This window comes from Catenuloplanes sp. NPDC051500 (genome assembly GCF_044454585.1).
Taxonomy (GTDB): Bacteria; Actinomycetota; Actinomycetes; order Mycobacteriales; family Micromonosporaceae; genus Catenuloplanes.
The window spans coordinates 41720-98272 of sequence record NZ_JBITDX010000025.1; the positions used below are offsets into that span (position 1 = coordinate 41720).

The 56553-nt window shown below is 70.7% G+C and carries 53 protein-coding genes and 2 tRNA genes; 24 read left to right on the forward strand and 31 right to left on the reverse strand.

Annotated elements, in window-relative coordinates:
* Positions 1-905 precede the first annotated feature (905 nt).
* The 4 genes from ACIA8K_RS34865 to ACIA8K_RS34880 all read right to left on the reverse strand — a co-directional run bounded on the left by ACIA8K_RS34865 (position 906) and on the right by ACIA8K_RS34880 (position 4003).
* Complete coding sequence (locus tag ACIA8K_RS34865) at positions 906-1814, reverse strand: chitosanase (RefSeq protein WP_396067175.1); 909 nt, start codon at positions 1812-1814, stop codon at positions 906-908.
* Positions 1744-2205, reverse strand: a complete 462-nt coding sequence (locus ACIA8K_RS34870) for a GNAT family N-acetyltransferase (protein ID WP_396067177.1) — start codon at positions 2203-2205, stop codon at positions 1744-1746. Before ACIA8K_RS34870 ends, ACIA8K_RS34865 begins: the two co-directional genes overlap by 71 nt.
* A gap of 68 nt (positions 2206-2273) precedes the next feature.
* Positions 2274-3008: a hypothetical protein gene (locus ACIA8K_RS34875; protein ID WP_396067181.1), complete on the reverse strand. Its 735-nt coding sequence runs from the start codon at positions 3006-3008 to the stop codon at positions 2274-2276.
* 41 nt (positions 3009-3049) lie between these two features.
* Positions 3050-4003, reverse strand: a complete 954-nt coding sequence (locus ACIA8K_RS34880; protein ID WP_396067184.1) for a thiamine-phosphate kinase — start codon at positions 4001-4003, stop codon at positions 3050-3052.
* Between the two features lie 87 nt (positions 4004-4090).
* On the opposite strand from ACIA8K_RS34880, the gene ACIA8K_RS34885 reads away from it, so the two are divergent.
* Both ACIA8K_RS34885 and ACIA8K_RS34890 read left to right on the forward strand, forming a co-directional pair.
* Positions 4091-4324, forward strand: coding sequence for an Lrp/AsnC ligand binding domain-containing protein (locus ACIA8K_RS34885; protein ID WP_396067186.1), 234 nt, complete (start codon positions 4091-4093; stop codon positions 4322-4324).
* A 1-nt stretch (position 4325) separates the two neighbouring features.
* Positions 4326-4895, forward strand: a complete 570-nt coding sequence (locus ACIA8K_RS34890) for a DUF3515 family protein (RefSeq protein WP_396067189.1) — start codon at positions 4326-4328, stop codon at positions 4893-4895.
* A gap of 286 nt (positions 4896-5181) precedes the next feature.
* Here the strand turns inward: ACIA8K_RS34890 and ACIA8K_RS34895 are convergent, their stop codons facing one another.
* The 12 genes from ACIA8K_RS34895 to ACIA8K_RS34950 all read right to left on the reverse strand — a co-directional run bounded on the left by ACIA8K_RS34895 (position 5182) and on the right by ACIA8K_RS34950 (position 16081).
* Positions 5182-5925: an ABC transporter permease gene (locus ACIA8K_RS34895; protein ID WP_396067191.1), complete on the reverse strand. Its 744-nt coding sequence runs from the start codon at positions 5923-5925 to the stop codon at positions 5182-5184.
* A 19-nt stretch (positions 5926-5944) separates the two neighbouring features.
* Entirely contained in the window at positions 5945-6856 is a 912-nt protein-coding gene (locus tag ACIA8K_RS34900) for an ABC transporter ATP-binding protein (protein WP_396067193.1), read from the reverse strand.
* A 45-nt stretch (positions 6857-6901) separates the two neighbouring features.
* On the reverse strand, positions 6902-7633 hold the full coding sequence (locus ACIA8K_RS34905; protein ID WP_396067195.1) for a hypothetical protein: 732 nt from the start codon (positions 7631-7633) through the stop codon (positions 6902-6904).
* Between the two features lie 12 nt (positions 7634-7645).
* Positions 7646-8353 carry a hypothetical protein gene (locus ACIA8K_RS34910; RefSeq protein WP_396067197.1) on the reverse strand — a complete coding sequence of 236 codons (708 nt, stop codon included), beginning with the start codon at positions 8351-8353 and terminating at the stop codon, positions 7646-7648.
* Positions 8350-9237, reverse strand: coding sequence for an ATP-binding cassette domain-containing protein (locus tag ACIA8K_RS34915; protein WP_396067199.1), 888 nt, complete (start codon positions 9235-9237; stop codon positions 8350-8352). The genes ACIA8K_RS34910 and ACIA8K_RS34915 overlap by 4 nt, the downstream gene beginning before the upstream one ends.
* Complete coding sequence (locus ACIA8K_RS34920; RefSeq protein ID WP_396067201.1) at positions 9234-9617, reverse strand: GntR family transcriptional regulator; 384 nt, start codon at positions 9615-9617, stop codon at positions 9234-9236. The genes ACIA8K_RS34915 and ACIA8K_RS34920 overlap by 4 nt, the downstream gene beginning before the upstream one ends.
* 210 nt (positions 9618-9827) lie before the next feature.
* Positions 9828-10751: an NADP-dependent oxidoreductase gene (locus ACIA8K_RS34925; protein ID WP_396067203.1), complete on the reverse strand. Its 924-nt coding sequence runs from the start codon at positions 10749-10751 to the stop codon at positions 9828-9830.
* Positions 10748-11065, reverse strand: coding sequence for an STAS domain-containing protein (locus ACIA8K_RS34930; RefSeq protein ID WP_396067206.1), 318 nt, complete (start codon positions 11063-11065; stop codon positions 10748-10750). Before ACIA8K_RS34930 ends, ACIA8K_RS34925 begins: the two co-directional genes overlap by 4 nt.
* A gap of 83 nt (positions 11066-11148) precedes the next feature.
* Entirely contained in the window at positions 11149-11598 is a 450-nt protein-coding gene (locus ACIA8K_RS34935; RefSeq protein ID WP_396067208.1) for an ATP-binding protein, read from the reverse strand.
* Positions 11599-11712: 114 nt separating this feature from the next.
* Complete coding sequence (locus ACIA8K_RS34940) at positions 11713-13935, reverse strand: ATP-binding protein (protein ID WP_396067211.1); 2223 nt, start codon at positions 13933-13935, stop codon at positions 11713-11715.
* Positions 13936-13979: 44 nt separating this feature from the next.
* The gene (locus tag ACIA8K_RS34945) at positions 13980-15086 is read right to left on the reverse strand and encodes a cystathionine gamma-lyase (protein WP_396067213.1); all 1107 of its coding nucleotides are present in this window, start codon (positions 15084-15086) and stop codon (positions 13980-13982) included.
* Positions 15083-16081 carry an NAD(P)H-dependent glycerol-3-phosphate dehydrogenase gene (locus tag ACIA8K_RS34950; RefSeq protein WP_396067215.1) on the reverse strand — a complete coding sequence of 333 codons (999 nt, stop codon included), beginning with the start codon at positions 16079-16081 and terminating at the stop codon, positions 15083-15085. Before ACIA8K_RS34950 ends, ACIA8K_RS34945 begins: the two co-directional genes overlap by 4 nt.
* 246 nt (positions 16082-16327) lie before the next feature.
* Between ACIA8K_RS34950 and cofC the strand changes: the two genes are divergently transcribed.
* From cofC to ACIA8K_RS34975, 5 genes are all read left to right on the forward strand, one after another.
* Positions 16328-16972: a 2-phospho-L-lactate guanylyltransferase gene (gene cofC / locus ACIA8K_RS34955; protein ID WP_396067217.1), complete on the forward strand. Its 645-nt coding sequence runs from the start codon at positions 16328-16330 to the stop codon at positions 16970-16972.
* A gap of 87 nt (positions 16973-17059) precedes the next feature.
* A complete protein-coding gene (locus tag ACIA8K_RS34960; protein ID WP_396067219.1) occupies positions 17060-17257 on the forward strand; it encodes a cold-shock protein in 198 nt (65 codons plus the stop codon).
* 241 nt (positions 17258-17498) lie between these two features.
* Positions 17499-19700: an RNA degradosome polyphosphate kinase gene (locus tag ACIA8K_RS34965; protein ID WP_396067221.1), complete on the forward strand. Its 2202-nt coding sequence runs from the start codon at positions 17499-17501 to the stop codon at positions 19698-19700.
* 47 nt (positions 19701-19747) lie between these two features.
* Positions 19748-21280: a CHAD domain-containing protein gene (locus tag ACIA8K_RS34970; RefSeq protein ID WP_396067223.1), complete on the forward strand. Its 1533-nt coding sequence runs from the start codon at positions 19748-19750 to the stop codon at positions 21278-21280.
* On the forward strand, positions 21268-22200 hold the full coding sequence (locus tag ACIA8K_RS34975) for an NUDIX domain-containing protein (protein ID WP_396067225.1): 933 nt from the start codon (positions 21268-21270) through the stop codon (positions 22198-22200). The genes ACIA8K_RS34970 and ACIA8K_RS34975 overlap by 13 nt, the downstream gene beginning before the upstream one ends.
* 593 nt (positions 22201-22793) lie before the next feature.
* On the opposite strand, the gene ACIA8K_RS34980 is transcribed toward ACIA8K_RS34975, so the two are convergent.
* From ACIA8K_RS34980 to leuC, 3 genes are all read right to left on the reverse strand, one after another.
* Positions 22794-23492, reverse strand: coding sequence for an HU family DNA-binding protein (locus ACIA8K_RS34980; protein ID WP_396067227.1), 699 nt, complete (start codon positions 23490-23492; stop codon positions 22794-22796).
* Between the two features lie 251 nt (positions 23493-23743).
* Positions 23744-24352, reverse strand: coding sequence for a 3-isopropylmalate dehydratase small subunit (gene leuD, locus ACIA8K_RS34985; RefSeq protein ID WP_396067229.1), 609 nt, complete (start codon positions 24350-24352; stop codon positions 23744-23746).
* 14 nt (positions 24353-24366) lie between these two features.
* On the reverse strand, positions 24367-25821 hold the full coding sequence (gene leuC, locus ACIA8K_RS34990; RefSeq protein WP_396067232.1) for a 3-isopropylmalate dehydratase large subunit: 1455 nt from the start codon (positions 25819-25821) through the stop codon (positions 24367-24369).
* Between the two features lie 49 nt (positions 25822-25870).
* Here leuC and ACIA8K_RS34995 point away from each other — a divergent pair, with 49 nt between their 5' ends.
* Complete coding sequence (locus tag ACIA8K_RS34995) at positions 25871-26557, forward strand: IclR family transcriptional regulator (RefSeq protein ID WP_033343917.1); 687 nt, start codon at positions 25871-25873, stop codon at positions 26555-26557.
* A gap of 3682 nt (positions 26558-30239) precedes the next feature.
* Here the strand turns inward: ACIA8K_RS34995 and ACIA8K_RS35000 are convergent.
* The 4 genes from ACIA8K_RS35000 to ACIA8K_RS35015 form a co-directional block, all read right to left on the reverse strand.
* A tRNA-Glu gene (locus tag ACIA8K_RS35000) sits at positions 30240-30312 on the reverse strand.
* Between the two features lie 154 nt (positions 30313-30466).
* Positions 30467-30538 (reverse strand) — tRNA-Gln (locus tag ACIA8K_RS35005).
* Positions 30539-30648: 110 nt separating this feature from the next.
* Complete coding sequence (locus ACIA8K_RS35010) at positions 30649-31452, reverse strand: fumarylacetoacetate hydrolase family protein (protein WP_396067234.1); 804 nt, start codon at positions 31450-31452, stop codon at positions 30649-30651.
* Between the two features lie 10 nt (positions 31453-31462).
* Positions 31463-31915, reverse strand: a complete 453-nt coding sequence (locus tag ACIA8K_RS35015; protein WP_396067237.1) for a GNAT family N-acetyltransferase — start codon at positions 31913-31915, stop codon at positions 31463-31465.
* Positions 31916-31932: 17 nt separating this feature from the next.
* Here ACIA8K_RS35015 and ACIA8K_RS35020 point away from each other — a divergent pair, with 17 nt between their 5' ends.
* The 9 genes from ACIA8K_RS35020 to ACIA8K_RS35060 all read left to right on the forward strand — a co-directional run bounded on the left by ACIA8K_RS35020 (position 31933) and on the right by ACIA8K_RS35060 (position 41036).
* Positions 31933-32748, forward strand: a complete 816-nt coding sequence (locus tag ACIA8K_RS35020) for a 3-methyladenine DNA glycosylase (RefSeq protein WP_396067239.1) — start codon at positions 31933-31935, stop codon at positions 32746-32748.
* Between the two features lie 194 nt (positions 32749-32942).
* The gene (locus tag ACIA8K_RS35025; RefSeq protein ID WP_396067241.1) at positions 32943-33581 is read left to right on the forward strand and encodes a DUF4360 domain-containing protein; all 639 of its coding nucleotides are present in this window, start codon (positions 32943-32945) and stop codon (positions 33579-33581) included.
* A 111-nt stretch (positions 33582-33692) separates the two neighbouring features.
* Positions 33693-34322 (forward strand): DUF4360 domain-containing protein, encoded by a 630-nt coding sequence (locus tag ACIA8K_RS35030; protein ID WP_396067243.1) that lies wholly within the window; start codon positions 33693-33695, stop codon positions 34320-34322.
* Between the two features lie 315 nt (positions 34323-34637).
* The gene (locus ACIA8K_RS35035; RefSeq protein WP_396067245.1) at positions 34638-35582 is read left to right on the forward strand and encodes a polysaccharide lyase family 1 protein; all 945 of its coding nucleotides are present in this window, start codon (positions 34638-34640) and stop codon (positions 35580-35582) included.
* Positions 35583-35683: 101 nt separating this feature from the next.
* Positions 35684-37009 carry a M16 family metallopeptidase gene (locus ACIA8K_RS35040; protein ID WP_396067320.1) on the forward strand — a complete coding sequence of 442 codons (1326 nt, stop codon included), beginning with the start codon at positions 35684-35686 and terminating at the stop codon, positions 37007-37009.
* Positions 37006-38346: a M16 family metallopeptidase gene (locus tag ACIA8K_RS35045; RefSeq protein ID WP_396067247.1), complete on the forward strand. Its 1341-nt coding sequence runs from the start codon at positions 37006-37008 to the stop codon at positions 38344-38346. Before ACIA8K_RS35040 ends, ACIA8K_RS35045 begins: the two co-directional genes overlap by 4 nt.
* A 138-nt stretch (positions 38347-38484) precedes the next feature.
* Complete coding sequence (locus ACIA8K_RS35050; protein WP_396067249.1) at positions 38485-38850, forward strand: response regulator transcription factor; 366 nt, start codon at positions 38485-38487, stop codon at positions 38848-38850.
* Between the two features lie 46 nt (positions 38851-38896).
* Positions 38897-39913: an endonuclease/exonuclease/phosphatase family protein gene (locus ACIA8K_RS35055; RefSeq protein WP_396067251.1), complete on the forward strand. Its 1017-nt coding sequence runs from the start codon at positions 38897-38899 to the stop codon at positions 39911-39913.
* A 175-nt stretch (positions 39914-40088) separates the two neighbouring features.
* Complete coding sequence (locus ACIA8K_RS35060) at positions 40089-41036, forward strand: endonuclease/exonuclease/phosphatase family protein (protein WP_396067323.1); 948 nt, start codon at positions 40089-40091, stop codon at positions 41034-41036.
* A 7-nt stretch (positions 41037-41043) separates the two neighbouring features.
* Here ACIA8K_RS35060 and cimA read toward each other — a convergent pair whose 3' ends face one another.
* Positions 41044-42624 carry a citramalate synthase gene (gene cimA, locus ACIA8K_RS35065; RefSeq protein WP_396067253.1) on the reverse strand — a complete coding sequence of 527 codons (1581 nt, stop codon included), beginning with the start codon at positions 42622-42624 and terminating at the stop codon, positions 41044-41046.
* Between the two features lie 199 nt (positions 42625-42823).
* On the opposite strand from cimA, the gene ACIA8K_RS35070 reads away from it, so the two are divergent.
* The 5 genes from ACIA8K_RS35070 to ACIA8K_RS35090 all read left to right on the forward strand — a co-directional run bounded on the left by ACIA8K_RS35070 (position 42824) and on the right by ACIA8K_RS35090 (position 45557).
* Entirely contained in the window at positions 42824-43357 is a 534-nt protein-coding gene (locus ACIA8K_RS35070) for a carboxymuconolactone decarboxylase family protein (protein ID WP_396067255.1), read from the forward strand.
* 68 nt (positions 43358-43425) lie between these two features.
* Complete coding sequence (locus ACIA8K_RS35075; RefSeq protein WP_396067258.1) at positions 43426-43962, forward strand: PRC-barrel domain-containing protein; 537 nt, start codon at positions 43426-43428, stop codon at positions 43960-43962.
* A gap of 73 nt (positions 43963-44035) precedes the next feature.
* A complete protein-coding gene (locus ACIA8K_RS35080) occupies positions 44036-44764 on the forward strand; it encodes a tyrosine-protein phosphatase (protein ID WP_396067326.1) in 729 nt (242 codons plus the stop codon).
* 260 nt (positions 44765-45024) lie between these two features.
* Positions 45025-45243 (forward strand): hypothetical protein, encoded by a 219-nt coding sequence (locus tag ACIA8K_RS35085; RefSeq protein ID WP_396067260.1) that lies wholly within the window; start codon positions 45025-45027, stop codon positions 45241-45243.
* Entirely contained in the window at positions 45243-45557 is a 315-nt protein-coding gene (locus ACIA8K_RS35090) for a hypothetical protein (protein WP_396067262.1), read from the forward strand. The genes ACIA8K_RS35085 and ACIA8K_RS35090 overlap by 1 nt, the downstream gene beginning before the upstream one ends.
* 318 nt (positions 45558-45875) lie before the next feature.
* Here the strand turns inward: ACIA8K_RS35090 and ACIA8K_RS35095 are convergent, their stop codons facing one another.
* Both ACIA8K_RS35095 and ACIA8K_RS35100 read right to left on the reverse strand, forming a co-directional pair.
* Positions 45876-46973: a branched-chain amino acid aminotransferase gene (locus tag ACIA8K_RS35095; protein WP_396067264.1), complete on the reverse strand. Its 1098-nt coding sequence runs from the start codon at positions 46971-46973 to the stop codon at positions 45876-45878.
* A 145-nt stretch (positions 46974-47118) separates the two neighbouring features.
* Positions 47119-48147, reverse strand: coding sequence for a 3-isopropylmalate dehydrogenase (locus ACIA8K_RS35100; RefSeq protein WP_396067266.1), 1029 nt, complete (start codon positions 48145-48147; stop codon positions 47119-47121).
* Between the two features lie 187 nt (positions 48148-48334).
* Between ACIA8K_RS35100 and ACIA8K_RS35105 the strand changes: the two genes are divergently transcribed.
* Positions 48335-49111, forward strand: a complete 777-nt coding sequence (locus ACIA8K_RS35105; protein ID WP_396067268.1) for an FAD:protein FMN transferase — start codon at positions 48335-48337, stop codon at positions 49109-49111.
* Between the two features lie 404 nt (positions 49112-49515).
* The gene (locus ACIA8K_RS35110; RefSeq protein ID WP_396067270.1) at positions 49516-49881 is read left to right on the forward strand and encodes a hypothetical protein; all 366 of its coding nucleotides are present in this window, start codon (positions 49516-49518) and stop codon (positions 49879-49881) included.
* Between the two features lie 9 nt (positions 49882-49890).
* On the opposite strand, the gene serA is transcribed toward ACIA8K_RS35110, so the two are convergent.
* From serA to ACIA8K_RS35135, 5 genes are all read right to left on the reverse strand, one after another.
* Positions 49891-51462 (reverse strand): phosphoglycerate dehydrogenase, encoded by a 1572-nt coding sequence (serA, locus tag ACIA8K_RS35115; RefSeq protein ID WP_396067272.1) that lies wholly within the window; start codon positions 51460-51462, stop codon positions 49891-49893.
* Between the two features lie 77 nt (positions 51463-51539).
* Positions 51540-52814, reverse strand: a complete 1275-nt coding sequence (locus ACIA8K_RS35120) for a mannosyl-3-phosphoglycerate synthase (protein WP_396067274.1) — start codon at positions 52812-52814, stop codon at positions 51540-51542.
* An 82-nt stretch (positions 52815-52896) separates the two neighbouring features.
* The gene (gene ilvC, locus ACIA8K_RS35125) at positions 52897-53910 is read right to left on the reverse strand and encodes a ketol-acid reductoisomerase (protein WP_396067276.1); all 1014 of its coding nucleotides are present in this window, start codon (positions 53908-53910) and stop codon (positions 52897-52899) included.
* Positions 53911-53957: 47 nt separating this feature from the next.
* Positions 53958-54473 (reverse strand): acetolactate synthase small subunit, encoded by a 516-nt coding sequence (gene ilvN, locus ACIA8K_RS35130; RefSeq protein WP_396067278.1) that lies wholly within the window; start codon positions 54471-54473, stop codon positions 53958-53960.
* 14 nt (positions 54474-54487) lie between these two features.
* A complete protein-coding gene (locus tag ACIA8K_RS35135) occupies positions 54488-56335 on the reverse strand; it encodes an acetolactate synthase large subunit (RefSeq protein WP_396067280.1) in 1848 nt (615 codons plus the stop codon).
* Positions 56336-56553 lie beyond the last annotated feature (218 nt).

The following is a 56553-nucleotide window of genomic DNA, read 5'->3' on the forward strand; positions in this document are numbered from 1 at the left end:
TCGGGGCATGGCGCCTTACTTCGGGCGGTCAGGCTTGATCCCTACGTAAGGCGCCATGCCCCGACACCCTCGGTGGGCGCGTTTAGTGGGGCGGCGGCAGTCTGATTTTTGGGCTTGGTGTAGCCGCTGAGCAGTGGTTATACGGGAGCGCAGTCGGGGTGTTTTGAGCCGAAGGTAGAGAGCGAATGCTGTTTGTGGCTCCGTCGCAGGTGCGGTTGCGTCACGTCGTGGTACAGGGATTGGCCGGGTCGATTCCAGATCTGCGTGGAAGAGTTCGAATGGCGCGTGGATGGGTCTTCCGGCGTGAAGGACGCGCATGCACTGAGCTACCCGGGTGAGGGGCGCGCATGCTCGGACGCGACCCGGCTGAAGCAACCGATGCTGTTGAGCTGTTCGGGGGAAGCGAGCGTGCGTTTTTGAGCTGACCGGGGTGGAGGGTGTGCGGGCTTTTTGAGCCGGTGTGCGGAGCACACACAAAGGTGACCGCCTGGCTGCCCCGTCTGCCGTCGACCCGCCCTTTGGGGAGCAGATCATCGGCAGGGCCGCCACCAACGGGCAGATACCAACATGGCGCAGCGCGACCAGAGGCACGGGGCCACCGCGAGGCCGGAGCCCGGCGAAACCAGCGTGACCAGAAGACTCGTAAGACCCGATCAAGCCGCGCCGTCACCACCCAGCCTGGCGGCCCTGCCGATGATCTGCTCGGCTCTGCCCGGGTCGACGGCAGACGGGGCAGACAGGCCGCGCGAAACCCGGCCACAGACAGGCTTTAGCAGCGCAGCTGAAAGTGCTTTCGGTTGCCCCGGAGCCAGAGCGCTCCCCCCGGAGGGCCGCCGGAGGCCCCCCGGAGGGCCGCGCAGGGCTCACAGAGGGCCGCGGAGGGCTCCCACAGGCTCACAGGATTCTTACTTCTTGATCTCGAAACGGTCGCCGTAGACGGCCCAGCGGAGGGGGGGATTGAGGTCGAGGTTGCCGGCTGTGAGGAAGATGCGCTGGGCGGTATCTACCCTGGTGGTGTCCTCGTGTGCTGTCTCGGTGCGCATTGCGGCTGCTCGGGCGTCAAGGAAAGCGTGCAGGTACGCGACTTCGCCGCCGCCCTGAGCCGGTGTCTTCGCCCGCCGCATGGCGGTGGCACGGATTCCGCCGAAGCTTGCCGGGTCTCCGCCCGGCCCGTGCATGACCATCGCGTCGTAGTAGGCGAACTGGCCCAGGGCGCGCAGTCCGTCCTTCTTCGCGCGCGCCACGGCCGGATTGAAGTACACCCGGTCGCGCTCGCCGTTCTGGGCGGCACGGAATGCGGGATCCCCGGCGGCCGCACGCCAGGCCGCGGGGAACCCCGGGTCGAGTCCGGCGTGCGATGCGGTCCCGTTCACCCGTCGCAGCGCCGCGACGTACCGTGCGAGGCTGTTTGTGGGTGATGTTCTGGTGTATCGCTCCACCAGCTGCAGCAGATCTCCGGTTCCGGACGTGAAGCCAACGATTCCGGCGGTGTATCCCCGGCCGTCCCCGATGTCCTCGATGTAGCCGTACTGGGCCCGCCAGTTCAGCGACGAGTTCTCCGCGCTTGACACCAACCGCATGGCGATGTCCTTCTTCGCCGGATCGTCCAGGTTGCGGCGGGGCGCGGCCGGTTTTGTCGCCGCCTTCATCATCAGGCCGGGGCGGCGGTCGCTCTCGCCGATCAGGGCGAACGCGACCGCGGCCACAAGCACCGCGACGATCAGCAGCGCGAGCGCCGCGACCCTAGAGGATCCGAGCGAAGGAGAGGCAGCCCGGCTCGTCCCGGTAGTACCCGAAGTTCTCGATCCGCTCATACCCACAAGCGTGGTACATGCCGATGGCCTCCGGTTGCAGATCGCCGACTTCGAGGATCACGCGTTTGCGTCCCTGGGCCCGCGCGGACTCCTCGATCGCGGCCAGCACCTTCCGCCCGATGCCCCGGCCACGTACGGACGCGGCGGTGAACATGCGCTTCAGCTCCGCGTCCTCGTCGCCGTGCGCACGCCAGCCCGCGCCCGCGACCGGCACGCCGTCGAGGAACCCGACCAGGAAGTCGCCGTGCGGCGGCGTGAACTCGTCCGGGTCCATCGGGGTGTCGTCGCCGGTGCCGCCGTACCGGCTGGCCAGCTCTGCAAGCGCCGCGGTCAGCACGGTCTTCGCCTCGGGGTCGTCGTACCGCACCGCCCGCACCTCAAAGTCCTTCACAGTGCGAGAGGGTACGACCACAGGCCGCCAAGACCCAAGCGAATGAGATTCCCACAACGGCTACCTGGTCAGAGCCGGGCCAACACGAATTCCGCGGCGGCACGCGCGTCACCGTCGCAGAGCCGGCGCAGGGCTTCGACGTCCCAGCCGCCCGCGCTCTCCGGAAGCGCCTTCACCCGGATCGAGATGTCGAGGTCGAGCACGCCGCAGGAGAAGGCCGGCTCGTGCTCTGCGGCCCGTTCGAAGAGCAGATCCATCAGCCGGAGTACGAAGTCGTCCCGTTCCGCGCGCAGGCCGGGATCGCATTCGCGCAGCGCGACCCGGACCACGTCGTCCTCGTCCGCGCCCGGCTCGTCGAACGCCCACAGCCGGTCCGCCAGCCCGGGGTCCCGCAGGAACGCGGCCGCCCCGAAGAACAGCGGTGCGACCTCGGGCTCGGCCAGGGCCTCCGCGACCATGGCGGCGGCGAGCGGGTCCCGGCGCCGGGCGAGACCGAACACGGCCTCGTCGGTGGTATGCGCGCCCGGGTCGCCGACGCGAGCCCAGAGCGCGGCCCGGATGGCCGGTGTGTCGTGTTCGAGCTGGCAACCGAGCCCGAATGTGGCCCAGTCCCGCACGTCCGGATCGGGGTCGGTGGTGAGCGCGATCAGCGTCGCCGTCACCCGGTCACGGTGGACGTCGTCGGCGTCGCCGCTGCGGATGGGCAGGTCCGCCACGGCCTGGAGTCGCTTGTCTGCGTCCGGGTCCAGCGCGGTCGCCAGCAGCTCGTCCAGGTCCGGGTCCGAGTCCGGGTCCGCGTCCACGACGCCATGATCAGGCTCGGGGCGTACCCCCGCAACGGGTTTCAGCTCTTGAAGTGGTCCCAGCCGAGCCGGCCGGTCCAGGTGTCGCCGTCGACGGTGACGCCGGTGCCGTCGGTGACGACGCCGATCTGCCGCCACGGCTCTGGCAGTGCCACGCCCGCGGGGAAGGTCGCGCAGAGCGCGTGGTCGTCGCCGCCGCCGAGGATCCAGCTGTACGGGTCGACGCCGAGCGCGGTGGCCGCGTCGCGCATCTGGTCCGGCACATCGAACGTTTCCCGCCACACGTCGACCGCGACCGTGCTGGCCTTGGCGATGTGCCCGAGGTCGGAGAGCAGGCCGTCCGAGATGTCGATCATCGAGGTGGCGCCGAGCCGGTTCGCGATCGGGCCCTGGGCGTAGGGGACCTGCGGCCGCCGGTACGCGTCCACGAGCACCTTCGGCGTGCGGAACCCGCGGGACAGCACGGTGTAGCCGGCGCCGGCATAGCCGATCCGGCCCGCTATCGCGACCAGGTCGCCCGGCCGGGCGCCGCTGCGCAGGACCGGTTGCAGGCCGTGCATGTCGCCGAGCGCGGTGACCGCGATGGTGAGGGTGGGGCTTGCGGACATGTCGCCGCCGACCACGCTGGCGCCGACCAGCTCGGCCTCCTCGGACAGCCCGTCCGCGAGTTCCTCGGCCCAGGCCACGTCCAGGTCCGGCGGCGCGCAGAGTGCGACGAGAAGCGCTGTGGGGTACGCGCCCATCGCGGCGATGTCGGCCAGGTTCGCCCCGGCGGCGCGGTGGCCGATGTCGTTGCCGCTGCCCCAGTCGCGGCGGAAGTGCCTGCCGTCGACAAGCACGTCGGTGGAGGCGACGACCCTGCCGTCCGGGGCGGCGACCAGGGCCGCGTCGTCGCCCGGGCCCAGCAGGCAGGTCGGGCCGGTGGTGAGCCGCGCGGTGACCCGGGCGATCAGCCCGAACTCACCGGTCGTCGCCACTGTCCTAGCCTCAGTCACCCTGCGCTCCTCCTGCACACCGACCTGCACTTCCGTACGGTAGTTTCACCAATCGAGCCGCCGGCGGCGGCGGATAGGAGTCGTGTCGTGGTCCAGGCGTACATCCTCATCCAGACGGAGGTCGGACGCGCGCGTGACGTGGCCGCGCAGATCAGCAACATATCCGGCGTGATCAGGGTCGACGCGGTCGTGGGTCCCTACGACGTGGTGGTGCTCACAGAGGCCGCGACGGTGGACGAGTTGGGAAAGATCGTGGTCAGCAAGGTGCAGCTGGTGCCGGGGATCACCCGGACCCTGACGTGCTCGGTGGTGCGGCTCTAACATGCCCGCCGAGAAAGACCGTACTACCCGCACGGCAGCGCTGTGGGCCACCGTCGTCGCGGTGCCCACGGCGCTGGCCGTGGCGTTCGTCGCGCTGTCGTCGCTGCCGTCCGGCACCCCGGCGGCCGCGCCGTCGTCGGCCGGTCCGCAGCCCGCGTCGACGGTGCCTGTCGAGGTGGCCGCGCCGACGCTGGCCGAGGAGGCGCGGACTGCGTGCCGCGCGCTCACCTCCCAGCTGCCGCTGACCGTCCGCGACCTGGCGCAGCGCCCGGTCTCGGCCGGCCCGGAGCAGAACGCGGCCTACGGCGACCCGGCGATCACCGTGGCCTGCGGTGGCGAGCAGCCGTCCTTCCTCGCCACCGATCTGGTCTATCCGCTGAATCAGGTCTGCTGGCACGCCACCGAGGAAGCGGACGGCACCACCTGGACGACTGTGGACCGGCAGATCCCGGTAAGCATCACCATCCCGAAGAGTTACGACTCTCCCGGCCAGTGGGCGGCGGAGTTCTCCGCGACAGTGCTCTCCACGCTCTTCGCCCGGCCCGACGTCCCCACCGGCTGCACCGGCTGACAGCCCGGATCAAGCCCGATCTTCCCGCTCCCGCGGTGGTCCGGCCCGCACGCTCCCGCGGGCTCAAGCCCCGCGGTGGCCGGGCCCAGACCTTCCCGCTCCCGCCGCGGACCGGCTCGACTGCCGCCGGCTCTGTCGTCTGGGGTGCGGCGTTGCCCGGTCAGTGTCACCGCTGCGGGCTACGGGCCGATCGCCACGCGGCTCGGGCGGCGATCGCGCGATTCCGCCGGCGGCATGTGGCTGTCGCGGCTGGAGTGTGACGTTCGGACCGGGTCCGGCGACGCGGTCAGGACCAGCGGAAGAAGCGCCGCGCGAGCACGGAGATCACGACCGCGTAGCCGGCCATCACGGCCAGGGACAGCGGCGTCACGCCGGTGCCGGACCAGGCCGCGGAGAGCGCCTGGGAGGCCGCGCCGAGCGGCGTGAACTCCGCGATCCGCCGGATCGTGTCCGGCATCGTCGGCCCGGGTGTCCAGACACCGGCGAAGAAGAGCATCGGGAAGTAGATCAGCATCCCGGCTCCGCTTGCCGCCTTCGCCGTGGGCGTGACCGCGGAGATCAGCAACCCGATTGCGAACATCGCGAGCGAACCCAGGAACAGCACACCCACAAAGGCCGGAACAGAGTGCGGCAGGGGTACGCCGAGCACCGTCACCCCGAGCGTCACCGCGATCGCGACCGAGGTGAGCATCGCGACCACGTTGACGATCAGCTGCGCGCCGAGCAACGCGCCCGGTCCGACAGGCGTGGTCGCCATCCGCCGGAGCACGCCGCGTTCGCGATGGGTGGCGAGCTGGGTGGGGAGCGTGGTGATGGCGATGGAGGCGAGCGCCATGGCCACGATGATCGGCACGTAGATGTCGATCGGCCGGAGTCCACCCATGTCCGGGTCGGCGTCGCGGAAGCCGGGCAGTACGGTGCCGAGCACGACGAGCAGAAGTGACGGGAACAGCAGTCCCATCGAGACGGACAGCCCGTCGCGCAGGAAGAGCCGGCCTTCGGAGACGGTGAGCGCGGTTATCGGTCGCATGACGATATCTCCCGAAAAATCAGTCGTTACCGAGGTGGCGGCCGGTCAGGGCCAGGAACGCGTCGTCGAGCGTGGTCTGATCCATGCGCAGCTCGCGGGGACGGATCCCGGCGGCCGCGAGCGCGGACACCACCGTGAAGAGCAGGTCGCCGCCGCCGGTGACCACCACGGCCCGGCCGGACGCGTCGACCGAGACGCCTGGCTCGCCGGACAGGAAGCCGGCGGGCAGCGGCGTCTCCGGCACGAACCTGATCCGCTGGTCCGCGCTGACGGCGCCGATCAGCCCGGCCGGCGAGTCGACCGCGAGCACCCGCCCGCCCTCGATGACCGCGATCCGGTCGCAGAGCCGGTCCACCTCCTCCATGAAGTGGCTGACCAGCACGACTGTCACGCCGCGGTTGCGGACCGACTCGATCAGGTCCCAGGTTTCGCGGCGCGCGGCCGGGTCGAGCCCGGTGGTGAGCTCGTCGAGGAACGCCACCTTCGGGTTGCCGATCAGCGCGAGCGCGATGGAGAGCCGCTGCTTCTGCCCGCCGGACAGCTTGCCGAACGCGGTGTCCCGCTTCGCGCTCAGGCCGAGCACGTCGAGCAGCTCGCGCCAGTCCGCGGGGTGCGGGTAGAACGAGGCGTAGAGCCGCATCGCCTCGCCGACCCGCAGCTTGTCCGGCAGCGCGGCCTCCTGCAGCTGCATGCCGACCTGCCGGCGCAGGTCACGGCCGTCGCGCTGCGGGTCGAGGCCGAGCACCCGGACCGTGCCGGCGTCCGGGCGGCGCAGCCCGGCGGCCATCTCGACAGTTGTGGTCTTGCCGGCGCCGTTCGGGCCGATGATGCCGAAGATCTCGCCGGGCTCGACGGTGAGCGAGACGTCCCGTACGGCGACGGTGTCGCCGTACCGCTTGTTCAGGTTGCGCAGCTCGATGACTGACGACATGGGAACCTCCGCGTTCACGCGTTTCAGGGGTCGGCGTCCGGTAAGTCAGCGGGTCGAGGCGGGGCGGACCGGCATGGTGCGGTACACCCGGTAGGTGCCGGCCACCAGGATCGTGAGGATCCCGGCGCTGATGGCGAGGCCGACCGGCAGCGGCGCCACCGGAAGTCCGAGGAGATGGTTGAGGCCCTGCCCGGCCCACTGCGCGCCGAACGCCGCCTCGACCGCGACCGCGGGCAGCGCCGCAACCGGGATGATCAGAAGCCCGCCCCACACGCCGTAGCGGTAGAAGCCGATGCCGATCAGCGCGCCGGCGACCAGGTGGGCCAGGTTGGCCAGGATCGCGCCTGTGAAGATGCGGATCACGTCGCCGGGCCCGGCGATCGGGTACGGCTCGGCCAGCCGGTCCAGCAGCCCGCCTGCCGCGTAGGCCGCGTGCTCGGGGGCGAACCCGACGGCGTAGACAGTGGCGAACAGCAGCGCCATCAGCGTGTAGAGCACCAGGTAGGCCTCGCCGAGCTGCCGCCGGGTGACGCCCAGCGCCACATAGGTCCGGGCCTGGACCACCGTGACGATGCCCATGGAGAGCAGCCAGTACCGCGGCGGCGGCCCGGCGATGTTGTGCCACATGCTCTGCTCGACAGTGTCGAAGACCGCGATCGCGCCGGTCACACCCAGGTAGACGATCGTCATGATCGCCCAGTACATCGAGACCATCGGGACCAGGAAGCCGGCCATGCGCCGGACGAGGACGGCGGTGACGCCGGGGTGACGGTTCATCGGAGTCCCTCCTCAGGTGATCTTGCCGCGGATGGCGACGGACCTGCCGAACGCGTGGACGACCACGGCCCCGGCCAGGACGAGCGCGACGGTGAGCAGTGCGGAGGCCGCGAACGACAGCTCCACGCCGGCGACGGTGACGGGGTGGACCACGCTCCACTCGGAGCCGAAGAACACCTCGGAGCCGAGCGCGGGCAGCACCGCCGGCGGGATCAGGACCAGGCCGCCGAACGGGCCGAACCTGTAGAAGGCCGCGCCGAGGAGCCAGCCGGAACAGATGTGGGCCAGGTAGATCAGGAACGCCCGGACCAGCACCGCGGCCGCGGAGCCGGCGGAGTGCACCGGGTACGGCTCGGTGAGCCCGTCCATCAGCCCGGCCGCGCCGAAGACGAGCCGCTCGACGCCGAAGCCGGCCATCGTGTAGAGCGCGGCCACGCCCGCGGAGCCGAGCGAGAAGAGCAGTCCGCCGCCGAGGAACTGCCGCCGGGTGACGCCGAGCGACACGTACTGCCGCAGGTAGACCGGGATGAGCATGATTGCTGTCGGCCCGACGAACCACTTGACCGTGGAGGCGGAGCCGAGCAGCCAGGCGCTCGTGGTCAGCGAGCCCGACGCGGCGACGAGGGCGGCGATGACCGCGACCACGACGGCCAGCAGGATCGCGAAGCCCGCGTACCAGGCCCGGACCCGGCGGAACAGCGTCGCGGCCACGGCGGTCATCGTGGGCTCCCGGCGGCGGCGGTCAGGTGGATGAACAGGTCCTGCAGCCCGACCGGCGAGATGTCCAGCCCGGACGCGGCAGCCGCGCGGCGCTGCCCGTCGGTGAGCAGCCCGTACGTGGTGGTGGCCTTGGTACCGCCGAGCCGCTTCTCGCCAAGCGCCTCAAGCCCGTTGCCGGTGACGAACGCGTCGACCGCGCCCGCCTCACCGGTGACTGTGGCGCCGCGCTGCCGAAGCGTCTCCGTCTCCTCGTGGACCAGCAGCCGGCCGCGATCGATGATCAGCACCTCCTCGAAGAGGTTCGCCACCTCCTCGATCAGGTGCGTGGAGAGGATGATCGTCCGCGGGTTCTCCGCGTAGTCCGCGACAAGCTCCTGGTAGAACGTGTACCGCGAGGGCGCGTCGAGGCCCAGGTAGGACTCGTCGAAGATGGTCAGCGGCGCGCGGGTGGCGAGCCCGAGCGTGACGCCGAGCGCGGAGCGGCCGCCCCGGGAGAGCCCGGAGACGCGCTTGCGCAGCGGCAGGTCGAACTGCTTGACCAGGCGGGACGCGTAGTCGGCATCCCAGTTCGGCCGGAGGCGGGCGGCGAGGCCGAGAACGCCGCCGACCCGGTCGGTGTCCTCCGCGTCGACGTTGTCGCGGATCAGGCAGACCTGCCGGGTGATCCGCGCGTTCTCGAACGGGTCCTCGCCGTCGACGAGCACTGTGCCGCCGGTGGCGCGGCGGAACGCGGCAAGCACGGAGAGCAGGCTGGTCTTGCCGGAGCCGTTGCGGCCGAGCAGTCCGTAGATCTTGCCGCCGGCCAGGTCGAACGTGAGACCGTCGAGCGCGACCGCGTCGCCGTAACGCAGCTGCAGGCCACGCACCGAGACCGGGATGCTCATCGCCCGGCCTCCCCCGTCGAGGCCGGCTCCGCAGCGGTGGCGATGCGCGCCACGACCTCGTCCAGCGGGATGCCGATCATGCGGGCCTCGGCGATCATCGCGTCCACCACGTCGGTGAAGAACCGCTCACGGCGCTGGCCGCGCAGCCTGTCACGGGCCTGTGGACTGACGAACATGCCGATCCCCCGCTTCTTGTAGAGCACGCCCTCGTCGACCAGCTGCTGAAACCCCTTGGCCGCGGTGGCCGGGTTGATCCGATAGAAGGATGCGTATTGGTTTGTCGACATGACCTGCTCGTCCTCCTTGAGCGCCCCGGTGAGGATCTCGTTCTTGATCTTGTCGGCGATCTGCTGATAGATCGGGCTGCGGTCGTCGAACATCGCCTCGCCCCCTTCGCCGCTGCTCAGCTGCCAAGCTTGGTTGGTTCATTACTTGTGCAATGAACCCTAGCACCAACGAACCAAGACCCGGAAGACACAAAAAAGGCCCCCGGGACAAGGGCCCAATTCAAAGACGTCAGCGGAGGTACGGGGAGCACGCGCGACGACCCACAGGCAGGCCAGAAGCACTGCCGGTGCGGCCGAAGGGGGTCAGCCGATCAGGATGACGACCCGGCCGCCCGCGTGGCCGCTCTCGCTCAGATCGTGCGCCGCCGCGGCCTCCGCCATCGGGAACGTGGACGCGACAGGCAACTCCAGCCGGCCCGCCTCGATCAGTGCGGCCACCTCGGCCAGCGCGTGCCACGACCGGCCCTCGCCACCGTCGGTGGTGCGGGCGCCGTGCGCGGAGAAGTCCGCGATCGACACCACGTGTGCGGCGTCGCCGGTAAGCGCGATCAGCTCCGGGACCACGCCGTGCCCGGCTGCGTCGAGCGCCAGGTCCACACCGTCCGGAGCGAGCGCGCGCACCCGCCCGGCCAGCCCGGCGCCGTAGGCCACCGGCGTGATGCCGAGCGCGCGCAGCAGGTCGTGCCGGGCCGGGCTGGCCGTGCCGATCACGTGGGCGCCGCGCTCGCGGGCGAGCTGGGCCGCGGTCAGCCCGACGCCGCCGGCCGCACCGCTGATCACCACGGTCTCCCGCCGGTCACCCCGGTGCACATCTGTGCCGCCGACGCCGAGCAGGTCGAGCGCGCGCACCGCGGTCTCGGCCGGCGTGGGCAGCCCGGCCGCCTGCACGAAGGAGAGCCCGCCCGGCTTGGCCGCCCAGTGCGTGAGCACCGCGTGCTGCGCGGTGACGCCGGCCGGGCCGATGCCGAAGACCTCGTCGCCCACGGAAACGCCCGTCACGCCGTCGCCGACCTCGTCCACCACGCCTGCCGCGTCGCCGCCGGGAATGCGCGGCGCGGGCACCGGGATGCCGGCCAGCCCGGAGCGGACCTTCCGGTCCCACGCGTTGACGCCGGCGGCCGCGACAGCGATCCGGATCCGGCCGGGGCCGGCGTGCGGCTCGAGCACGTCGTCGTCCACGTGGAGCACTGAGGACGGCCCGGTCTCCGCGAAGCGGACCGCTCTCACGGCGCCTCGTACTGGAGGAACTCGTCGAGGCCGCTGACCGCGAGCACCCGGGCCACGTGGCCGCGGTGGTTGGTCACCCGCAGCCAGCCGCCGTCCGCCGCGCAGCGGTTGTCGCCGCGCACCAGGCAGGCCAGCCCGGTGGAGTCGCAGAACGCCAGCTCGGCGAGGTCAACGACCAGACGGTTGCGCCCGGTGCCGACCAGCTGCGTGATTGCGGTGTCAAGTACGGGGACGGTGCTCATGTCCAGCTCACCGGCGAGACGCACGGTGGCTGTCCGGGTGTCACCGGACTCCGGCGTAACCGTGAACGCCACGGGACTTCCTCCGTTCCGGCCGCGTGTCTCCTGCCGCTTGTCGATCCTTGTGCACGTGCTTGCCGCGGAACAAGGGTAATCCGTCAGCCGATGGACATCGGGTATGACGACTCCGATTGTTCGCTTTCTGTAGTGATGTAGATGCGAACAGTGGTTCCGTTGCCGCCGCTGACAATCTCGATCCCGTCCGTCAGCTGCTCCGCCAGGAACAGGCCCAGCCCGCCCGGCGACGTCGGCTCCGGCGGCCGCTCGCCCGGTTTCCGGCCCTCGGCGACGAATCCCCAGCCGTCGTCCGCGACCTGGCAGACCAGCCGGTCCGGCGCCCGGAGCAGCCACAGCCGCCCGGTGCCGCCGCCGTGCCGGACCGCGTTGGTAAGCAACTCGTAGGCGGCCAGCGCGAAGTCGTCCAGCCGGTCGCCGCCGAGCCCGATGCCGCGGGCCAGATCAGCGATCCGGTGGCGCAGCGCTGTGACGTCCGTCGCGGTGAAGGTCAGGTCGAGAAGGAGGTCCGCTCCGGCGCTGTCGCCAGCCATCCACGCTCCTCCCGTCCACGCGGAAAACGCGCGGTGTCTCGCGATGCGATCGCGGTCGTCTGAGCACGAGCCTAGATGACCTCGGCCCGCCGATCATCAGTCACGCGGGCGCGGTCACGAGCCGATTCTCTCGCCGGACCGGTGCGGGGACGTCACCGGGCCGCTCAGCGCGGTCGCGAGCGGCAGCGTGAACTGGATCCTGGTCCCGCCGCCCGGGTTGTCGCCGACCGCCACAGTGCCACCGTGCCGCTCCACGATCCGGCGGCAGATCGCCAGGCCGAGGCCGGTTCCGGCGTACCCGGTGCCCTCGTGCGCCCGGTGGAACGAGTCGAAGACGTGTGGCTTGTCCGCGTCCGGGATGCCGATGCCGCGGTCCGCGACCTGGATGTGCGCCCAGCCGACCGGATCCGTCGACGCGGTCACGTCGACGTGCGGCGTACTGCCCTCGCGCACGTACTTGACCGAATTGCCGATCAGGTTCTCCAGCACCCGGCGGAGCATCCCGGCGTCCGCGATCACCTCGGGCAGCTCGCCGACGAAGATGCGCGGCGCGGTTCCGCCACCGACAGCGCCCCGGCTCGTCCGGTCCGCCACCACCTCGGCAACGAGCGCGCCCAGGTCCACCGCGCGCAGCCGCAGCGGCGCGTCCCGGGCCGTGGTGTACGCCAGCAGGTCGTCGATGAGCGCGCCCATCCGCTGCACGCCGCCGACCGCCTGGCCGAGCGTCTCCCGTGCCTCCTCGGCCGCGGGCCGCCACGTGCCCTCGTCCCCGCCCGGCGGCGCGGCCAGGATCTCGGCCAGGATCTCGTCCGCCGCCTCGCAGTGGCCCGAGACGATTGCCAGCGGCGACTTCAGGTCATGTGCCACGACGCCTGCGAACGCGGCCAGGTCGGACTCGTACCGGCGGAGTTCGGTGATGTCCCGGAAGACCGCGACCGCGCCGCGCTGGCCGGCGCTCGGCTCCAGCGGACGGCCGTCCACGCAGATCAGGACGCCGTCCGGCCGGCCCGGGTTGCGGATCACCATCTCCACACCGTCCGAGGACTCGCCGGCCAGCGCGCGGGCCAGCGGCAGCTGCTCGGACGGGAACGGCGTCCCGTCCGGGCGGAAGATGCCGTAGTGCTCCTGCCAGCCCTCCAGCCCGGCGATGTCCTCCTGCACGCCGAGCAGCGTCCGTGCCGCGCGGTTGTGCAGCAGGAACTCGCCGTGCTCGTCCACCACGCCCACGCCGTCGCCGATGCTGTTCATCACGGCGGCCAGCAGGCCGGACTGGCGGCGTGCCTCGCGTTCCGCCTGGCGCAGCTCCGCGGTGGCGGCGACCACCCGGTGCTCGGCCCGGGCCCGGCCGGTGGAGAGCACGTAGACCAGGCCGGCCAGCAGCGCCACGATCGCGCTCCCGGCCACCCCGGTGGTCAGCGGCAGCGCGCTGTGGCCGCCGGGCAGCCGGGAGGAGTCGGCAGTTGTGGTGAGCGTCCAGCGGCGGTCCGCGACCTCCACCGTGCTCTCCCGGCGCAGGTCCGGGTGGCCTGGCGCGCGCAGTACCGCGACCGTGGTGGGCATGCCGGAACCGTCGGTCGCGGTCAGGCTGCCGCCCAGCTGTTCCTGCCCGGACACGGCCAGCACCTCGCCGAGGAAGTCCTGACCGCGCATCCCCATCACCAGCCAGCCGGCGAACGCGCCGCCGCGGTTGACCGGGGTCGCGAACACGAACGACCGCTGCCGCTGCGCCTCGGGCAGGTGGTGGTCGCGGAGCAGCACGTATGCGTCGGAGATAGTCGTCCGCCCGGTGCGCCGCGCCTCGGTCAACGCGGCGGACGGTTCAGCGGCCCGGGCCACGTCGAGGCCGAGCATCGGCGCGGCGCCGCCGTCGAGCGTGCGGGAGAAGATCGTGAACAGGTGCTCGGGCGCGCCGGCCACCGGATCAAGCGTCAGTGGGCCCGCGCTGAGCCGCTGCCAGCGTGCCTGCGCGTCCGCGACGTCCGCGGTCAGCACCGGCGCGACGTAGGCGACGGACACGGCGCCCGGCAGCCCGGACCCGGACAGCGGCGCGGTGCCGTCCTGGAACGTGCGCGAGTCCAGCTCGGACGCCTCGCCGAGCCCGGCCGCGACGGCGCGCAGCAGGTCGACGTAGCGGCGGGTCTGCGCGGTCACCGCGTTCTGCGCGAGCGACGTGCGCTGATCCATGATCCGGTCGGCGGACGCCTCGTCCTGCCGGTGCAGCGCCCACGCGGTGGCGGCCATCACTGACAGCCCGGCCACCAGCACCGTCCCGGCGGCCAGCAGCGCGCCGCGGTGCCCGTGCGATCGCCGGTCCCACCGCCCGCGCCACCAGCCCACGACGCAAGTGTCCCATTCGCCCCCGTTGTCGGGGTGCGAATGAATCAAGACTTCAGAGCCGCCTTCACGTCCGCGACCAGGTCCGCTGTGTCCTCCACACCGCACGAGAGCCGGACGAAACCGGCTGTGGTGTCGTCGCCCCACTGTGCGCGACGATCCGCGGACGTGTGGAGCCCGCCGAACGACGTGGCCGCGAAGATCAGCCGGGACGTCGTCAGGAACGCGCCCACCCGCTCCTCGCTGCCGAGATCGAAGCCGATCAGGCCGGGGATCCGCCGCATCTGCGTGCTCGCGATCGCGTGCGCCGGATCGCCGGGCAGGCCGGGCCAGCGTACGCCGGTCACGGCTGGATGCGCGGCGAGCAGCGGCGCAAGCGCGGCCGCGTTCGCGGTCTGCCGGGCCAGCCGCAGGTCGAGCGTGCCAAGCGAGCGGTGCGCGAGCCAGCAGTCGAACGCGCCGGGCACACCGCCGGTCTGCGCGCGCCAGGTGGACAGCCGGGACAGCAACGCCTCGTCGCGCGCGGCGACGTACCCGAGCAGCAGGTCGGAGTGGCCGGTCAGCGCCTTGGTGCCGGACGCCACCACCAGGTCCGCGCCCAGGTCCAGCGGGCGCTGGCCGAGCGGCGTGGCGGCCGTGTTGTCCACCGCCACGAGCGCGCCAGCCGCGTGCGCGGCCGCGGACACCGACCGGATGTCACAGACGTCCAGGCCCGGGTTCGCCGGCGTCTCAAGCAGCACCAGGCGGATGCCCTCGAACGACGGGTACGGCCCGGCCGTCGGCGCGGTCCGCACGTCCACGCCCAGCTCGCTCAGCGTCGCGGCGGCGAACGCACGCACCGCGAAGTAGCCGTCCGACGGCAGCAGCACCGCGTCCCCCGGCCGCAGCACGGTCAGCAGCGCCGCAGTGATCGCGGCCTGCCCGGACGCGAAGGCAAGCGTCCCGCCGCCCTCCAGCTCGCCGATCGCGGTCTCCAGCGCGCGGCGGGTGCGGTTGTCCGGCCGCCCGTAGCCGTCCACCGCCGCGCCCGGCCCGGCCACCGGGTCCAGGTGGTACGGCGCCGCGAAGACCGGGCCCGGCAGGAACGGCTCGCCCGGCACCGGCTCGGGCAGGCCCGCGTGCACCACCCGGGTGCCGTCCCCCGCGGTGCTCATCGGACCTCGTGCTGCAGCGAGCGGTTCATCAGCGCGTGCATCGCCACTGTCGGCGAGACACCCTCGTGGCAGATCCGTTCCACCTGCTCGGTGATCGGCATGTCCACACCGTGCTTGCGGGCCAGATCCCGGATGGACAGGCAGCTCTTCACGCCCTCGGCGGTCTGCCTGGTGGACGCCTGCGCCTCCTCGAGCGTCTCGCCGCGGCCCAGGTGCTCGCCGAACGTCCGGTTCCGGGACAGCGGTGAGGAGCAGGTGGCGACCAGGTCGCCCAGGCCGGCCAGTCCGGCGAAGGTGAGCGGGTCCGCGCCGAGCGCCACACCGAGCCGCAGCGTCTCGGCCAGGCCGCGGGTGATCAGCGTCGCCTTCGTGTTGTCGCCGAGGCCCATCGCGATGGCCACGCCGTAGGCAAGCGCGATCACGTTCTTCACCGCGCCGCCAAGCTCCGCGCCGATCACGTCGGTGTTCGTGTAGGGCCGCAGGTACGGCGCGGTGACCGCCTTCTGCACCAGCCGCGCCCGGTCCAGGTCGGTGCAGGCCACCACGGTCGCGGCCGGCTGCTCGAGCATGATCTCGGGCGCCAGGTTCGGCCCGGAGACGACCACCACGCGGTCCGCGGCCACGCCGGAGATCTCCAGGATGACCTCGCTCATCCGCTTGGTGGTGCTCAGCTCGATGCCCTTCATCAGGGACACCAGCGACGCGTCCGGCGTCAGGTGGGTGACCCACTCCGCGAGGTTGCCGCGCAGCGTCTGGGACGGCACCGCGAGCACCACGATGTCCGCGCCCCCGATCGCCTCGCCCGCGTGCGGACTGGCGGTGATCAGGTCCGGCAGGCGGATGTCCGGGAAGTAGTCCGGGTTGATCCGCTTGTCGCGGATCGACACGGCCACCTCCTCCCGGCGCGCCCACATGGTCACCTCGGTGCCCGCGTCCGCCAACACCTTCGCGAACGCGGTCCCCCACGAACCAGCGCCCAGCACGGCTGCCCGCATCAGGTATGTCCCTCCCGCTCGCCCGCGCACGGCGCGGGTCGGCGTCGCGCGCTCAGGCCCGGCGCCACTGCCGGGGATCCCTACCCGGCGCCACCGGCCTGAAGCGAAATCATGCCTGCCCTGACCCGGTCAGACCAGGGCGGGGCCGATCCGCCGCGCCCGGCGGACGAATGCCGGGCCACGTGACGCTCGCCTCCCGCCCGGCCGCGGGTCGATGAGCGGCCCCGGAGCTGGCACCATGAACCGGTGCAGAGGTGGTCGGTGGTGATTCCGGTCAAGCCGGTGTCGGTGGGCAAGAGCCGGCTGCGGGGTGCGGTCCCGGAGGCGGCCCACGAGGCGCTGGCGCTCGCGCTCGCCCGGGACACGGTCGCCGCGGTCGTCGCCTGCCCGGAGGTGGCCGAGGCGCTCGTCGTCACGGACGACCCGGTGGTGGCCGAGGTGGTGATAGCGCTCGGCGCGCGGGTGACGCCGGACACGCCCGCGGCCGGACTCAACCCCGCCATCAGGTACGGCGAGAGCGGCTTCTCCGCCCGGTCCTGGCGCGCCGCACTGACCGCGGACCTGCCCGCACTGCGCCCCGCCGAGTTGGCCGCGGCGTTGCGGGCGGCCACGGAGTCGCCGCCCCGCCGCCGGTTCGCCGCCGACGCGCCCGGAATCGGGACGGTGCTGCTCACGGCGCCGCCCGGGGTCCCGCTTGACCCGCGCTTCGGGGGTCCGTCCGCGGCCGCGCATGCCGCGTCCGGCGCGGTGGCGCTGACCGGCGACTGGCCGAGCCTGCGGCGGGACGTGGACACCGGTGCGGACCTCGACGCGGCGCACCGGCTCGGTGTCGGCGCGCACACCGGCGCACTGGCGCCCACCCCGTGCGGGCCCGGCGCGGCGCCCTGCTGACACCCTGGCCACCACCCCGCCCGCTGACACAGCTGATGGCGTTCGGCGGCTCTGCCGTACCCATGCGGGGGTCTAGGGTTTGGTCTCATGCAGGGGACCGTTGCGCGCTTCGACGAAGAGACCCACCACGGCACGCTGCTGCTCGACGACGGGAGCGAGGTCGCGTTCGGAGCGGACGCGTTCGCCGCGTCGGGGCTGCGGCTGCTGCGGCTCGGCCAGCGGATGACCATCGACCGGGATGAGCGCGGCGAGGTAATCTCGATCACCTTTCCCGGCCTCATCTGATCTTTGCGACGCTGAATTCACGTTTCAGTAACCTTTTTCGGGTGATGATGATTCGGTGAGCATCGCGCCAGCCTCCGTCCGCCACCGTGGCCCGGACGGGAGATTCGTTCGCGCCGATGTTCCTGCTGCTAGGGTCGAGGTTCCGCCCAGCGGCGACCATGTGCCGCTGTCCCGGAGACCCGAGCCCGCCGACGAAGCCGGATCGCCCACGAAGACGACCGACGCTGCAGAGGTGGCCGACATGAATCAGGACCTCACCACCGCCGACGCCGCGACCGAGATCGCGCCGATCGACGAGATGCCGATCGAAGACCTGTTCGGCGCGGACCCGGAGCCGGACGACTCGCTGCCCGAGGACCGCTTCCTCAACCGGGAACTGTCCTGGCTGGACTTCAACGCACGCGTGCTGACGCTTGCCGAGGACCCGGACACCCGGCTGCTCGAGCGCGCGAAGTTCCTCGCCATCTTCGCGAGCAACCTGGACGAGTTCTACATGGTCCGGATCGCCGGGCTGATGCGGCGCATCCAGGCCGGCATCCCGGTCCGCGGCGGCGACCAGGTGCCGCTTCGCACCCAGCTGAAGACGATCCTGGACCGGACCGCGGACCTGGTGGCCAGGCACGCGGCCTGCTTCAGCGACGAGGTCCAGCCGAAGATGGCGGCCGAGGGCATCCACCTGGTGCACTGGGCGGACCTGGACGACGACGAGCGCGAGGAGCTGCGCACCTACTTCCGGGAGCACATCTTCCCGGTGCTCACGCCGCTCGCGGTGGACCACGCGCACCCGTTCCCGTACATCTCGTCCCGGTCGCTGAACCTCGCGGTCTCGGTCCGCTCGCCGGAGAGCCCGCAGGAGCTGTTCGCCCGGATCAAGGTGCCGAACAACGTGCCCCGGTTCGTGGTGATCAAGTCGACCGGCAACACCGCGCGCTTCCTGCCGGTCGAGGACCTGATCTCGGTCCACCTGGACCAGCTCTTCTCCGGCATGCAGGTGGTCGAGTGCCACCTGTTCCGGGTGACCCGCAACGCGGAGCTGGAAGTCGACGAGGACCGCGACGAGGACCTGCTCAAGGCGCTGGAGCGGGAATTGGCGCAGCGCCGCTTCGGCCCGCCGGTGCGGCTTGAGGTGGCCGCGTCCATCTCCGACCACATGCTCGAGGTGCTGGTCCGCGAGCTGGACGTCGACCAGCACGACGTGCTGCGCGTCCCCGGCCTGCTGGACATGTCCGCGCTCTGGCAGATCTACGGCGCGGTCGACCGGCCGGAGCTGAAGGACAAGCCGTTCGTGCCGGCCACCCACCCGCGGCTGATCGACGGCGAGGTGCCGCGGAGCATCTTCGCCTCGCTGCGGGACGGCGACGTGCTTGTCCACCACCCGTACCACGCGTTCTCCACGAGCGTGCAGCGCTTCATCGAGCAGGCCGCCGCCGACCCGAACGTGCTGGCCATCAAGCAGACGCTGTACCGCACAAGCGGCGACTCCCCGATCGTGGACGCGCTCGTCGAGGCGGCCGCCGCGGGCAAGCAGGTGGTCGTGCTCGTCGAGCTGAAGGCGCGCTTCGACGAGCAGGCCAACATCGGCTGGGCGCGGAAGCTGGAGCGGGCCGGCTGCCACGTGGTCTACGGCCTGGTCGGTCTCAAGACCCACTGCAAGACCTCCCTGGTGGTACGCCAGGAGGGCAACCAGATCAAGCGCTACTGCCACATCGGGACCGGCAACTACCACCCGAAGACCGCCCGGCTGTACGAGGACTTCGGCCTGCTGACCGCGGACCCGGAGGTGGGGGCGGACGTCACAGACCTGTTCAACGTGCTCACCGGGTACAGCAGGCAGACGTCGTACCGCCGGCTGCTTGTGGCACCGCACGGCGTGCGCCGGGGCCTGATCGAGCGCGTCGACAGGCAGATCGCCCGCGCGCAGAAGGGCCTGCCCGCACTGGTCCAGATCAAGGTGAACTCGCTCGTCGACGAGGAGTTCATCGACCACCTCTACCTCGCGTCCCGGGCCGGCGTCCGGGTCGAGCTGGTGATCCGCGGCATGTGCGCGCTGCGCCCCGGCGTGCCCGGCCTGTCGGAGAACATCCGGGTCCGCTCGATCGTCGGCCGCTTCCTGGAGCACTCGCGGATCTTCCGGTTCGGGCCGGGCCCGTCCTCCGCCGACGTGGAGTCCGGGCGGTACGAGGAGCCGGCCGAGTTCTGGATCGGGTCGGCGGACATGATGCACCGCAACCTGGACCGGCGCGTCGAGGCGCTGGTGCAGGTCACCGACCCGGCCGCGACCCGGGAGCTGGAGACCGTGCTGCGGATCTCGATGAGCGACGAGTGCGAGGGCTTCGACCTGCAGCCGGACGGCGACTGGGTGCGGCGAACCTCCACCGTCGACAAGCCGCTCAACCACCTGCAGTCCGTGCTGCTCAGGCGCACGATCCGGTCGCACAGCTGAACGCGTTCCGACGAGACGGTTAACGTTCGGCGGCTAGGGTGACGACCATGCTTGAGGAAGAACGCAAGTACGAGGTCGCGCCGGAATTCGACCTGCCCGACCTGAGTGGCGCGCTGCCCTCGGGCGGGCGGGTCGTCGCCAAGGAACCCAAGATCCTGACCGCCACCTACTTCGACACCGAGGACCTGCGGCTGGCCCGGGCCGGCGTCTCGCTTCGCTTCCGTAAGGGCGACGACGAGCCGTGGACCGTCAAGCTGCCGGCGGACGTGCCCGGCACCCGGCACGAGATCTCCCGGCCCGGCCGTAAGGCGAAGACGCCGCCGGAGGAGATGGCCGCACTCGTCACGCCGTACTCGCGCGGCGAAGGGCTGAACCCGGCCGTGGTGGTCCGCAGCGCACGGCGGGCGTACCTGCTGCAGGCCGAGGACGGCACCATACTGGCCGAACTGGACGACGACACGGTCGAGGTGCTTGACGGCACCAAGGTCCGGTCCACGTTCCGCGAGGTCGAGGTGGAACGCGCGGACGGCGACACCGCGCTGCTCGACGAGATCGAGGCGGTGCTGGTCAAGGCCGGCGCGACGGCCGGCACGTTCACGCCCAAGCACGCCCGCGCGATGGGCGCGGCCGCCAGCGCGGCGCCGGACCTGGTGCCGCCCGGCCCGCTCTCCGACACGCCGACCGCCGGTGACGTGGTGACCTCCGCGATCCGGGACGGCATCGGCCGCATCCTGGCCCACGACCCGCTGGTCCGGCTCGGCGAACCACTGCCGAACGGCGACACGGCCGTGCACCAGATGCGGGTCGGCTGCCGGCGACTCCGCAGCGACCTGCGCACGTTCGGCGCGCTCGTGGACCCGGCCTGGTCCCGCCGGCTCCGCGACGAACTCGGCTGGATCGCCGGCGTGCTCGGCGCGGCCCGCGACGCCGAGGTGCTGCGCGACCGGCTGCGCAAGACCGCGGCGCTCGACCCGCTGGCGCCGCTTCCCGCCAAGGCCGTGAACCGGCTCGACGCCCGGCTGGTCAAGCGGCAGGACAAGGCGCTTGCCACGCTTGACGCGGCGCTGCGCACGCCGCGTTACCGCGCGCTTGTCGACCTGCTCGTGGAGGCCGCCCGCGAACCGCAGCTCTCCCCCGCCGCCGACGGCCCCGCGCGCGAGGTGCTGCCCCGGCTGGTCTCCCAGCCGTGGAACGTGCTTGTCAACGGCGGCAAGGGTACGGCCGGCGCGGCCGAGCTGCACGCCGGCGACTCGGACGAGCGCTGGCACGGCGTGCGGATCAACGGCAAGCGGGCGCGGTACGCCGTCGAGGCGGTCGCACCCGTGCTCGGCGGCCAGGCCGCCGCGCTCGGCAAGGCGCTCTCCAAGGTGCAGAACCTGCTCGGCGAGCACCAGGACGCGGCGATGGCCGCGGACACCTGGCTGCACCTCTCCGCCGAGAAGCCGGAGGACCACGACATGGCGGTGACCGCCGGCCGGCTGGCCGAGCGGGAGCGCGCGATCATCCACGCGGTCCGCGGCGCGTTCCCCGCCGCCTGGGAGACCGCGGCGCACCCCAAGAAGACCGCTTGGCTCCGCTGAAGACCGTGCGCGCGGCCGGCGGCGTCCTGTGGCGCCCGGCCGCGAACGGGCCGGAGATCTGCCTGATCCACCGCCCGAAGTACGACGACTGGTCGCTGCCGAAGGGCAAACTCGACCCGGGCGAGCACCCGCTCACCGCGGCCGTGCGCGAGGTGTGCGAGGAGACGGCCGTGCAGGCCGTCCCCCAGGTGCGGCTGCCCGCCATCCGGTACGAGACCCGGGACGCGGCCAAACTCGTGGAGTACTGGTCGATGCGCCCCCGCCCGGACCTGCCCCCCGCCCGGTTCACACCGAACTCGGAGGTCGACGACCTGCGCTGGCTGCCGGTGCCGGAGGCGCGCAAGCTGCTCAGCTACCCGCACGACGGCACGGTGGTGGACGCGTTCGCCGGCCTGGACCAGGTCACCACAGTGCTCGCCGTGGTCCGGCACGGGCACGCCGGCCGCCGCGAGGACTGGCCCGGCGCGGACTCGGCCCGGCCGCTCGACGAGGCGGGCGGGGCGGAGGCCCGGGAGCTGGCGGAGCTGGCCGCGCACATCGGCCCGCAACGGCTGATCTCCGCGTCGCCCCGGCGGTGCCAGCAGACGCTGACCCCGCTGGCCGCCACCGTGGACCTGCCGATCGAGGTGGACGCGTCGTTCGACGAGCCGCGCTCCGGCGAGACCCCGGCGGCCCGGCACGCGGTCGCGGCGGAGCGGATCCGGACGCTTGCCGCAGCCGGGGAGCCCGCAGTGGTCTGCAGCCAAGGCAAGATTATTCCGGATGCGCTCTGCCAGGTGGCCGGGCACGGCACGCCCCGCGACTTCCACAGTCCGAAGGGCACCGGCTGGCTGCTCGCGTTCGCGGGCGAACGGCTGATCGGCTACGACCGGCTGCTGCCGTCCGACTCCCGCGTGGTCCAGGCCTCGTCCCGCTCCTGACGCCCGGCCGGCCTGTCGTGTCCCGACGACGGGCCGGCCGTGCCGTGTCCCGACGACGGGCTGAGCCTGTCGTGTCCCGACGACGGGCCGGCCGTGCCGTGTCCCGTTGGCCGCCTCCGGACTTGCGCGGCGTCTCGACCCGGCTGAGGCCGCCCGAGACCGACGAATACTCCGCGCCCCCTGCCCGAGGCCGGATCCGGCCTCCCAGCCGGTCTACGTGCGGATGAGCGCGGCTGGACGCGGCGACTCCGGCGGAGGCGTCTATCAACGGCGGGTCCACGCGGGCGCTCGGCGGCGCGGTGACCCAGACCCGGGCGGCGTGCCTGGGTCGCGGATCCGCTGCCTGCCACCCGTACCCCCGCGGCGCTTGTGATGTCTGTGGTGTTCAAGGCGGTGCGCACGACCCGCGACCCGCTCGGCGTGGTGGTCCGGGTGTTCCAGGAGGGACATTCGGCCTCGCCGCAGCCCGGCATCCCACGTCGGCACAGCGCCTGGGCCCGTCCGGCGGCGCGGGCCACCTGGTACGCCGAGGGCGCCTCACCATCGTGGGTGAGGCGCCCTCGGCGTTTCCCTGAATGCGGGCCGCTGCTGTGTCAGCGCTTCTTGGCGACCGTCTTCTTCGCAGCCGGCGCCTTCTTCGCCGCCGACTTCGTCGCGGTCGTGCTCTTCGTCGCCGCGGACTTCTTGGCCGGGGTGGCCGCCGCGGTCTTCTTCGCCGCGGTGGCGGTGGTCTTCTTCGCCGCCGGCGCCGTCTTGGCCGCGGTGGCCGTCTTGGTCGCCGTCGCCTTGGTGGCGGTCGCCTTCGCGGCGGTGGCGGTAGCGGTGGCGGGGGCGGCCTTGGTGGCGGTCGCCTTCGTCGCTGCGGTCTTCTTCGCCGCGGGCGTGGTGGTCTTCGCCGCGGTCGCCTTGGTGGCGGTCGCCTTCGCAGCCGGTGCGGATTTCGCCGCGGTGGCCTTGGTGGCGGTCGACTTGGCGGCCGTGGCGGTGGTCTTCTTGGCGGCGGCCACCTTCGGCACCTTGCCGCTGGCGACCAGCTCCTTGAAGCCGGCGCCGGGCCGGAAGGCCGGGACGGACGTCTTCTTCACCTTCACCGCCTCGCCGGTACGCGGGTTGCGGGCTGTTCGTGCGCCACGCACGCGCTTCTCGAAGACTCCGAAGCCGGTGATCGCGACGCGGTCGCCCTTGGTGACCGCGTTCTGGACCTCCGCGAGAACCGCGTCCAGTGCCGCCGTCGCCGTCTTCTTGTCTCCCAGGCGAGCCGCGAGCGCCTCGATGAGCTCGGCCTTGTTCACGAGATTTCCCTCCCGATGAAGCGATTGGACTGTTACACAATGATTCTGCGCGCACGGTATGCCCTGGGAGCAGCAGATACAAACATCCGTGGGAAAAAAGTCCTTGTGTCGCAACGGAATCACCCCCGCGAGCCCCTCTATGCCGGGCTGAAGCGCCCTGACGGCAACGATTCGAGGTGCTCGCGGGGGTGAGAATCCCGCTGTTATCGGGGTTTCCGCCGACTGGTTCCGGCGCGTACCCGAGGCCGAACTCAGCCCTGACCGATACCCGACTCGGCCAGGGAAGGCTTGAAGGAAGGGCGATCCGCCTCGTACGCGGCGATCGCGTCCTGGTGCCGCAGCGTCAGGCCGATGTCGTCAAGACCCTCCATCAGGCGCCAGCGGCTGAAGTCGTCCATCGGGAACGACCAGACGTCGTCGCCGGCCCGCACCTGCCGCTCGGCCAGGTCGACAACGATCTGCGCGGCCGGGTCCCGTTCGGCCAGGTCCCACAACCGTTCGACGGCGGCCTGGTCCAACTCGACCGGAAGCAGCCCTTCCTTGAGCGAGTTGCCGCGGAAGATGTCGCCGAAGCGGGGCGAGATGACGGCGCGGAATCCCCAGTTGTGCAGCGCCCACACCGCGTGTTCGCGCGACGAGCCGGTGCCGAAGTCCGGCCCTGCAACGAGAATCGACGCCGACGAATAGGCGGGATTGTTCATCACGAATGCCGGGTCCTCGCGCCAGGCGCTGAAGAGACCGTCCTCGAACCCGGTCCGCGTCACCCTCTTCAGGTACACCGCGGGAATGATCTGATCCGTATCCACATTGGAGCGCCGCAGCGGAACCGCGGAGCCGGTGTGCACGGTGAACTTTTCCATGTGTGCTCCTTCGACTACAGGTCGGCGGGAGCGGCCAGGCGCCCCTTGACGGCGGTGGCGGCGGCAACCGGCGGCGACACCAGATGCGTGCGCCCGCCCTTGCCCTGCCGGCCCTCGAAGTTCCGGTTGGACGTCGACGCCGAGCGCTCACCGGGCTTCAACGTGTCCGGGTTCATGCCCAGACACATGGAACAGCCCGCGAAACGCCACTCCGCGCCCGCCTCCGTGAAGACCTTGTCCAGCCCCTCCGCCTCGGCCGCCTCCCGCACCTTCGCGGAGCCGGGGACGATCATCATGCGCACACCGTCGTGGACCCGGTGCCCCTGCAGCACCTCGGCCGCGGCGCGAAGGTCCTCCAGTCGCCCGTTCGTGCACGAGCCAACGAACACAACGTCCACCGGGATCTCGCGTAACGGGGTGCCGGGAGTGAGGTCCATGTACTCAAGCGCCCGCTCGGCCGCGGCCCGCTCGTTCTCACCGGCGAAGTCGTCGGGGCTCGGCACCACGCCGCTCAGCGCCACACCCTGGCCGGGGTTGGTCCCCCAGGTCACGAACGGGGTGATCGCGGCCGCATCAAGGATCACCTCGGTGTCGAAGACCGCACCGTCGTCGGTGGCCAGGCTCCGCCAGTAGTCGACCGCCTCGATCCAGGAGGTGCCGGTCGGCGCGTACTGCCGGGTCCGCAGGTACTCGAACGTGGTCTCGTCCGGCGCGATCATGCCGGCCTTGGCGCCCCACTCGATGGACATGTTGCAGATGGTCATCCGGCCCTCCATGGAGAGCTTGCGGATGGCCTCGCCGCGGTACTCCACGATGTGGCCACGGCCGCCGCCGGTACCGACCTGGGTGATCAACGCCAGCACCAGGTCCTTCGCCGTGACGCCGGGCTTGAGGTCGCCCACCACTGTCACGGCCATCGTCTTCGGCCGGGCCTGCGGCAGCGTCTGGGTGGCGAGCACGTGCTCGACCTCGCTTGTACCGATGCCGAACGCCAGCGCGCCGAACGCGCCGTGCGTGGCCGTGTGCGAGTCGCCGCAGACCATCGTCAGGCCGGGCTGGGTCAGGCCGAGCTGCGGCCCGATCACGTGCACGATGCCCTGCTGCTCGTGGCCGAGCGGGTGCAGCCGCACCCCGAACTCCGCACAGTTCTTGCGGAGCGTCTCGATCTGCGTGCGCGAGGTCGGGTCGAGGATCGTCATCAGGTCGCCGCGCCGGGCGTTGAAGGACGTGTCGTCGTACCCCGTCGGGGTGTTGTGGTCCTCTGTCGCCAGCGTGAGGTCGGGACGCCGCACCTGGCGCCCGGCGAGACGCAGTCCATCGAACGCCTGCGGGCTGGTCACCTCGTGCAGGAGATGGAGGTCGATGAATAGCAGATCGGGCTCACCCTCGGCGGATCGCACCACGTGGGCGTCCCAGACCTTCTCGGCCAGGGTCCGCGGAGAAGCGGGTTGTGGATTGGCTCCCACCATCTGGACATCCTAAATTCTGGGAGGTATGTTTCGGCTTGTGGGACACAGTATGAGCGGTGTCGGCGTTCTCGACAAGGCGGTGGTCATCCTGGCCGCCTGTGTCGACGGCGCCAGCCTGGCCGAACTCGTCGAGCGCACCAAACTGCCAAGGGCTACGGCACACAGGTTGGCGCAGGCGTTGGAAATCCACCGGATGCTGGTCCGTGACACCCAGGGCCGCTGGCGCCCCGGGCCGCGACTCGGCGAACTCGCCAACGCCGCACCCGACGTACTGCTCACCGCCGCCGAGCCCCTGATGGCCGCGCTGCGCGACGCGACAGGCGAAAGCGCCCAGCTCTACCTGCGCCGCGCGGACGAACGCCTCTGCGTCGCCGCCGCCGAACGCGCAAGCGGCCTGCGGGACACCGTGCCCGTCGGCTCCGTGCTCCCGATGACGGCCGGCTCCGCCGCACAGATCCTGCTGGCCTGGGAACCGCCGGAGGCCGTGATGCCGCTGCTGCCCCGCTGCAAGTTCACCGGCCGCACCCTGGCCGAGGTCCGCCGCCGCGGCTGGGCACAGAGCGTGGCCGAGCGCGAAGCCGGCGTGGCAAGCGTCTCCGCGCCGATCCGCGACCGCACCGGACGGGTCATCGCCGCGGTAAGCATCTCCGGCCCGATCGAGCGACTCGGCCGCCGGCCGGGCGACCGGCACGCGATGGCCGTGGTCCGGGCAGGCCAGCGGCTCTCCGGACTCTGATTTCCTCCGCCGCCCACGTCGTTCATTCCGGCGACGTGGGCGGCGTCTCGCCACATTTGGCTGACAAACACCGCTGCGCGGAAATGGCATTTTCCCGCTTCCGTCGTGGTCCGGCCCGCACGCTCCCGCGGGCACCGGTCGGCCCCGAGGGGGCCTCCCTTCCGGTCTCCGGGTGCTCCTGACCTTCTTCCACCCTGGGCGGTCCGATGCCGCAGCCCGCTGAATCACGCACTTTCGGGCGCGACGCACCTCGGCCGGTCCGTGGGGGCGGGCCTCGACCGCAAAAGTCGGTAGTGGCCCGACTAGCTCGGCGATGCATCCCGAAGGTCAGTACGTCCCGCGGGTCAGATCAGGAGCGGCATGCTCCGCACCCCACCCCGGCACCGGAAATGTCATCTCATAAGCACCTGGCCGCCGGAGTAGCCAAGGAGGGTCAAGATCCTTGTTTTGCTCACGGTCCTTTCCCAGCGGCGCAAAGGACCATGAGCAAAACAAGGATCTTGAATCCCGCATAGCGGAAGATCCATCTCCGGTCGACGGGCTCAACGGTCTCGCCGGACATAGACCCTGAGCCCTAAATCTCAGCAACGCCCACCTGCATCTGCGCCCTGCCCGCCGGACCAGGCAGAAGTGCATCCGCACCGGCCACAGGCCTACGGCCCGACCCGGTCCACTCCAAGATCAAAATATGCTGAGCAGCAGTGGGCACCGATCGGCCCCGCGAGGGCCTTCCTTCCGGTCCCCGGTGCTCCCGCCCACAAGCCCGGCCTCCTTCCGCGATGGGCGATCCGACTCCGCCGGAGCGCCGTCCCGAAGCCCGTCACATCGTCGAGCTGCGAACCTCCGACGCTGTCGCGCCAGCGGCGGCCAGCGCTTGCGGTCCCAGTTCGACGGTCGCGAACCGGCACCGAACGGAGGCCTCGCGCGGTTCCGATAGGCCGATGCTGTTGCGGGAACACGGGTGTGGCGCGGCTACCGCATCAGCGGCGCGCAGCCAGGGCGGCAACGGCCGGGACAATCCCAAGAACCGACACGAAAGCCGGAAGCCTCGCAGGTGATTCCGCCAGGTCAGGGCTTTACGGGAACGCCGGTGCGGCGCGAATACCGCAGCAGCAGCGGCAGCCGAGGCAGTCGCAAGAACCGCCACCGAAGCCAGAAGCCTCGCGGAGGGCCCGGCAGGTCAGGGCCCTTGCGGAAACGCGGGTGCGGCGCAGTTACCACGTCAGCGACGGCCAGCCAGGGGTAGCGACGGCCAGGCGATCGCAAGAACCGCCACCGAAGCCAGAAGCCTCGCGGAGGCCCCGGTAGCCCAGGGCCCTTGCGGAAACGCGCATGCGGCGCGACTACCACGTCAGCGGCCGCCGGCCAGGGCAGCGACGGCCGAGGCAGTCGCAAGAACCGGCACCGAAGCCAAAAGCCTCGCGGAGGCCCGGCAGCTCAGGGCCCTTCCGGAAACGCGCATGCAGCGCGACTGCCGCGTCAGCGGCGGCCAGCCAGGGCAGCAACGGCCGGGGTGGTCGCAAGAACCGGCACCGAAGCCGGTTCAGACTCCTACGGAAGGCCGTCTAGGGCACGGCTGCCGCCTCAGCGGCGGTCGGCCGGGACGGTCCCAGCTGGGCGGTCGCAAGAACCGGCACCGAAGCCGGAAGCCTCGCGGGTGGTTCCGTAGGTCGGGACTCTTACGGAAGCGCCGATGGGCGTGGCTACCGCGTCAACTGCACCCGACGGCGTCAGCTGCGGCTTGCGCGGCTGGTGGCACCGGCACCGGCGCCGAAGCTGGACTGTCGCGGAGATGTCGCTGATCTCGGCTTTGCGATTCGCTGGAGCTGGAGCTGGAGCCGGAACCCAAGCGGGCCGGGCGCCTCGCGCTCCCGAATTTCTACATTTCGCGTCCTCTGTCGCCAGAATTCGTTGCTGCGCCTACGGCGCTGGCTTCACCCACGATGCCCGGCGCAATAGGGGACCCACGGTGCCCGGCACCCGGCGCGCGCCGACGCACGCTGGTCTGGCGACCTTGCCGGCTTCCTGGGACAGACGGCGAGACCTCCGCTTGCCAGCTTTCGCACGCTCTTCGCGCATATAGATCACTCGGAAGGTTCCGCTGCGGCGTGTCACCTCTTCGCGCGGAGGGCTGGGGTGAGATCCCGGCCGCACAGCGCTCAGATCTGCGGATCGCCCGCGACGCCGCCCGAAATCTGGGAATCGGCGTTCATCTCTCGGGATGCAAGATCCTTGCGGCTCTGGTGGCCCTTATCGGACAGAAATAAGGGCCACCAGAGCCGCAAGGATCTTGAGACCTCACCTCGAGCAGGTGGCGGGTGAGGTTTTATCCGACATATCGGATGAGGTGGTGCTCGACCGTCAAGATGCGGACTGAGACGATCCCGGAGGGCCTCGATCGGCTTGCCCACTGTGGGACTTCCGGCATCGAAGCCGGCCTTGGGAGCCAATGACGCTGTGACGGCCCAGCAGCCCGCCGCTGAGGCGGCAGCCGCGTCCTACACGGCCCTCCGCAAGAGCCCTGACCCCTCGGGACCACGCGCAAGGCTTCCGGCTTCAGTGCCGGTTCTTACGACCGCCCAGCTGGGACCGCCCCGCGCGACTGGCATTGACGTGGTAGCCGCGCCCCATCCGCGCTTCGCAACAGCCCTGACCTGCCGGAACCACCGGCGAGAACTCCGGCTTCGATGCCAGTTCTTGCGACCACCCGACCGCTGCCGCCCCGACCAACTGCGATTGACGCCGTAGCCGCGCCCCATCCGCGCTTCGCAACAGCCCCGACCAACCGGAACCACCGGCGAGAACTCCGGCTTCGATGCCGGTTCTTGCGACCACCCGGCTGGAACCCGCCCCACTCGGCTGCCATTGACGTGGTGGCCGCGCCCTACCCATGCTCCCGCAAGAGCCCGGACCTGCCGGAACCACCGGCGAGAACTCCGGCTTCGATGCCAGTTCTTGCGACCGCCCAGCTGGAACCCGCCCCGCCCAACCGCCACTGACGCGGCAGCCGCGCCACACCCCCACTCCGCAACAGCCCTGACTAACCGGAACCACCGGCGAAACTTCCGGCTTCGATGCCGGTACTTGCGACCGCCCCGGCCGCCGCGGACGTGGTAATCGCGCCGCGCACCCGCGTTCCCGCAAGGGTCCTGAGCTGCCGGGTCCTCTCGCGAGGCTTCTGGCTTTCGGTGCGGGTTCTTGCGACTGCCCTGCCGCCACTGCCCCCGGCGGCCGCCGCTGCCCCGGCCGGCCGCGCTGACGTGGTAGTCGCCCCGCACCGCGCTCCCGCAACAGCCCGACCCACCGGAACCACCCCCGAGACCTCAGGCGCCGGCGCTGATTCTTGCGACCGCCAAGCGGAGACCGCCCTGCCGCTGACGTGGCAGCCGCACGGTGTCGGTCGCCGCGAGAGCGCTACGGCGGCGTCGGATCACCAAGGCGGAAGGAGGCCGGGAGGGAGCACCCGGGGACCGGAAGGGAGGCCCCCTGGGGGCCGACCGGTGCCCGCGGGAGCGTGCGGGCCGGGCCACGACGGGAGCGGGAAAATGATCTGCCGGGTGTGATCGCTCTTGCGGCGTCCGGGGGAGGAAATTGTGGGAACTGGCATCGGGCCGGCGCGCGGTCGGGAAATATGGGACAAAGGAAGAAGCCCGCCTCGCTGCTGCGAGACGGGCTTCGTCTGTAGTCCCGATGGGATTCGAACCCACGCTACCGCCTTGAGAGGGCGGCGTCCTGGGCCACTAGACGACGGGACCTCGGACATGCTTTGTGTTACTTGATCTTGCGCTTTCCATCTTACCAGGCCTCCGAGTTGGCTACTCGGCCGGTCTGTCTTGCCTCGTCGCCTTCAGGAAGCAACGGTGTGGAACCTTACCAGATCCAGCACCGCCGCCCTGTCGGGCGACAACGCTGGGGTACCAGGACTCGAACCTAGACTAACTGAACCAGAATCAGTTGGGCTGCCAATTACCCCATACCCCATCGGCACTGCTTGCAGCGCCGGAAAGAACTTTACCTGAACCCATGTTGCCCGCCAAATCGGGCCACCGCCCGGCGTTTGGACATATCGCCGGGCGGGGCTCCGACCCTGGTCAGCGCGATGCGACCGGGTTGATCAGCTCGCCGATGCCCTCGACGCGGACGGTGACGACATCACCGTCCGTGATGGTGGAGACGCCGGCCGGCGTGCCGGTGAGGATGAGGTCGCCGGGAAGCAGCGACATCACGTGCGAGACGTAGGACACCAGGGACGGCACGTCGAAGATCATGTCCTTGGTACGGCCCAGCTGGCGGACCTCGGGGACCTCGTTGCCGCGGCCCACCTCGCAGCGGACCTCCAGGTCCGACACGTCCAGCCGGGTCTCGATCCACGGCCCGACCGGGCAGAACGAGTCGAAGCCCTTCGCGCGGGTGAACTGCACGTCCTTCTTCTGCAGGTCGCGGGCCGTGACGTCGTTCGCGCAGGTGTAGCCGAAGATCACCTTTTCGGCGTCCTTGCGGTCGATCCGGCTGACCGGGCCGGTACCGCCGATCACGATGGCCAGCTCGGCCTCGTGCTCGACCTGCTGGGACTGCACGGGAAGCCGGATCGTGTCGTTCGGGCCGATCACCGAGGACGACGGCTTCAGGAACATCAGCGGCTCCTTGGGAACCGCGTTGCCCAGCTCGGCGGCGTGATCGGCGTAGTTGCGGCCGATGCCGATCACCTTGCTGGAGAAGATCGGGGCGAGCAGGTGGACGTCGGGCAGGGCCCACCGGCGGTTGGTGAACGTCACCGGTTCGAAGGGCGTCCGGTCGATCTCGGCGACGGTCAGTCCGGCGAGGCCGGCACCGGCCTCGCCCTCGACCACTCCGAACGACACACCACCGGCGTGAACGAAACGAGCAAAGCGCATGCCTGGAACTCTAAATCTCCAGCTTGAAACCGACGTGGCTGGGCGCGAAGCCGAGCCGCTCGTAGAAGCGATGCGCGTCACGGCGGACCGCGTTCGAGGTCAGCTGCACCAGATCGCAGCCCTGCTCCTTCGCCTCCCCGATCACCCAGCGCATCAGCTCCTCGCCCAGCCCCTGCCCCCGCCGGCCCGACGCGATCCGCACCGCTTCCACGAGTCCCCGCGTCCTCCCCCGCTGCGACAACCCCGGAATCACGGTGAGCTGCACCGTGCCCACGATCACACCGTCGACCTCCGCCACGGCCAGCAGTTGCGCCGGATCCCGGTCCAGAACCTCAAACGCGCGGCGGTACGGCGTGAGGTCCGCCACCGACTCCCGCCCCCGGCCCAGTCCGTCATCCGCAAGCAACTCCACGATCGCCGGAAGGTCGGCCGCCACGGCCCGTCTCATCTGCATGCGCACCATCGTCCTACGCTTGGCCCATGCCCCTTCTCGACGAGCAGACCTGGCGCGCCCGCCAGGCAGCCCACGAGGCGCGCGTCGATGCCTGGATCGTGCCCCACCTGGAGCGCCGCCGCCGGGGCATCAAACACCCGGTGCTGGACTTCCTCTTCTCGTACTACTCGCACCGCCCGGCGCGGCTGCGGCACTGGCAGCCCGGCGCCGGCGTGGTCCTGGAGAACGGGCCCGCGTTCGACGCGGAGGCGTTTCTGGCGAAGCGCGGGGAGTCGGTTGCCTGGATCCGCGGGCTGCTCGCGGCGACCGCGGGCCGGACCGCGCACTACGGCTGCTTCGGCATGCACGAGTGGGCGATGGTCTACCGGCAGACGCAGGACGAGGTGCGGCACAACGCGTGGCCGCTGCGGCTCTCACCTGACGACACGGCGGCGGTGGTCGAGGAGCGGGGCGTGCGGTGCAGCCACTTCGACGCCTTCCGGTTCTTCACCGGGCCGGCCCGGCCGCTGAACCTGTTGCAGCCCAGCCGCGAGCGCCAGTCCGAGCTGGAACAGCCCGGCTGTCTGCACGCGAACATGGACGTCTACAAGTGGGCGTACAAGCTCGGCCCGCTCGTCGAGTCAGAACTGGTCGCGGACGCGTTCGCGCTGGCCTACGACATCCGCAGCCTGGACATGCGGGCCAGCCCGTACGACCTGGCCGACCTGGGCTATCCGCCGGTGCGGGTGGAGACGCCTGAGGGCCGCGCCGAGTACGCCGCCGCCCAGCGTGGGTTCACCGAACGCGCCCGGCCGTTGCGGGCCCGCCTGATCGATGCCATAGACGCGTTGCCGCGCTTTTAACACGGCCGCCGAGCACCTGGGCCGGAATTGCGGAGAACGGTCCGAAGGGCCAGTCTTCAGGAAATCCCTCAGCCCGGGAATAGGGCGGACTTTACATTTCCCCAAGGGACGTCGACGCGATTCTGCGCGATGCGTTCATTGCCTTCATGATGCAGACAAAAAGTCATCGCAATGAGGGCCGAGGGGGTATTCCAATGCATTCCATCATTGCGGCAGCCGGGACTGCGACAGTCCTGCTGCTCGGGGGGTCCTCGGCGGGCCCCGTCACCGAGCGTGCCGCAGCACGACCGCCAGGGGCAGTCTCCGCGACAGTGGTGTCCGCCGGCGGGTCCGGGTGCCCGGGGCGCCCCGTGATCACGGCACAGGGCACGAAGGATCCGGCCACGTTCTCCCTCCAGGGCCCGGGCGTCACCGCGCGGGCCGGCGGCTCGGCGACGATCGCCGACCGCAGCAGGTTCTGCCAGCTCGTGATCTCCGTCCGTGCGGCCCGGGGATGGACCTGGACGCTCGGCAGGGTCGAGCAGAGCGGTCGCGCGCAACTGGCGAGCGGCGCGGTCGGCACGGCCCGGTTCAGCTTCTACTGGTCCGGCGATCCGAAGACCGGGACCTACGCCAAGAGCCTGAAGGGCCCGCGTGACACGGCGTGGACCGCGGCCGACTCGATCGGCATCAAGCGGGTCGGCTGGGCGCCCTGCGGCTCGGCCGCGAACCTCAACATCAAGACCGAGGTGTCGGTTCGTTCCGGCGCGGACCGGAGCCGGATCAGCACCATGTCGGTGGGCGGTCCGGGAAATGCTCCGGCCGCCTACCGGGTGTCCTGGAGAAGCTGCTGATCCGACGTTCCGGAACAGCGGAACGTGGGCGGCGAATAGGCAAGGAAACGATTATCTCGTAAAGGCTCATCCGCCGGGTTCCACCCGCCGGACACATGATGGGAATTCACAATGCGCAAGGCTCTACTGGCCACCGGCCTGTCACTCACGATGCTCGGCCTCCTGCCCGCCCCGGCCGCGAGCGCGGCCACCGGGCCCGACCAGTTCACGGTGCAGGCCGTCGAGGCCGGCGGATCGGGTTGCCCGGCGGGCTCGACGACGGTGATCACCGCGGGCGACAACCTGTTCACGGTCATCTACGACGACTTCTACGCCTGGGACGGCCCGGGCTCGAAGCCAAAGGACCGCGAGAAGTTCTGCCAGCTCAACATCGACGTCGACGTCCCCCCGGGCCTCACGTACACGATCGTGGGAATCACCCACCGCGGCTCCGCGGACGTGGTGCAGGACGCATCGGCCTACCAGCGGGCCTCCTACTACTGGACCGGTGAGTCGAGCGGCGCAATCGCCCAGAGCGACCTCGACGGCCCGTTCAATGGGCCCTGGACGTTCGAGGACGTCCTCCAGAAGGTCAACCTGGAACCCCACCCGTGTGGTTCGACGGCGCGACTCAACGCCAAGCTCGAGCTCGGCGTGAAGGCCAACACGCCGAAGGCGAAGAAGCAGGAGAGCAGCATCTTCCAGCACACGACCGACGGCAAGTTCAAGACCACGTTCCAGCTCAAGTGGCTGGACTGCTGACCGGACGCCTCGCCTGACCCAGACCGCCGCCGCGGGCCGATGACACGGCCTGCGGCGGCGGCACCGGTGCGGGTCTTCGCTCGTGCGGCCACGGATCGTGCAGGGAGGAGCGCCAGCGACGACCGTTGCCCGCGGGAGCATGCGGACCGCACCCCGGCGAAAGCGGGAAATCTGCTTCTTCTGTTGTGGGTTTCTTATAGATTGACTTCGATGGTTTGCCGCGCGTAACGTTCGGCGCGGACACCGAGGGGTCTGCCACCCGAGGATCGGCCCGGCGCATCGCCGTGCCGCGAATTCTCGACCGAGAGGCAGACCATGCGACGCCGCACCATCCTGACCGCCGCCGCGGCCACCCCGCTCGCACTCGCGCTCCCCGGGGCGGCGCGTGCCGCCGACCCCGCTCCCACCGGATTCGCCTCGCTGGGTAGCGGTACCACAGGTGGCGCGGGCGGCCCCACGGTCACGGCGACGAACGCGGACCAGTTTCTTGAGTACATCGACACGGTCGGGCCGTTGATCATCCGGGTTAACGGGCTGATCGAGATCACCAGCAAGCAGGGGGTACGCCCGAACAAGACGATCATCGGCGTCGGGACCGGCGGGCACATCGACGGCGGCGGGCTGGACTTCTACAGGTCGTCAAACGTGATCGTGCGGAACCTGCTCTTCACGAACGCGGAGGATGACGCGGTAAACGTCGGGCAGGAGTCGCACCACATCTGGATCGACCACAACACGTTCCGCGGTGCGGTGGACGGGTCGGTCGACATCGTCCGCGGCGCCGACTTCGTCACCGTCAGCTGGAATCACTTCGACCACTCGGACAAATCCATGCTGATCAGCCACTCGGACGGCGCGGCGAGCACTGACGTGGGCCACCTGAAGGTCAGCATCCACCACAACTGGTTCGACAACAGCGTCCAGCGGCACCCGCGGGTCCGGTTCGGCGAGCCGGTGCACGTCTACAACAACTACTTCCTGAACAACGCGTCGTACGGCGCCGCCTCCACCGAGAACGCCGGGCTGGTCGTCGAGGGCAACTACTTCGAGAATGTGCCGCATCCGCTCTACTCCGCGAGCGGGTACGCCGATTCCGGCCCCGGCCGGGCGGTGGCGCGAAACAACGTCCTTGTGAACTCCGGCACGCCCGAGGTCGCCGGCACTGTGGTCGAACCGTCCACCTACTACGTGTACACGCTTGACGCGCCCTCGTCCGTGCCGTCCCTGGTCCGGGCCGGCGCCGGCTACGGCCGGATCTGACACACCGTTCGGGTGGTACGCCCTGCGCGTACCACCCCCTCTCCCGGCGGACGGCGGTGAATACTGGGAAGCTGCTCCGACTGTGAGAGGGAGGCTGCGTGCTGTCTGCAAACCCGCCCGGTGAGACCACGACCGGGTACCCGTGGCCCATCGAGACCACCCGGCTCGGCAACGGACTACGGGTGGTGGTCAGCGAGGACCCGTCCGCGCCCGTGGTCGCCGTCAACCTCTGGTACGACGTCGGCTCCCGCCACGAGCCGGACGGCCAGACCGGTTTCGCCCACCTCTTCGAGCACCTGATGTTCGAGGGGTCCGCGCACGTGGCGAAGACCGAGCACATGAAGCTGATCCAGGGCTCCGGCGGCTCGCTCAACGCGACCACCAACCCGGACCGCACCAACTACTTCGAGACCGTGCCGGCCGAGCACCTGGAGCTCGCGCTCTGGCTTGAGGCGGACCGGATGGGCGGCCTGGTCCCGGCGCTCACCCAGGAGACGCTCGACAACCAGCGCGAGGTGGTGAAGAACGAGCGCCGCCAGCGGTACGAGAACGTGCCGTATGGCGACGCCTGGCTGCGCCTGCTGCCGCTGCTCTACCCGGCCGGCCACCCGTACCACCACTCGACGATCGGCTCGATGGAGGATCTGAACGCGGCGGACCTGGCCACGTTCCAGGCGTTCCACACCACCTACTACCGGCCGAACAACGCGGTCCTGACAGTGGTCGGCGACACCAGCGCGGCAGAGGTGTTCGCGCTCGCGGAGAAGTACTTCGGCGCGATCGAGTCCGGTGAGATCCCGCCGCCGCCGGAGTCCGCGCTGCCCGGCGCCCTGACCGAGCCGGCCCGCGAGGTCGTCCGCTCGGACGTGCCCGCGCCGCGCTTCTACCTGTCGCACCGCACCGCGCCGTTCGGCACCCGCGACTACGACGTGATCACCGTGCTGGCCGGCATCCTCGGCAACGGCCGCGGCAGCCGGCTCTACCAGCGGCTCGTCGAGCGTGACCGGCTCGCCCAGCCGGACAACATCGGCGCGTACGGCGTGGACCTGGCCTACGCGCCCGCGCCGATCATCATCTCGGCCACCGCGAAGGACGGCGTCGACGCGGACACGCTTGAGGCCGGCCTGACCGCCGTGCTGTCCGAACTGGCCGCGGGCGACATCACGGTCGATGAGATCGAGCGGGCGAAGGCGCTGCTCACCACGCAGTGGTGGCGGCAGGTGTCCACCGCGGGCGGGCGCTCCGACCTGCTCGGCCGGTACGCGACCCAGCTCGGCGACCCGGCGCGGATCGGCGATCAGCTGCCGTCCTGGCTGTCCGTGTCGCTGTCCGAGCTGCAGGCCGCGGCCGCCGCGCTGCTGACCGCGCAGAGCCGGGTCACGCTTGTCTACCTGCCTTCCGACGCCGCTGAGGAGAACGACAAGTGACGCTGGTTTCCGACCGGCCCGGCACCGGCGCGCCGCGGCCGTACACGTTCCCCCGGATCGTCCGCCGGGACATCGCCGGTGGCCGCGTGATCGCCGCCCACCTGCCCGGCCAGGCTCTCTCGGTCGCGACGCTGCTGCTCGACGGCGGCGCCGGGCACGAGCCGGCCGGCCGCGAAGGGCTCGCATCAGTCGTGGCGAAGGCGCTTGAGGAGGGCACCGCGACGTGCGATGCCACCGCGTACGCGCTGGCGCTGGAGGGTTTGGGTGCGGAGCTGTCCAGCTCTGCCGACTGGGACACGTTCATGGTCGGCACGTCCGCGCCCGCACATCTGCTGCCGCGCGCGCTGGAACTGGTCGCGGAGGCGGCCCGCACGCCCGCACTGCGCCCGGCGGACGTGGAGCGGGTCCGCGACGACGAGGTCACCGGCCTGAAGATGGACTGGGCCTCCCCCGGCCCGCGTGCGGACGCGGCGCTGCGGGCCGACCTGTTCGGCGCCGGCCACCGCTACGGCCGCCCGCTGCACGGCGACCCCACCTCGGTCGCGGCCGTGACAGTGGACGACGTGACCGCGTTCCACAGCACCTGGCTGACCCGGCCCGGCGTGCTTGTCGTCGTCGGCGACCTGGACGTGCTCGACCTGGACGCGCTGGCCGCGACCGCGTTCGCCGGGACCACGCCGTCCGGCATCGAGACGACCGGCCCGCTCGACGTGCCGATCTCGGACACCCGGAAGATCATCCTGGTGGACCGGCCCGGCTCGGTGCAGTCCACATTGCGGCTCGGCCACCGGGCGCCGCACCGCGCCCACCCGGACTACGTGCCGATGACGCTCACCGGCACCGTGCTCGGCGGCGCGTTCACCTCCCGGCTGAACCACCTGATCCGGGAGGTACGCGGCTACACGTACGGCATCCGCGGCGACTTCGGCCTGGCCCGGCGCTTCGGCCGGCTGCTGATCAGCGCGGGCGTGCAGACGAAGTTCACCGCGCCCGCGCTTATCGACACGATCGGCGAGATGAGCCGCACCCAGACCGGGGGCGTGACCGAGGACGAGCTGGCGGTGGCACGTTCCTGGCGCGCCGGCCAGCTCTCGGTGGAGATGCAGACGCCGGGCGCGATCGCCGGCGCGCTTGCCACGCTGATCGTGCACGGCCTGCCGGACGACTACTACCCGCACCTGCGCGAGTCGCTGCTCTCCGCCACAGTCGACGAGGTCTCCGCCGCCGCGGCCACGCACCTGCACCCGCGCGGCCTGACCATGGTGGTCGAGGGCGACGCCGCCCTCATCCGCGACGACCTGGCAGCCACCGGCCTCGGCGAGGTAGTGGACGCCTGATCACCCGGAAGGGTGGGGACCGTGTCCGGTTCCCACCCTTTTGCGGGCGGCTCACAGCGGTCTCACAGCATGGCTTCACCACAGGCGCAGCCTCATACGGCAAGGTCCGCTCATGGGCAGACGGCGGGGACAGGTCCGATGACCGGCGCTTCGGGGCGCGTGCTCGTCGCCGACGACGACGCCAACATCCGCCAACTGCTCTCGATGACGCTTCGCGCGGCCGGCTTCGAGGTCGTCACCGCCCCCGACGGCCCCCGCGCGGTCGCCACCGCCGCCACCGTCCACCCCGACGTGGTGGTCCTCGACGTGATGATGCCCGGCAAGAACGGCTTCGACGTCGCCGACGAGATGCGCGCCTCCCCCGAGCCACCAGCGGTCCTGTTCCTCACCGCCCGGGACAGCACGGACAACCGCCGCCGGGCCGCCGAGGTCTCGGCCGACTACATGACCAAGCCTTTCGCGCTGGCTGACCTGGTCGCCCACGTACGCGCCCTGACACGCTGACCGCCCGTGCGGCGCCGTGGTGATCAACACGGTTACAGTCCCGGGCATGGAATCGCAGATCGAGCCGGCACCGCGGGTATGGATACGGCCGCGCTGGGCCGGGGTGGTCTGCTGGGTGGCCGCCAGCACGCTTGTGGCGTGGACCGGGACGCGCGTGGGCGGGCTCGACTACGGGCCGGTCGTACAGCTGATCGCGTTCACCCCGTACGTGACGGCCGGGGCGTTCGCCGTCGCCCTCGCCGCGTTGCTGCTCCGCCGCCGGGCGGCCGGGGTGGTCGCACTGCTCACCGGCGCGGCGCTTGTCTCGCTTGTGGCGCCCCGGGCGGTTCCGGACTCCGACCGGGGTGACGGCGGTGGACCGCGGATCCGGGTGCTCACCATGAACGTGCTCGCCGGCGCGGCCGATCCGGACGCGATCCTCGCGCTGATCGACGCGCAGGACGTAGACGTGCTCGCGCTGCAGGAGCACACGCCGACGCTCGACGCCGCGCTGGTCGCGGGCGGCATCGGCGGGCAACTGCCGTACGCGCAGACGAATCCGGAGGAGGGCACCAGCGGCTCCGGCCTCTACTCGCGGCACCCGCTGAGCGACGGCGGCACGCACCGGGCCCCGTCGCCGTCGCCGGTGGCGCCGTACCTCGGGCACTCCGCGTCCTTCGCCACCGTCGTGGTGCCCGGGGCGCAGCCGCTGCTGGCCGAGTCCGTACACCCGATGGCGCCGTGGAGCCCGTGGGCAAGCGACGAATGGCGCACGGACCTGACCATGCTCACCCCGGCCACGCCGGACGGGCCGGTCCGCATGCTTCTCGGCGACTTCAACGCCACGCTTGACCACTCGCCGCTGCTCGGGCTGCTGGAGACCGGTTACCGGGACGCGGCAGCGGTGGACGGCAGCGGGCTGGCCGGGACCTGGGGGCCGTACGCCGGCGCGCTCATCCCGCCGGTCACGCTCGACCACGTGCTTGTCGATCATCGGGTACGCGTGGAGAGCGTCGACGTCTTCGGCCTGCAAGGCTCGGACCACCGGGCGGTGCTGGCCGTCCTCACTCTGCCGCCGGCCTGACGCTGATCGCCGTCCTGACGCTGACTGCCGTGCTGACGCTGCCGGCCGTCCGGATCGTTGCGTCGGGTGACACACAGTGGCATGTCCTGGCCCTTGCCCGCTCAGGACCGATACCTTCCCGCATGTGAGTGTGGATCTTTCCAAGAAGCCGAAGCCCAAGAAGCCGAAGCCCAAGCTGCTTACCACCCTCTGCTGGGTCGCCGCAGTGCCGTGCGCGGCCTGGGCGCTGATCCGCGGCCTCGGCCTGGACCACGGCCCGATCATCCAGCTGATCGCGTTCACGCCCTACGTCACCGCGGCCACGCTGGTCCTCGCCGTCCTGATGCTCGCGCTGCGCCGCTGGCCGACGGCCGTGCTCACCACGCTTGCCGCGCTCGCGCTGACCGCGATGGTGCTGCCTCGGGCGCTGCCGGACGCGGACCGGGGTGCGGGCGGCGGGCCGGAACTGCGCGTGATGACCACGAATGTGCTGGGCGGCGGCGCGGACCCGGACGCGCTGATCGCGCTGATCCGGGAGAACCGGGTGGATCTGCTCGCGGTTCAGGAGTTCACGCCGGACGTCGCCGCCGAACTTGACGCGCGCGGGCTCGCCACCCTCCTGCCGTACCGGCAGCTGCACCCGATCAACTCGGCGGCCGGGTCCGCGCTCTACTCCCGCTACCCGCTCACCGAGACCGGCGTCCGGGAGCACACGTCCGGCTTCGCCCAGGCCTACGGCACCGTCACGGTTCCGGGCGGCCGGCCGGTGATCGCGGAGTCCGTACACCCGATGGCGCCGTGGGGTCTGCCGGTGCTCGACGACTGGCGCGCGGACCTCGAGAATGAGCCGCGGGCCACGCCGGGCGGGCCGGTCCGGCTGCTGCTCGGGGACTTCAACTCCACACTCGACCACTCCCCGTTGCGCGCGCTGATCGCGTCCGGCTACCAGGACGCGGCGGACGTCACCGGCAACGGCCTGACCGGCACCTGGGGGCCCTACGACGGCAGCCTGATCCCGCCGGTCCAGCTCGACCACGTCCTCGCGGACCGGCGCATCCGCGTCGAGTCGCTGCGCGTCCTGCACCTGCCCGGCTCCGACCACCGGCCGGTCCTCGCGGAGCTGTCGCTGCCCCGCGAGGACTGAGGAGCGGTCAGGCCGGGTGGTTCACGCCGTAGGTCAGCGCGTCGACAAGCGCGTGCCAGGACGCCTCGACCACGTTCTCGTGGACGCCGACAGTGGTCCAGCCGCCGTCCGAGGCCGCCTTCGTGCCGACGAGCACGCGGGTGACCGCGGCAGTGCCGTGCGAGCCCTCCAGGATGCGGACCTTGTAGTCGGCCAGCTCGAACGTGGCGAGCACCGGGTAGTGCGCGGACAGCGACTGGCGCAGCGCCTCGTCGAGCGCGTTGACCGGGCCGTTGCCCTCGGCGGTGGCGATGACGCGCTGGTCGCCGACGCGGACCTTGACTGTCGCCTCGGAGACGACGGCGCCGTCCTCCCGGTGCTCCACGATCACCCGGTACGACTCCAGCGCGAACGGCAGGACCGGCTCGGCGCCCGGCAGTTCGGAGCGGACCAGCAGCTCGAACGACGCGTCCGCGGCCTCGAAACTCCAGCCCTCCGCCTCAAGCTCCTTGACCCGCTTGGTGACCCGGGACAGCGCCTCCGGCCGGCCGGCCAGGTCGACACCGAGCTCCTTGGCCTTGAGCTCGATGCTGGCCCGGCCGGCCATCTCGGTGACCAGGATGCGCATGTCGTTGCCGACAACCGACGGATCGACGTGGTTGTAGAGCACCGGGTCCACCTTGATCGCGCTCGCGTGCAGCCCCGCCTTGTGAGCGAATGCCGCGGCCCCGACGTAGGCCTGGTGGGTGTCGGGGGCGATGTTGGCGATCTCGGCGATGCCGTGCGAGACGCGCATCGCCTTCTCCAGGCACCCGTCCGGTAGGACCGGGAGCCCGAGCTTCAACTGCAGGTTGCCGACCACCGCGAAGAGGTCGGCGTTGCCGGGGCGCTCGCCGTAGCCGTTGGCGGTGCACTGGAAGTGCTTCACGCCTGCCTCGACTGCGGCGATCGTGTTCGCGACCGCGCAGGAGGTGTCGTTCTGGCAGTGGATGCCGAGCCGGTCGGCGCCGATGCCCAGCTTCGCCGTCAGTTCGGAGATCGCGGCCGTGATCCGGGACGGGACCATGCCGCCGTTCGTGTCGCACATGACCACGCGCTCGGCGCCGGCGTCAAGCGCGGCCCGCACCACCGACGCGGTGTAGTCGGGGTCGAAGCGGAAGCCGTCGAAGAAGTGTTCGCAGTCGAGGAACACGCGCCGGCCGTTGGCGACGAAGTGGGCGACGCTGTCCCGTACCATCGCCAGGTTTTGATCTCCGGTGGTCCGCAGCGCGCGCTCGACGTGCCGGATGTCGGACTTGGCGACCAGGCAGACGACCGGCGCCTCGGAGTCGAGAAGCGCCTGGATCTGCGGGTCGTCCGCCACGTCCACGCCGGCCTTCCGGGTGGCACCGAACGCGACCAGTTGCGCGTGCTTGAGGGTCAGCTCGGTGCGGGCCCGGCGGAAGAACTCGGTGTCCTTGGGCATCGCGCCGGGCCAGCCACCCTCGATGAACCCGACGCCGAACTCGTCGAGCAGCCGCGCGACGGCGAGCTTGTCGACGACCGAGAAGCTGATCCCCTCGCGCTGCGCGCCGTCGCGGAGCGTCGTGTCGAACACCTGGTAATCCATGGCGATACCTTCTTTTGACTGGTTTACAGGGGTCGCAACAAAAAGACCCCCCGCGGTCGCGGGAGGTCTGCGCATCGGCGAGGGGTCGGCCGATGCGCTAGGTGCCAATAATCAGGGCGGCGAAAGTCACGTTGGCCAGCTTGCCACTACTGTCCATACCGTGGTGGCAGAAACCCACAATCCGGGACGGACCTGCAGGGTGAATCTCTCTGAGCTGCAAGAATCGCTTCCCTCCTACGCCGACGATCTCCGCGTCAATCTCACGCGCGTGCTCGTCGAGACGCCGCTTACCGGCGCACAGGCGTGGGGCGCGGCGCTTGCCTGCGCGATCACCGCGCGGAATGCCACGGTCATGCGCGTCTTCGCCGCCGAGGCCGCCGCACGTCTGCCGGCACCGGTCGTGGAGCAGGCCCGCGCGGCCGCCTCGATCATGGCGATGAACAACGTCTACTACCGCGCGCAGCACATGATCGGCGACGTCCACCCGGCCCGCCTGCGCATGCGCGCGATCACCTCGCCCGTGCTCGCCGCCGCCGGCGTCACCAAGGCCGACTTCGAGCTGTGGTGCCTCGCGGTCTCCGCGATCGCCGGCTGCGCCGTCTGCCTGGACAACCACGACCAGGGGGTACGCCGTGCCGGCCTGACCCGCGAGGCCGTGCACGAGGCGCTGCGGATCGCGGCAGTGGTGCACGCGGCAGCGGTCACCGTCGATTCGATGGAGTCTTCAGGTTAGACGTCCGGCGGGCCGGGTATGCCAATCATCGACAGAGCAGAACAGTCGACAAGAGGAGGAAAGCCATCATGACCGGCCCTACACCTCAGACGACGAACGCGTACGACAACACGTCTGGCACGCCGTTCCAGTCCCCCGACCCCGACCGTCTCGGCCACGAGTCCGTGACCAGCGACGCCCTGGGCACCACCTTCACCGGCGCGACGCCGGCGGGCGCGGTCGGCAACAGTCAGAACTGGGACGCCTGGGCCTACCGTGAGGACGCCGGCATGTCCGGCGCCGCTCTCGCCGGCTACAAGGTCGAGGCGACCGACGGCCACATCGGCAAGGTCGATTCGGCAAGCACCGAGGCCGGCGCCGGGTACCTGGTGGTCGACACCGGCCCGTGGATCTTCGGCAAGAAGGTCATGCTGCCGGCCGGCGTCGTCAACAACGTGGACCACGACGACCACAAGGTCTATGTGGACCGCACGAAGGAGCAGATCAAGGCCGCTCCGGAGTTCGACGACGAACGCCACGGCGACCCGGTCTACCGGGACAAGGTCGGCGGCTACTACGGCGACTCGTACGCAACGCCGAGTCAGATCGCGCCGCCGACGCCGTAACCCGGCGAGCGTGATCAACTGAACGGCCGGTGGGGTTGCAGCCCCACCGGCCGTTACTCTTCCCCGAGTGGAGATGACGCGTAGCTACCCCTTCTCGGCCACCTTCAACTTCCGCGACGTCGGCGGCTACCCCGGGCTCGACGGCCGCACGGTCCGCTGGCGCCGCCTGTTCCGCTCCGACTCGCTGCACCGCCTGGACGCCTCCGACGAGGCCGCGTTCCGCGCCCTGGGCGTCAAGTCGGTGATCGACCTCCGCCGCCCGCACGAGATCACCCGCGACGGCCGCGTCCCCGAGCACTTCGGCCTGGATTACCACCACATCCACCCGGAGCACGCCGAGTGGGAGGACACCCCGTTCGAGGGCAGCGGCCTCACCAACGCCCGCTGGATGGCCGACCGCTACCGCGACATGGCCGAGACCGGTGCCGCCGGCTGGGCCGAGGCGCTGACGCTGATCGCTGAGGAATCCGCCGCCCCCGTGGTCGTCCACTGCGTCGCCGGCAAGGACCGCACCGGCATCACAGTCGCGCTTACCCTCGGCCTCCTCGGCGTCTCCGACGACGACATCATCGCCGACTACGCCCTGAGCACCGAGGCGTCGGCCCGCTTCTCCGCCCACGTCAAGTCCACCTGGGCCGGCTCCGGCGCCTACCCCACCCCCTTCTTCGGCTCCGAGCCCGAAACCATCGCCACCTTCCTCGCGGAGCTGCGCGCAAAACACGGCTCCATCGAGTCCTACGCCCTCCACGCCGGCCTCACCCCCGCCGCCATCTCCGCCATGCGCACCCACCTGCTCACCTGACGTCCGCGGTCGTCGGTGACCTGCATCACCCTGCCGGCGCTTCTGCCGACAGGGTGACATCGGCATGTGCGGACTGCGATCTTGCGGTAGCGGCCGGTACCGTGGCGCGTAGAGACCTGAGCGCTCTCATGCCTGGTGTCCGGAACTCGGAGGCCAGGCAAGCTGAACCCTTCATCTCCGCGTCCCGGATCCGATCAGCGGACCATCTGTCGTCCGCTGCGGAACCTGGGTAGCCTCGATAACACGAGGATCGGTATCACGTGCCACGAAAGCGTCATCCGAACGGCGAACTCGAGGCTGTATTGCGGCAGGCCGAAGTCAAGGACTGGACGATCACCGGCGGCGGCGACAAATACTTCAAAATGAAGTGCCCGTGTCCGAAGAAGTGCATGAAGACGGTGCACCTGTCCCCTTCCGGGGCTAACTACCTGCGCAACCTGCTCGGTCAGCTGCGACGAGCAACATGTTGGGAGGACTGATGGGCGGTATTCGCCTGGCGCTGGACATGACGTTCAGCAGCACCCCTCATGGCACCGACGAACAGTTCGAGGAGTTCCTCGATGCCGTTCAGGAGCACCTTGACGCGCTCGGGGTCGAGGTGCAGATCGCCGCGCGGCTCGCTGAGCGCACAGTCGATTTCGCGGCCGAGATCGAAACGGACAGCTTCGAGGTCGCCACCAACAAGATCCTCAGCGATGTCCGCACGGCTCTGCACGCCGCCGGCTGCAGCACCGCCGGCTGGCCTCGCTTCGAGGCGACCAAGCGCGGCGTGCGCGAACTTCAGAACCTCTGACACACGCCGCTCCCCGGCGACATCGAGTCCGCACCCGGCCGACGGCGGGTGCGGACTTTGCTGTCCACGCCACCGGCCGCCTGGGGTTGATCTTGCGACCACGGCGCTGGCAGGGAGGAGCCCCTGGGCGACGACCGGTGTCGCCGGGAGGCCTCGGGTGGTGATGTGGGATCAACTGGGTGAATGAACGGCTTGAGGTGTTGGGTGGGCGCTTTCGGAAGCTTGCCGCGACGAAGCGTTGCGGCAAGGCTTGGAGGGCTGAAGAACGTGAAAGCGAAGGGCGCCTCCGGGGTACGGGGGCGCCCTTCGCTGTCGGGCTTAGAAGATCTTGTGGATCCAGGAGTGGGGGTCGGGGGCGGAGCCGCGCTGGATGTCGACGAGGTGCTGGCGGAGGGTCATGGTGACCTCGCCGGAGGTGGCGTTGCCGATGGTGAACTCGCCGGAGGGGAAGCGGGCGGTGCCGATCGGGGTGATGACGGCGGCGGTGCCGCAGGCGAAGGCCTCGCGGATGCGGCCGGACTCGGCGCCGGAGCGCCACTCGTCGAAGCTGATCGGGCGTTCGACGACCTCGTGGCCGGCCTCGCGGGCGAGCGTGATGACCGACTCGCGGGTGATGCCGGGGAGGATGGTGCCGGTCAGCGGCGGGGTGACAAGGGTGCCGTCGTCGAAGACGAAGAAGATGTTCATGCCGCCGAGTTCGTCGACGTACTTCTGCTCGACGGCGTCGAGGAAGACGACCTGGTCGCAGCCGGCCTCGATCGCCTCGGCCTGGGCGGCCAGGGAGGCGGCGTAGTTGCCGCCGCACTTGGCCGCGCCGGTGCCGCCGGGGGCCGCGCGGGTGTAGTCGGGCGAGACCCAGACCGTGACCGGCTTGACGCCGCCGGAGAAGTACGCGCCGACCGGGGACGCGATGACCAGGTAGAGGTACTCGCGGGCAGGGCGGACGCCGAGGAAGACCTCGCTTGCGTACATGAACGGGCGCAGGTAGAGGCTGCCGTCCGCGTCGGTCGGGATCCAGTCCCGGTCGATGGTGACCAGCTCACGAAGCGAGTCGAGGAATGCGGCCTCGGGCAGCGCGGGCATGGACATGCGGTCGGCGGACTTGTTGAAGCGGCGTGCGTTCGCGTCCGGGCGGAAGATCGAGACGCCGCCGTCGGCAGTGGTGTACGCCTTCAGGCCCTCGAAGATCTCCTGTGCGTAGTGCAGCACCGCGGAGGCCGGGTCCATCGGGATCGGCGCGCGGGCCTCGACACGGGCGTCGTACCAGCCCTTGCCCTCCGCGTACCGCACGGTGACCATGTGGTCGGTGAAGACCCGTCCGAAACCCGGGTTCGTGAGGAGCGCGGCGCGGTCAGCGGCGGCAACCGGGGCGGGATTAGGACGGATCTCGAAGTCGAGCTTGTCACCACCGCTCATAGCGCTGGTACCTCCATATGCAGTTCACGGTTTGCTGAAATTTACCCCGAACGGGCGTTCAAGGGCACACAGGGCCGTGGATGCAGACGGAGTCCGACCGAACGGCCCCGCACGAGGGGCGTTACGACCGGATGGTGCGAGCTGTCTAGGAAGCAGCGGCCGCCAGCCGGTCACCGACGTCGGCGGTACGCAGCGGGGCCCCCGGGGTACGGGCGGCCAGCTCGCTCGCGACCGCCTCGGTTACTCGGGCGGCCGCGTCGGCGTGGCCCAGGTGGTCCAGGAGCAGCGACGCGGAGAGCACTGCCGCGGCCGGGTCGGCCACGCCCTTGCCCGCGATGTCCGGCGCGGAGCCGTGCACCGGCTCGAACATGGACGGGAAGCGGCGCTCCGGGTTGATGCACCCGCTTGCCGCGAGCCCGATGCCACCTGTGACGGCGGCGGCGATGTCGGTGAGGATGTCGCCGAACAGGTTGTCGGTGACGACCACGTCGTACCGCGACGGGTTGGTGACCATGAACATCGCGGCCGCGTCGACGTGCTGGTACTCAGTGGTGACGTCCGGGAACTCGGCCTTGACCGCGTCGAACGTGCGGGCCCAGAGACCACCGGCGTGGGTGAGCACGTTGGTCTTGTGCACAAGCGTGACCTTGCGGCGCTCGCGGCGCTGTGCGCGGGCGAACGCGTCCCGGATGACCCGCTCGACGCCGTGCCGCGTGTTGAGGCTCTCCTCCGTGGCGACCTCGGCGGGCGTGTTCCGGTGCAGGACGCCGCCGGCGCCCGCGTAGAGGCCCTCGGTGCCCTCGCGGACGACCACGAAGTCGATCTCGCCGGGCTTGACCGCGCCGAGCGGGCCGGTGGTGCCGGGCCACAGCTTCGACGGGCGGAGGTTCACGTACTGATCGAAGTCGAAGCGCATCTTGAGCAGCAGGCCGCGCTCGAGCACGCCCGGCGGGACGGTCGGGTCGCCGACGGCGCCGAGCAGGATCGCGTCGAAGCCGGCCAGCTCATCACGGACAGAATCCGGAAGAACCTCGCCGGTACGGTGGTAGCGCGTGGCGCCGAGGTCGTAGTCGACCGTGTCGACGCCGGGGAGGACAGCCTGAATGACCTTGATCGCCTGAGCGGTCACCTCCGGGCCGATGCCGTCGCCGCCCACCACCGCGATCCGTGTCACGCCCGCACTCCTCAAAAAAGCTGCCAAGACCTTGCCGACGGTACGCCCCCGTCCCGTCAATCGGTACGGCCGTCCCACATACCGGTCCGGTAACGCACAGGAAACTTATAGGCGACGGCCACCTGTGGTTCAGGCGCGGAGCCTACGGTGATCCCTGGACAGAGTCGTCACCGACGGGGGAAGCACCATGACCACCACAGTCGCCACCAGGAACAGCCTGCTCGGCCGCACTCGGGCCGAGGGCATCGTGGTCCGCCACCAGGTGCAGGTCGGGGCGAGTCAGTTCGGTTTCTGCTTCACCGCGCCGCAGGCGATGGACCGCCGGGGCGCCGGCGAGGCACTCGCGGACGCGGTCGCGGAGCTGCGCGCGCTCGACACCACGTTCGGCCCGCTCCGCGAGCGCAGCCTGGTCTCCCGGTTCCGCCGGGGCGAGATCGCCGCGGACCTCTACTCCCCGCTCGCCGACCTGGTCGACCGCTGCATCCTGATGCGCGCCGCGACCGATGGCTGGTTCGACGCGTGGGCCGTGCCGGGCGGCTTCGACCCGAGCGGCCTGGTCAAGGGCTGGTCGGTGGAGCGGGCCGCGACCCGGCTGCGCGCTTCCGGCATCGAGAACTACGCGATCCACGCCGGTGCGGACGTGACCGTGCGCGGCCACTCCCCCGCCAACCGCCCGTGGAAGATCGCGGTCCGGGACCCGTATGACGGCCGCCGCGTGATCGAGACGCTTGAGCTGACCTCCGGCGCGGTCGCCACCACCGGCGCCGCCGGCCGCCGCGATCACATCGTCGACCCGCACACAGGCCACCAGGCGGACGGTTTCGCGCTCACCACGGTGGTCGGCCCCGAGCTCTCCGCCGCGAACGGTTACGCCATCGCCCTCTACGCCGCCGGCCCGACCGCGCTCAGCTGGTTCCCCACCGCCGACGGCTACCGCGCCCTGGACCGTACCGGCCGGCTCTGAGTGTGGTCGTCGCTTCCTTCCGCCTGGCTCGACGCCACGGCACTCGACCGCATCGGCTTCCTGTGACCACAAATTTTTTTCGCAGATCCACGCGGTGCGGTGATGCCCCCGCCATCCCTTCCTTGATCACGTCACACGACGCCCGCGCCCGGCTGTCTTACGTATCGCTCAGTCGCGCCCCATGGCTTCTCATCTGCAGTTTCTCCGAACCCACCGCTGTCTCGACCACGTCGTGAGGCGCGGACGTCCGAAGAAGCCGGTGTCAGTCGGACGCTCTTTGTCCGCCTGACACCGGCTTCTTCGGACGTGGCGACGAGCCCGGAGGAGCGCAGCGACGACCAGAAACCGAGCGTGTCGGTCGGGGCCGAAGTGACCGATGGGGCAGCGGATGGCATTCTTCCCCGGTGAGTTTCGACCTGGTGGTCTGGGCGCTAGACCGGACCGGTGAGCCTGCCGACGTGACGGCCGGACATAAGCGGTGCATGGCGGGCATTCACACCGCCGGCGTACCCGACCGGCGCATCAATGCCTTCTATGCCGACCTGACAGCCCGATATCCCGATCGTTTCGCCACCGGCAACGCGTCGCCCTACGAGGCGAAGCCGTTGCACGTGGCGCGCGACCACGTGGAGATCAAGCTGGTGGAGACGTGCCCGGACGAGGTGCTGCTCTTCATCGAGCAGTTGGCGGGCGCGCACAATCTCATGCTTCTGGACGTTCAGGGCGGATCGGTCTATCCACCGCAGGCCACCGCCTACCCTCCCCACTGATTTTTTCTGTCAGGTGTCGTCGCGCAGGTCCGCCGCGCTCGCGGCGGCAGCGCCGATGGCTTCCGCGGCCGCGGCGAGCAGCTCCACGCCCACGGCCGAGTCCACCGTGAGCGTCATCAGCGCCTCGCCCCCTGCCGCACGCCGCCCGACCTGCATTCCGGCGATGTTCACCCCGGCGCTGCCGAGGATCGAGCCGACAGTGCCGACCACACCGGGCCGGTCCGCGTAGGTGAAGAACAGCAGCACGCCCTCCGCCGCCAGCTCCAGCGCGAAACCGTCCACCTCGGTCAGACGGCGGCCCGCGCCGGACACACTCAGCGCCCGCCCGTCCGGCAGCACGCCCCGGACGCACACCTCCGCCGGCCCTTCCGTGTCCCCGGCCGTCAGCGACATCTCCAGGCCGCGCGCAGCGGCCAGCGCCGGCACGTTGACGTAGGTGACCCGCTCCGCCACCACTGACGTGAACAAGCCCTTCATCACGGCGAGCCGCAGCACCGACACGTCTCGCGCGGTGATCGCGCCCCGCACCTCCACCGTGACGCTCGCGGCAAGCGCGCCCGCGAACGCGGTGAAGACCCGGCCGAGCCGTTCCGCAAGTGGCAGCAGCGGCCGTACCTCCTCGTCGACCACGCCGCCGGCCTGCACGTTCACCGCGTCCGGCACGAATTCGCCGTGCAGCGCCAGCTTGACGCTGCGTGCCACGGCCAGCCCGGCCTTGTCCTGCGCCTCCACTGTGGATGCGCCCAGGTGCGGGGTGGCGACCACGCTCTCGTGCCCGAACAGCGGCGACGACGTGCACGGCTCCTTCGCGTAGACGTCCACGCCGGCGCCGGCCACCCGGCCCTCGGCCAGCGCGTCCGCCAGGGCCTGCTCGTCGATCAGGCCGCCGCGCGCGGCGTTGATGATCCGCACGCCCGGCTTGACGAGGGACAGCTCGCGAACACCGATCAACCCCACGGTCTCCGGGGTACGCGGCAGGTGCACGGAGATGAAGTCGCTTGCGGCGAGCAACTCGTCGAGCGTCACCAGGCGCACGCCGAGCTGGGCCGCGCGGGCCGGCTGGACGTACGGGTCGTACGCGATCAGCCGGGTGTCGAACGCGGCCATCCGCTGCGCGAACAGCACACCGATCCGGCCGAGCCCGACCACGCCGACGGTCTTGCCGGCCACCTCCACGCCCGTGTACCGGGCCCGGCGCCACTCCCCCGCCTTCAGGGCCGCGCTCGCGCTCGCGGTGTGCCGGGCCACGGCCAGCAGCAGCGCCACGGCCTGCTCGGCGGCGGAGATGATGTTCGACGTGGGGGCGTTCACCACAAGCACGCCGTGCGCGGTGGCAGCCGCGATGTCCACGTTGTCCAGCCCGACGCCGGCCCGGGCGACCACCCGCAGACCCGGCGCGGCCTCGATCGCCTCCGCGTCGATCCGGGTGGAGCTGCGGATCAGCACCGCTGCCGCGCCGGGCAGTGCGCGCAGCAGCGCGGCGCGATCGGCGCCGTCCACGTGCCGGACCTCGAAGTCCTGGTCGAGCAGGGCCAGCGCGGCCGGGGCGAGTTCCTCCGCGACGAGCACGACGGGCGACATGGGACCTCACAAGATCGATGATGACCGATCTTGTGAGGCTACGCCCGAGTCTCGCCGCGCCGATGGGCGATAAATCGTTAGTCGAGAACCTCGTCAATCGGGACAGGCTCGTCGTCGATCTCGGGCACCGGAGCGCGCCCGGCCGTCACACCGAGCGGGTTCGGCAGGATCGGCCCGGTCGCCACCACCCGCCCGTCGATCTCCCGGAACGTGCCGGCCTCCCGCGCCAGCACCTCCTTGAGCAGGTCGAAGTCGAGCGCGGCGAGCGGCGGATAGATCCACTCCGGGCGTGGCTGCGACAGACCTCGATCGGCCAGGAACCGCACGATCTCCTCGCGTACGACAGGGGGCGTGACAGGCGAGTGGTAGAGCGCGCCGAGTACGTCCGCCCAGCGCCCCGGCTCACTCCCGGCGCCCGGGTCCCCGGCGCTCGCCTCGTCAGGTGACTGCGAGTCGCGCATCTCGATCTGCAGCACCGTGACGGCCTCCTGCTCCGGCGAGCCGAACTGCGCGAACAGGTCGACGAACTCGTGCGCCTCGCCCGCACGCCCACCTGCCGCCCGCAACCGCAGGCCCAGCGGCAGACTCAGCGCGCGCTCGCCCGCATCGCCGGTGGCGATCATCTCGGTGGCGAGCCCGGAGTGCTCGGCCAGCACCCGGTTCAGGAAGTAGTTGGTGATCTCCGCGTCGCCGCCCGTCCCGTCCAGCAACAGCCGGCCTTCGCGCACCACCGGGCGCGGGTGCCGGGGGATCCGGACCATCGCGTACGGCCCACCGGCCAGCCGCAGTCCGGCCGCGTAGGCGGTCACGTACTCGTGGACGGCGCCGGGCACGTGGTTGTCCGCGCCCACGTAGCCCACGTAGGCCCGGCCGGTCATCGCTGCGATCGCCATGCCGATAAGCATCGCCTCGCCCTTGCCGCCGCGCACCAGCCCGTCGTCGTCGAGCAGTTCCGGCAGGCCGGCAGCCTTGATCGCGGACGCCAGGCCCGGGTCGCCCTGGTGGACGACGACTGCGGCGCGCTCGGCGATCCGGCAAAAGTCCTCGACGCCCTGCACCTCGATCGCGAACCGGTCCACGGGCGTGCGCTCGCTGTTCGACACCAGCACGATCAGGCAGTCGTGTGGAATGCCGGCCAGCACGCCCTCGATCACCCGGCGCGGCTCGTCCATGCACGGCACGACGATCACCATCTGGCGCAGGACGTCGCCGATCTCGTCGGCGGGCACGATCTCGCTGTCCCCGGCGCGGCCGGCGGGGTGGCGCCCGGAGTCGAGCTCCACCACCCGCTGTAGCTCGTGGATGCGGACCGCGCCGAAGCGCTCGTCTCGAAGGTGCTGCTCCAGGCGCATGCCGGGGTCCTTACCCGGAGAGCCGGTAGACGAAAAGCGCGCCGGGACCCGTGGGTCCCGGCGCGCTCGGTCAGAACAGGAATCAGGCGGTCTCGGTGATCGGGCGGTCGACCCAGCTCATCATGTCGCGCAGCTTCTTGCCGGTCACCTCGATCGGGTGGGCGGCGCCCTGCTCGCGGTACTTGGTGAACGCCGGGCGGCCGGCCTCGTCGTCCTCGATCAGCTCACGGGTGAACTGGCCGGACTGGATCTCGGAGAGGATCTTCTGCATCTCCGCCTTGACCGACGCGTTGATCACGCGCGGGCCGCGGGTGTAGTCGCCGAACTCCGCGGTGTCCGAGACGCTGTAGCGCATGCGCGCGATGCCGCCCTCGTACATCAGGTCGACGATCAGCTTCAGCTCGTGCAGGCACTCGAAGTACGCGATCTCCGGCGCGTAACCCGCCTCGGTGAGCACCTCGAAACCGGTCTGCACAAGCGCGGACGCGCCGCCGCAGAGGACCGCCTGCTCGCCGAACAGGTCGGTCTCGGTCTCCTCCTTGAACGTGGTCTTGATGACGCCGGCCCGGGTGCCGCCGATCGCCTTCGCGTAGGAGAGCGCGAGCGCCTGCGCGCCGCCGGTCGCGTCCTGCTCGACCGCGACCAGCGCCGGGACGCCCTTGCCGTCCACGTACTGACGGCGGACCAGGTGGCCCGGGCCCTTCGGCGCGACCATCGCCACGTCCACGTCGGACGGCGGCTTGATCAGCTCGAAGCGGATGTTCAGGCCGTGGCCGAAGAGGAGCGCCTTGCCTGCGGTCAGGTTCGGCGCGATCGACTCGGTGTAGAGCGTGCGCTGCACGGTGTCCGGCGCCAGCACCATGATTACGTCGGCCCAGGCGGACGCCTCGGCCGGGGTGAGCACCTTCAGGCCCTGCTCCTCGACCTTCGGGCGGCTCTTCGAGCCCTCCGGCAGGCCGATGACGACCTCGACACCCGAGTCCCGGAGCGAGAGCGAGTGGGCGTGGCCCTGGCTGCCGTAGCCCAGGACCGCGACCTTCTTGCCCTGGATGATCGACAGGTCGGCATCGTCGTCGTAGAAGACCTCTGCGGACATCAACTTCCCTTTCGTACGGCCGAAGCCGGTGTGTGTTTGAAAAGCATTTAAGCGGCGCGGAGAGCCGGTCCGGTGGTGATGGAGCGCGACCCGCGGCCGATCGCCACCATCCCGGACTGGACCATCTCCTTGATGCCGAACGGCTCGAGGTCGCGCAGCAACGCGTCAAGCTTGTCCGCCGTGCCGGTCGCCTCGATCGTGAGGGTGTCCGGTGCGACGTCCACCACGCGGGCGCGGAACAGGTTCGCCGTCTCGAGAATCTGCGACCGGACGGTACGGTCGGCGCGCACCTTCACCAGCAGCAGCTCGCGCTGCACCGCGGAGCCCGCGTCCAGCTCGACGATCTTCAAGACGTTGACAAGCTTGTTGAGCTGCTTGGTGACCTGCTCAAGCGGCGAGGAGTCCGCGTTGACCACGATGGTGATCCGGGAGACCTCGGGGTGCTCGGTCTCGCCGACCGCCAGCGAGTCAATGTTGAATCCACGCCGGGAGAAGAGCCCGGAGACGCGCGCGAGCACGCCGGGCTTGTTCTCCACGAGCACGGAGAGCGTGTGCTTCGTCATGACGGGGGTGCCTCTCAGACCGCGTCGTCGGGGAAGTCCGGGCGCATGTCCCGGGCGAACAGGATCTCGTCGTTGCTGAGACCGGCCGGAACCATCGGCCAGACCATCGCGTCCTTGCCGACCACGAAGTCGATGACGACCGGGCGGTCGTTGATCGCCATGGCCTCCTCGATCACCCTGTCCACGTCCGCGGCGGTCTCGCAGCGCAGGCCCACGCAGCCGAGCGCGTCCGCGAGCTTCACGAAGTCCGGGATGCGGTGCTTGTGCGTGCCCAGCTCGGTGTTGGAGTAGCGCTGCTCGTAGAAGAGCGTCTGCCACTGCCGGACCATGCCCAGGTTGCCGTTGTTGATCACGGCGACCTTGATCGGGATGCCCTCCAGCGCGCAGGTGGCCAGCTCCTGGTTGGTCATCTGGAAGCAGCCGTCGCCGTCGATCGCCCACACCACCGTGTCCGGCCGGCCGGTCTTCGCGCCCATCGCGGCCGGGACCGCGTAGCCCATCGTGCCGGCACCGCCCGAGTTCAGCCAGGTGTACGGCTTCTCGTAGGAGATGAACTGCGACGCCCACATCTGGTGCTGGCCGACGCCCGCGGCGTAAACCGCGTCCGGGCCGGCGATCTTGCCGATCCGCTCGATCACATAGTGCGGGGAGAGCGTGCCGTCCTCCGGCTCGTCGTACCCCAGCGGGTACTTGGTCTGGAGTCCTTCCAGCGTGGACCGCCAGGCCGCGTAGTCGCCGGTGCGGTGCGCCGCGTGGTCCGCCTCGATCGCGGTGATCAGCTCGTCGATCACGTGCCGCGCGTCGCCGACGATCGGCACGTCCGCCGCGCGGTTCTTGCCGATCTCGGCCGGGTCGATGTCCGCGTGGACGATCTTCGCGCCGACCGCGAAGTTCTCCAGGTTGCCTGTCACCCGGTCGTCGAACCGGGCCCCCAGCGCCACAAGCAGGTCCGACTTCTGCATCGCGTAGTTCGCGGTGACCGAGCCGTGCATGCCGGGCATGCCCATGTGCTGCGGGTGCGAGTCCGGGAACGCGCCGCGCGCCATCAGCGTGGTGATGACCGGGATCCCGGTCAGCTCCGCCAGCCTGCGCAGACTCTCGGTCGCGTGCGCCTTCAGCACGCCGCCGCCGACGTAGAGCACCGGGCGGCGGGCCTGACTGATCAGCCGGGCCGCCTCGCGGATCTGCTTGCCGTGCGGGTGCAGCGTCGGCCGGTAACCGGGCAGCTCGAGCGTGGGCGGCCAGCTGAACGTGGTCTGCGCCTGCAGCACGTCCTTCGGGATGTCGACAAGGACCGGGCCGGGGCGGCCGGTGATCGCCAGGTGGAACGCCTCGGCCAGGATCCGCGGGATGTCCTCGGGGCGCTGGATCAGGAAGTTGTGCTTCGTGATCGGCAGCGTGATGCCCTGGATGTCCGCCTCCTGGAAGGCGTCCGTCCCGATATACGGCCGGGCGACCTGGCCGGTGATGGCCACGATCGGCACCGAGTCCATGTACGCATCGGCGATCGGCGTCACCAGGTTCGTCGCACCGGGACCGGAGGTGGCGATGCAGACGCCGACCTTGCCGGTGGCCTGCGCGTACCCGGTGGCCGCGTGTCCCGCACCCTGCTCGTGCCGGACCAGGATGTGCCGGACCTTCGAGTCGTAGAGCGGGTCGTAGGCCGGGAGGATCGCGCCGCCGGGAATGCCGAACGCGACGTCCACGCCGAGCGCCTCGAGCGACTTGACGAGCGACGCGGCGCCGGTCACCGGCGTCGGGGCGACGACAGGCGCGGCCGGGGTGGCGGGCGTGGCAGCCGAGGACGACGCGGCGAACGCGTGGGCTCGGTGGGCGAGGGTCTCTGGCGTGGGTCTGCTCATGGCTGTTCGGACCTTTCGGACCTTCGGTGCTTCACATTCTCGATTTAGTCAACCGTCCGGCCCTGGTAAGGACCGAGGCGCGCCTACCTGGCCAATAAAAACGGCCCTCGTGCGGAATCACACGGGGCCAGCGCACTCTCAAGCGAGGAGAGTGCGCTCAGGTAAGTACTCGAGAGGACCGGAGGTCGCGGGTGATCGCGAACGAGACGGTCTGGTGC

What these genes read in the sequence shown, in the direction of transcription:
- ACIA8K_RS34865 (WP_396067175.1), bottom strand. Translation starts at nt 1,814, where the DNA reads ATGAGCGGATCGAGAACTTCGGGTACTACCGGGACGAGCCGGGCTGCC.
- ACIA8K_RS34890 (WP_396067189.1), top strand. Translation starts at nt 4,326, where the DNA reads ATGCCCGCCGAGAAAGACCGTACTACCCGCACGGCAGCGCTGTGGGCC.
- ACIA8K_RS34895 (WP_396067191.1), bottom strand. Translation starts at nt 5,925, where the DNA reads ATGCGACCGATAACCGCGCTCACCGTCTCCGAAGGCCGGCTCTTCCTG.
- ACIA8K_RS34900 (WP_396067193.1), bottom strand. Translation starts at nt 6,856, where the DNA reads ATGTCGTCAGTCATCGAGCTGCGCAACCTGAACAAGCGGTACGGCGAC.
- ACIA8K_RS34905 (WP_396067195.1), bottom strand. Translation starts at nt 7,633, where the DNA reads ATGAACCGTCACCCCGGCGTCACCGCCGTCCTCGTCCGGCGCATGGCC.
- ACIA8K_RS34910 (WP_396067197.1), bottom strand. Translation starts at nt 8,353, where the DNA reads ATGACCGCCGTGGCCGCGACGCTGTTCCGCCGGGTCCGGGCCTGGTAC.
- ACIA8K_RS34915 (WP_396067199.1), bottom strand. Translation starts at nt 9,237, where the DNA reads ATGAGCATCCCGGTCTCGGTGCGTGGCCTGCAGCTGCGTTACGGCGAC.
- ACIA8K_RS34920 (WP_396067201.1), bottom strand. Translation starts at nt 9,617, where the DNA reads ATGTTCGACGACCGCAGCCCGATCTATCAGCAGATCGCCGACAAGATC.
- ACIA8K_RS34935 (WP_396067208.1), bottom strand. Translation starts at nt 11,598, where the DNA reads ATGGCTGGCGACAGCGCCGGAGCGGACCTCCTTCTCGACCTGACCTTC.
- ACIA8K_RS34945 (WP_396067213.1), bottom strand. Translation starts at nt 15,086, where the DNA reads ATGAGCACCGCGGGGGACGGCACCCGGGTGGTGCACGCGGGCCTGCCC.
- ACIA8K_RS34950 (WP_396067215.1), bottom strand. Translation starts at nt 16,081, where the DNA reads ATGCGGGCAGCCGTGCTGGGCGCTGGTTCGTGGGGGACCGCGTTCGCG.
- ACIA8K_RS34960 (WP_396067219.1), top strand. Translation starts at nt 17,060, where the DNA reads ATGCAGGGGACCGTTGCGCGCTTCGACGAAGAGACCCACCACGGCACG.
- ACIA8K_RS34965 (WP_396067221.1), top strand. Translation starts at nt 17,499, where the DNA reads ATGAATCAGGACCTCACCACCGCCGACGCCGCGACCGAGATCGCGCCG.
- ACIA8K_RS34970 (WP_396067223.1), top strand. Translation starts at nt 19,748, where the DNA reads ATGCTTGAGGAAGAACGCAAGTACGAGGTCGCGCCGGAATTCGACCTG.
- leuD (WP_396067229.1), bottom strand. Translation starts at nt 24,352, where the DNA reads ATGGAAAAGTTCACCGTGCACACCGGCTCCGCGGTTCCGCTGCGGCGC.
- leuC (WP_396067232.1), bottom strand. Translation starts at nt 25,821, where the DNA reads ATGGTGGGAGCCAATCCACAACCCGCTTCTCCGCGGACCCTGGCCGAG.
- ACIA8K_RS34995 (WP_033343917.1), top strand. Translation starts at nt 25,871, where the DNA reads ATGAGCGGTGTCGGCGTTCTCGACAAGGCGGTGGTCATCCTGGCCGCC.
- ACIA8K_RS35010 (WP_396067234.1), bottom strand. Translation starts at nt 31,452, where the DNA reads ATGCGCTTTGCTCGTTTCGTTCACGCCGGTGGTGTGTCGTTCGGAGTG.
- ACIA8K_RS35015 (WP_396067237.1), bottom strand. Translation starts at nt 31,915, where the DNA reads ATGGTGCGCATGCAGATGAGACGGGCCGTGGCGGCCGACCTTCCGGCG.
- ACIA8K_RS35020 (WP_396067239.1), top strand. Translation starts at nt 31,933, where the DNA reads ATGCCCCTTCTCGACGAGCAGACCTGGCGCGCCCGCCAGGCAGCCCAC.
- ACIA8K_RS35025 (WP_396067241.1), top strand. Translation starts at nt 32,943, where the DNA reads ATGCATTCCATCATTGCGGCAGCCGGGACTGCGACAGTCCTGCTGCTC.
- ACIA8K_RS35030 (WP_396067243.1), top strand. Translation starts at nt 33,693, where the DNA reads ATGCGCAAGGCTCTACTGGCCACCGGCCTGTCACTCACGATGCTCGGC.
- ACIA8K_RS35035 (WP_396067245.1), top strand. Translation starts at nt 34,638, where the DNA reads ATGCGACGCCGCACCATCCTGACCGCCGCCGCGGCCACCCCGCTCGCA.
- ACIA8K_RS35050 (WP_396067249.1), top strand. Translation starts at nt 38,485, where the DNA reads ATGACCGGCGCTTCGGGGCGCGTGCTCGTCGCCGACGACGACGCCAAC.
- ACIA8K_RS35055 (WP_396067251.1), top strand. Translation starts at nt 38,897, where the DNA reads ATGGAATCGCAGATCGAGCCGGCACCGCGGGTATGGATACGGCCGCGC.
- cimA (WP_396067253.1), bottom strand. Translation starts at nt 42,624, where the DNA reads ATGGATTACCAGGTGTTCGACACGACGCTCCGCGACGGCGCGCAGCGC.
- ACIA8K_RS35075 (WP_396067258.1), top strand. Translation starts at nt 43,426, where the DNA reads ATGACCGGCCCTACACCTCAGACGACGAACGCGTACGACAACACGTCT.
- ACIA8K_RS35080 (WP_396067326.1), top strand. Translation starts at nt 44,036, where the DNA reads ATGACGCGTAGCTACCCCTTCTCGGCCACCTTCAACTTCCGCGACGTC.
- ACIA8K_RS35090 (WP_396067262.1), top strand. Translation starts at nt 45,243, where the DNA reads ATGGGCGGTATTCGCCTGGCGCTGGACATGACGTTCAGCAGCACCCCT.
- ACIA8K_RS35095 (WP_396067264.1), bottom strand. Translation starts at nt 46,973, where the DNA reads ATGAGCGGTGGTGACAAGCTCGACTTCGAGATCCGTCCTAATCCCGCC.
- ACIA8K_RS35105 (WP_396067268.1), top strand. Translation starts at nt 48,335, where the DNA reads ATGACCACCACAGTCGCCACCAGGAACAGCCTGCTCGGCCGCACTCGG.
- serA (WP_396067272.1), bottom strand. Translation starts at nt 51,462, where the DNA reads ATGTCGCCCGTCGTGCTCGTCGCGGAGGAACTCGCCCCGGCCGCGCTG.
- ACIA8K_RS35120 (WP_396067274.1), bottom strand. Translation starts at nt 52,814, where the DNA reads ATGCGCCTGGAGCAGCACCTTCGAGACGAGCGCTTCGGCGCGGTCCGC.
- ilvC (WP_396067276.1), bottom strand. Translation starts at nt 53,910, where the DNA reads ATGTCCGCAGAGGTCTTCTACGACGACGATGCCGACCTGTCGATCATC.
- ilvN (WP_396067278.1), bottom strand. Translation starts at nt 54,473, where the DNA reads ATGACGAAGCACACGCTCTCCGTGCTCGTGGAGAACAAGCCCGGCGTG.
- ACIA8K_RS35135 (WP_396067280.1), bottom strand. Translation starts at nt 56,335, where the DNA reads ATGAGCAGACCCACGCCAGAGACCCTCGCCCACCGAGCCCACGCGTTC.